We start from the raw sequence: 57,671 nt of genomic DNA, 5'->3' as shown, positions 1-57,671 counted from the left end.
AACGCGTGTGAAAAAGCGTCAAAACCTGTCATTGCCGTCATTCTTGGTGGCAGTGTCAGCATCAACTCAGGATCGATAACTGCTTCTACTGGAAAAAACTCTGGATGGAATAGCGTCAGCTTAGCGTGCTGTTCAACGTTAGTAATAACCGCCGCTTGCGTGACTTGAGAACCCGTACCAGAGGTCGTCGGTACCGCAATCAAAGGCACAACAGGTGCTGGTAGGTTGGCAATATCACCAAACGGCGAATCATAAGTTGCAAACCAGTGCGACCAGTTAAGCTCTTCTGCATTAATCGTTGCGGCAATGATCTTAGCGGTATCAATGGATGAACCACCGCCGACGGCTAACACCACATCACACCCTGCCGCTTGCGCGACTTGGCGACCTAGTTCAACCACTGTTGTTGGTGGGTTAGGTACGACACCGTCAAAGTGAGTAACCGTAATGCCTTCGTTTGCTAGCAAAGCGAAAATGCGGTCATAGGCAGGTTTCACTGCATCAAAAATCGGTTCTGAAACCACCAAACAACGCTTGCCATATTGCGCGACCAATTGACCAATTTTTTGAATTTCACCCGGGCCGAATGTCAGCTTAGTCGGTTGATAATGTTGAAATTGTGTCATGATAAAATCCTTGGTTATGGTGCCAGACCGGAGCATATAGGGGGTTGTCAGCCCAGCACCAAATTCGTTTAACGCTTAATTAAGCCGGTTCTACTTCTGCTTCAGCAGCAACATTTTTCTCAGCTTGGTCAAGCGCAGAGCGGAAGTCGTGAACACCCGCGGTGATGCCTTTTTCGTGACCGAAAATGTTAGTAGACGCAACCATCACATCGATATCTTCTTTCAGTAGCGCTTCTAGGTTGTGGTTACGGATACCGCCATCCACACATAGCTCACAGTTAGGGTTACGTTCGTTGATTAGCTGACGAGCTTCGCGAATCATTTCAATTGCCGACTCACGCCATAGCCACTCATCGTTGTTAACGCCATGGATAACAATGTGTAGACGGTCAAGGTAGTAAATCGCTTCTTTAACGAAAGAAACTGGCGTGAAGCAACCAACAGTTAGACCAAACTTCATGTTGTAGTCACGGCAGTACTTCATCATGTACGCCAGTGGTGCGCCTAAGAAGTTTTCCGCAGGAAGAATCAGCATGTCCGCGCCTGCCGCCGCAATTTTTTCAACGAACAGACGATCACAATCTTTAAAGTAAGCGTGAACTTCGATTGGCTTGTCTGTGTATTGACGAATGCCTTCAACGATTTGGTGGCCGCCCATTAGCTGCATGTTTTTTAGGTCATGCATATCTGCTGCATCACAGTGGATGTAGTCTGCGCCTGCGTCTGAAACTTCTTTTACGATGTCAGCCATGTGGCCGTAATCAACGTGCGCTAAACCTGCAGCAATTTTTACTTTTTTCATGAGATTTCCTTAGTAGCTAAATGAGTGTTGGCATGTGTGCTGACCTTCACGAACGATGAGTCGTAAATATTGGCCAATGCCGCAACCGTTGTTATCTGTGATAATGAGATTGGCTAGCCCACGAAGTGCTGGGCTAGCATTTGCCATCGCGACTGGTTCACCAACGGCTTTAAACAATGAGATGTCGTTGTCGCCGTCACCAAACGCGATGGTGAGATTTGGATTGAGGTTATGCTGAGATAACCAAGTTGCAGCGGATTGGCCTTTATTGACACCAAGACAAGTAATATCGAGCTTGTTTGGCGTAGAGAGATCCGCTTGCAGAATATCGGTTAATGAGTCACGAAGCTGGCACAACGCCTGTTTGTCACTGCTCGATACCAACACCTTATATACGTCTCCGCATACTTGTTGCAGCTCAGCCAGCGATGGCATGATTTCCATATGGCCATCAATACCTAATTGGCTCATCTGACGCTCAAGGCCTGCAAAATGGCTTGAAACCTGTGGCGCGTAAATGCCGTTTTGAGCATAAAGGGTAAAATCAAACTGGCCTAAGCTAAGCGTGTCTAATAACTGTTTCAGTTGTTGAGCATGAAATGCCTGAGCATTGTGGTAATCGTTACTCGCTGCATCGTATTGGTAAGCGCCATTACAGCAAATCAATGGAGCAGTAATACCGAGTTGATTGGCAAAAGGCAGCATCAATTGATGAGGTCGCCCACTTGCCAACGTCACTTGATAACCTTCGTTTAGCGCTTGTTGAATGGCTTCAACATTGTTCACGCTAATCTGGTTGTGATCGTTTAGTAAGGTTCCATCTAAATCGATAATGATTGCTTGATACTTCATCTTGGCCTCCTTTGACTCTTCGTGACGCAAAATGACTATAAACCGTCAAATTCGGTCACGTAAAGTCAAATTTGACTTTTTATGGCGTTTTTATTGGTAAAGATCACAAAATAACGTCAAAATAAGTTCACAAAACGTCACCTGTAAAATTAAATTGCTCAAAACGTCAAATTCGGTCAAAATAATCCAAGAATAAATTCAGGATGCAGTACAAGATGAATGAAGCTCAACGTCACAGACGCTTACTCGACTATTTAGATAGCCATACCTTTATTACTACTAACGACTATGTGTCGATGTTAGATATCTCTTTATCGACCGCTCGTCGAGATATCACCAAGCTTGCCGAAGATGGCAAGTTGAAGAAGATTAGAAATGGCGCCGAAGCATTAAATAGTGAAAGCAATCAGCAGCACCATACGCCATCAAGCTTTATCCCAAGTGAATATGATATTGAGAACCTTGATGCCAAGAAGCGCATTGCCAAAGCGGCGGTTGACCTGTGCGATGAGCATGACAGCGTGATCGTCAGCGGCAGTAATACCACTTTCTTGATGGGGCAATACTTAGCAGGCCGAGATGTCCAAGTAGTGACTAACTTTATGCCGCTCGCGCACAGCTTGATCACTCAGGATCATCAAAGCATCATCATATTAGGTGGTCAGTACTTACCTGAGCGTCAAATCACCATCTCTCCCGATGAAGAAGCAGCCGACGATCATAAAAGCCGCTTTGTCTTCTTTACCGGTACAGGTGTAACGCCAGCAGGTATCCATACCTCTGATTTACTGGTCTACATGGCAGAGAAAAAGCTACTCGAATATGGCGCAAAACTCATTGCATTGGTCGATAGCAGTAAAATTGGTAAGCATGGCGGTAAGCTATTAGCGACAACAACTCAGCTAGATACCTTAATTACCGACGCAGATGCAGATCCTGAGGTGCTTGAAGCGCTGAAAGCTTCTGGGGTGAATGTTGTGGTTGTATAACCGACCGATTTAACTCACGTTCCAATTAGCTAGGTAGAACACCCTGCCTAGCTACCCATAATTAGAACCGCATAACCTTCTTATTTCACCGTTCTTGCACTCTCATTTTCTGATGCCACAATGTAAGGCAGATAAAGGAATGAATGAGAATAATATCAATGAGTTGGTTTAAAGCTTCCACCCTGTCAATAGCGTTAACAAGCGCAATATCCCCCGCAATTTACGCCGATATTGGCAATGCTCCCGTGGTCGGCGGGCTGTTTAATTCCAGTGAAGTACTGAAAAACCAGATCGTCTCATCACTTACCTATTCAACCACCTTCGCGCGCGATGTGACCTTGTTCACTATAGGTGGTATGACGCTTGAGACCTACTTATTGACGCTACCGCTCGACAGTAGCACTAAAGCTCGTGTGATGGGCCAATTGGCGGATCCGAGTTACTCTATTCCTCTCGGTTATTTTCTCTATCAGTTTTACGATCGCTATACTGGCATTGAAAGCGGCGATAAATTTAAAGCTTACTTACAAACTGTCTATGATGACCAAGCACTTAAGGGCTTTGAGCATTCCCTATTCCAGCTAAATGAAAACCACCAGCCAGAAGAAAAACAACACACCAAAGATCAAGCCCACCAAGAAGGGTTGAAGATCGACAATGAGTTTATGGCGGCAATGGTGACCGTTTATGACGCTCTAGTTCAAATTGGTGAGTGGCAAGATATGGCGAATCTTCCTGAGCAATACACTTACCTAACCTCTTCTAAGCAAGACCTGGCGTTAGTGGCAAAGATCCAACCGATTGTCGTCAATATTCTCAGCCAAACGGCTTCAGGAATGGAAGAAGGAGAGATGAAACATGCCCTTCTTGCCATTGTCACCGATGGCGCGCCTGAACTCGCTTCCAAACCAAACAATAAGGCACAAGCACTAACCATAACGCTGATCGACTTTATTCGTTTAAACGTGCTTAAGGCATACCGCCAGTTCGTTTATCAAGATGAAAGACAGCAGCGACTCAATGATTGGTTACAAACCGCTTTTGATAATCAGCCATCACAAGCTATTGAGTTCCTTCAGTCACAGCAAGAACGACGCTTTGCGGTTCAAATTACTGTCGACGGTTTGCAGCAAGGTCTAATTGAAGGCTTGGTTGACCCCGACAAGCCATTTATCTCTCACGCGTATCAACGTCATCAATCGCAGGCAGAGCTTAATTCTCCACTGGCACAATCAAGCCCAGAGCATCAACAGGATGTCCGCTTTATGCAGATCCTATCTGAGCAGCCGTATAAAGACCCTTACTACCTACCGTTTTTTAAACGCTTATACGCCGAGCATAACGACTCGATTGCGCGAACGGGTATCTCATCGACGCCGACCATCAGTGTGCGAAATCTACCAATTATCAAGACTGGGGCGAAGGTCGCCGGAGAAAAAGGCACGGGGATTCCTAATTTCCACTTCGTCGACCGTCATGAAGATCGAGCCTATTATTTCTTCGGTAATGATGCCTTGCAGCTCGATCGTTTGATGCAAAAGAATCAAGTTCAAACCATGTTCGATCGCTTAGTGCACCTAAAAACACTCAACTGTAACGCTCAGTATGACTGGAATGCTCACACCAGCTATGACGGTTTAGTCAATTTAGGCGCTGGCGAAACACTACGAGACTTTGGTGAGAAGCGATGTTTGAAAGAGTTGGATGAGCGAGCCAAAGTGGAAGTCGTGTTGACCAAACAGCGTCAATCCCTTATCGACAACATTCGAGCTTACCAAGCCATTCCTGTGTGGGATTTTTATACCAAGCTGACACGTAAATGGAAGATTGAGCAAAACATAGAGAGCTATAGTGAGCTTGATGGACAAGGAATGCCTGATTACACCTTGGTTTATAACCCTTGGCCTGATCACTTCGCCCACTTTGTCGGACCATTTAGTGATGAAATCATCATGCCGACAGGGGAGCTAAACCGACTTGATTACTGGATCCGTCGTCTTGAGCAAAGCTATAAAGATGCAGGAATTTACGCTCAAACCTTATGGGGCATGGCAGGTGACCACGGTTTAGCGCCAGTCTATTACACATTAAACCCTGAAAAAGCCATTTTTGAACCACTAGAAGAGAAGTTAGGTTATCCGTTGGTGATCAAGAAAATCTCTTCGGATGAGGGAGAAGGACCAAAGATCACCAACGCGCTCAACTACCCTAGCAATCAAGGTATTGATGTCGTTGTTGCCTCCACAGCCGGTGGTAACTTTATGCTCGACTTCTTCAACTCAAAATCAGGTTGGAAGACTCAACCGACCTATAGAGAGCTAGTGAAGTGGCAACCTGTAAACGCATCTAGTGAAGAGAGTGTCGATATTATCGCTGAATCTCTCAACTATTTGGGGGATAGTTTAGATTACATGGTGGTACGCAACGATACCTGTGATGACAATCATTGCCAGACTCGTATCATCGCTAACCGCGAGAACACTAGACACGATGAAATCATCATCAGACAAGACGATCGCTACTACTATGGCAGTTTGGGTAAAGACACTTCCAACGTGACGTTGCTAGAGGCGAAATCGCTCAATCCATATCTACCTAAACCAAACCAGAAAGAGCTAGATAACTTTGCTCATCTGGTTGAGAAATGCATCAATAGAGCAGCCATTAACAATCCAAGCAGTTGGTGTAACGCACAGGACTGGCGCTCACTAACCCGCTTTACGCCACGACCTGACTCCGTAGTCCAACTTGCACAGCTTTATGCTGAGGAACGAGCTGGAACAGTAAACCTATTCCCAAGAGAAGGCATCGGTTACAACACCAAAGTTCCGGGTCGCCATGCAGGGGAAAGTTATTTGGAGAAAGATGCCTTTATCGGTTTCTGGGGAACACCCATTGGTGATAACCCAACACCGCTTACCTCAGAAGCCAATGGATCGCTCGCGCCTACGCTTTATGAGTATTTAACTGGTGACAAAGTTACCGCAGGTGAAAACGGCTGGGGCTACCTATCTTTACTCGATAAGCTTGATATTCAAACCAAGTAGACCGATACAAAAAAAGCGCCATTGCGGCGCTTTTTTTATGTTCGATAACTTAACTTAGCCTAGAGTCATACTCTGCGACGGCTTGCTCTAGCTGATTAAAGTTCGATTGAGACAAGTGCTCTCTCAAAGCATTAAATTTCTTTTCAGGCCAGTCATACACCTTCATCGACAACAACTTTTCTACCTGAGTAACTTCAAAGCGATGCTTGATGAACTTTGCCGGATTTCCACCAACAATCGCATAAGGTTCAACATCTTTCGTAACGACACTATTAGCGGCGACTACCGCACCTTCACCGATAGTCACACCCGGCATGATCATCGCGCGCATCCCAATCCATACGCCATCATGAATAACGGTGTCACCTTTACTTTGATAAGAGCGCTCCACATCATCTAAGAAAGGATATAGACAGAACCAATCCGTTCTATGATTATGATTGCCGCCCATTAAGATAACGGCTTCAGCAGCAATGCAAACGTAATCGCCAATGTATAGCTGATCGATCTCCCAGCGAGGTTCCCAGTGGCGACTGACTTCGTCACCATGCAGGTAGCGCACCACCGACTCTTCAAAGCCATTATCCCAGCAATCACTGTAGTAGCTATGCTGACCTTTAATATGAATGTTTTTATTGCTGACAACTTGATGCAGCAGTTGAAATTTAGACCAATGTTTTTGTGTCATGACAAACTCCGATAATAAATAGTATTGCCACGGAACGATTTCGTGGCGCAGTTTAGACGTTCAAGCTAAACAACGCTCACTGGACTCTTGGTTGCTTTAATAGCGGTATGGTTTTCATTGTAGACTCCTAATGACTAGGCATAGGGTAAGCAGCAGTACATTTTTTGTGTCAGTATTGTGTTAGTCCATTTATAAAAGCAATTCTATAAGGAACATCTATGCCTCTTCGCCTACTGCTTAACATCTTGTTTCTTATCCCTAGCCTGGCATTTGCCTCAGACAATATTCAAATCCGTTACCTCGTACCGAGCGACAAAATCGAAATTCAAGCCCAACAAGCAATTCAACAAAGTGGCGTAAATGAAACCGTAGTGGATTTATCAGACCACCTGTTCCCATTCAATAAAACGTTAACTATTGAATATGGCAGTGAAGATGGACCGCTTTACGACCCTGAGAAACATGTCGTTCAAATGCCTTACTCATTCTATGACGAAGCGCTTAACTACTTCATAAAAAACGAGTATCAGGAAAAGTATGGCAAGCCAGCCCAATCAGGGGCAATTGATACGGTGCTTCACACCCTATTACATGAAGCTGGACATGCTTTTATTGCTGACCAAAACATACCGATATTAGGTAAAGAAGAAGACGCAGTTGATAACTTTGCTGCGGTATTAATGATTGAGTACGTAGAAAACGGTGACGATACAGCGGTTAGCGCGGCCGATATGTTTGCTTTTGAATCTGAAGATAGACCCGATTACTACGATTTTGGTGAGTACATTGATGAACATAGCTTCGACTTACAACGGTACTTCTCTACTCTTTGTTTAGTCTACGGCAGTAACCCAGAGCAACATACAAACTTACTTGATGAAGTGGAAAATGACTACCTTACCGAGCGCAAAGATTTTTGTGTGTTCCAGTATCAACACATATCAGAGAACTGGCACGTTTATTTGAAAACGACAAGTAAGCCAAAAAAGCACAATTGAATCAAGCTAGTACTAATGTCTAATAAGTAAGACTGATAAACCTATCAAGATTCACAGTCCTAACTGAATAATTTGGCTAATCTTATAAAGTAACTTTTTAACTATAAAATCATAATCCGATAACTAGGCTCAGCCCCAAGGCCGAAATTGCTGCTTTTGGTGCTGAAGTCTCAATTACAAAGACAGGATGCTTGTATGAGTCTTACAATTCGCAGTCGCCTTTATATTTTGGCACTGGTTCCGCTGCTAGTCATTGCTCTGGGTATGCTTAGTTTCACCTACATAAAGACAACTGAGCTAAACGAACAGCAAATTAAAATCACCCACACCAACATGATAAACATGAAGAAGGCAGAGCTTAGGAACTACCTTCAAATGGCGAAGTCAGCCATTCAACCTTTCCTTGATAAAGGTGCAACCCTAGAGGAAGCGTACCCAACCCTAAAGACACTGGAATACGGTTCATCGGGCTATGTATTTGGTTATGATTCGAAAGGGGTGCGTCGTGTACAAGGTAAAAGTGAAAAAGGGATTGGGGAAAATTACTGGAACCTGCAAGATAAACATGGCAACTACTTAATTCAGGATTTAATACGTAACGCCAAAACGGGCGAGTTCACGACTTACTACTTCCCAAAACCGGGAGAGACACAAGCGTTGCCGAAACTCAGTTACTCTATTTTTATTCCAGAATGGGACTTGATGCTTGGGACCGGTTTTTATACCGATGATATTGACGCCATTATTAATGAAATGGATGAAGCAACCACAAGCGCTCTACAAACTACCCTTTCAGCGATTATCGTTTTCTGCTTAGTGATCGCCGTCATCGTGGCTATTTTCGCAGTGGCCGTAAATCGCACCATTATGAAACCGATAGAGTTATTTGACGACTCTATTAGTTCATTTGCCAGCGGTGATGCTGACCTAACGGCGAGAATGGAAGATTTTAAAGCACCTGAGTTTTCGAGACTGAGTAAAAACTTCAATGCCTTTGTTGCCAGCTTACAAGACATTATCCGCAGCGTGACTGATGTCGGACAGCAAGTTGTAGATGAAACCAATAACATGTCGTCGCGAGCTGCTAAGGTTGATGAGCTCGCATCCGGTCAACGTGAAGAAACTGAACAAGTCGCTACGGCAATGACAGAAATGACCACCACAGCTGGCGAGATATCCAACAATGCCAGCCAAGCGGCTCACTCGGCAAAAGAAGCGGATGACAACGCGAAAGAAGCGCAAGACATTGTCAATTCTTCAGTTCAGTCCGTCGAAGCACTGGCAGAAGAAGTGTCAAAAGCGAACAGTGTTATCTCTCGCCTTGAAGGTGACGTTCAGAACATCTCTTCTTCTCTTGCCGTGATTCAAGATATTGCAGAGCAAACCAACCTACTGGCACTCAACGCAGCGATTGAAGCAGCCCGTGCAGGTGAACAAGGTCGGGGCTTTGCCGTCGTAGCGGATGAAGTGCGCAAACTTGCAAGTCGTACGCAAGATAGTACTGGCGAAATCCACCAGATGATTGAGCAACTCAAAGCTGCCTCTGACGACGCGGTGAAAGCCATGGATTCCAGTCAAAAACGCGGGGAAAGCACCGTTGAAGAAGCCAAAGCCGCTGCACAAGCACTGGTTCAGATCCAAGACTCGATTGGCACCATCATGGATATGAACTCTCTTATCGCAACTGCCACCGAAGAACAAAGCCTAGTCGGGCAAGAGATCTCGCAACGTATCGTCGTGATTTCAGATCAAAGTTCTCAATCAGCTGAGCTGGCCAACGAAAACCGTACTGGTAGCCAATCACTGAATCATAGAGCAAATGAGTTGTACGACTTAGTTGACCGATTTACGGTTTAAATCGCGTTATCCGCAAAGCCGCCGACTATTGGCGGCTTTTTTATTCCTTCCGCACAAATGTTAACAATGCGTTACTTTTCTTTCTCTCCTTTAATAAATGTGCAATCGCAAAAACCGTCCAACGCTAGCCACATGTATACAAAGTAAAGTATGATTGTTTTATTAGGGAAATAAATGGTTTGAGAGTGAATGCCGCCTATGGCTAATCTAAAAAATTCTGTGGCTAAAAACATAAAGACAAAAGTCGCTGGTCAAACACAAGATGACGTTGTCTATTGCCACATCTTCGATGCAATTCTTGAACAGCGCTTACCACCAGCAACCAAGCTTAATGAAGAAGCCTTAGCCGAAATCTTTAATGTCAGCCGCACGATTATCCGACGTGCCCTGCTACGCCTTTCTATGGAGCAAGTTGTGAGTATTCGCCCTAATCGAGGCGCAATGGTTGCTGCACCGACTAAGGAAGAAGCGAAGCAAATCATTAAAGCGCGTGAAGTGATGGAGTTGGCAATCACTGAGCTCGCTGTTGAGCATGCAACGTCCGCTAAGATTGAAGAGTGCCGCCGTCTGGTAGAAAAAGAAAACCAAGCGTTCGATAACGACGATTATGGGAAAGGACTGCGCTTATCTGGTGAGTTTCATATTAAACTTGCCGAGATGGCAAACAATGCGCCGTTGCTCGCATTCCAGCGTAGCCTTGTTTCTCAAACCTCGCTTTTGATTGCTCAGTACGAAACAGGTAACCACGCCAACTGTTCACTTGACGAGCACTCGAACTTACTTGATGCGATCGAGTCTGGTGATACAACTCGCGCAGTCAATATGATGCAAGAGCACTTAGATCATATCCGCTCTAAGCTCAATCTCGATAGTAACGCGGCATCTAACGACCTACATGTCGTATTTTCAGAGATTCTTAATAATCGATAGCTTTTAGCTATACGCAACATTCTAAGCCCAGCCACTTGCTGGGCTTTTTTCTGTCTCCCACCCAAATTGTACACAAAATAAAGTACAATATTAAAAATCTTTACATAGAGATTTTTAACTCAAAGATTAAACCAAACCGTTAAAATACATACAGTTACGAATACACCTCGATTATATACACCTCTAAACAGACCATTTTCATGTTGCATTTTTGTGAAATTAAAGTTGACCTTCAGGTCAAATTAGCCAATTATTGACCTAAAGGTCAGAAAAATCACATTGGAACATATAGTGTCAACACACAAGGAGGTCTCTTGATTACTTTCCTACTCAATCAAGAACTCAGACAAGAGAGTGAACTGTCACCAAACATGACAGTACTTCAATACCTGAGAACACAAGTACAAAAGACAGGAACAAAAGAAGGCTGCGGCTCAGGTGACTGTGGAGCCTGTACCGTGGTACTTGGTGAAGTGAACGATGGAAAGCTTCAATACCGCTCGGTGAACTCTTGTTTAACGTTCGTCTCTAGCCTTCATGGCAAACAGCTTATTACGGTGGAAGATCTACAAAATAAAGACAAACTGCACCCTACCCAGCAGGCAATGGTCGATTTCCACGGTTCTCAATGTGGCTACTGTACACCAGGTTTCATTATGTCGATGTTCGCCCTAAGCAAGAACAAACCAGCGGCAAACAAGGAAGATGTAATGGAGTCTCTTGCCGGTAACCTATGTCGCTGTACAGGCTATCGCCCGATTGTTGATGCGGCTTTATCCCTGATGTCAAACGAACCTCTTATGGATCAGTTTGTTGAGCTAGAAAAGAAAACAGTTGCAAGACTGCTTACGCTTCAAGAGCAACCTGCAAGCTTAACTCTAGGTAACCTAACAGCATACTTACCGCGTAGTATTGAAGAGCTGGCTGACATCTATAGTGCCAATCCAAACGCAAAACTAGTCGCAGGTGGCACAGATTTAGCGCTGGAAGTCACCCAGTTCCATCGCGAAATCGAAACACTGATCAACGTCACTCAAGTTGAAGACATGAAAGTGTGTGAAGAGAGTGAAGATGCGCTTCATATTGGTGCCAACGTTGCCATTAGTGATGCGTACAAACTTCTGACGAATCACTACGCTGATTTTGGCGAGTTGCTGCATCGCTTTGCTTCACTACAAGTACGTAACCAAGGTACGCTAGGCGGTAATATTGGTAACGCTTCGCCTATCGGTGATGCGCCACCGCTTCTAATTGCACTGAATGCTCAAGTGAAACTACGCCGTGGCAAACAATCACGTGTTATGCCAATCGAAGACTACTTCATCAGCTACAAAGTCACCGCTCAACAAGAGAGCGAGTTTATCGAGCAAGTGATCATCCCGAAACCGAAATCAAGTGAGACCTTCAAAGCTTACAAACTCTCTAAACGCCTAGATGATGATATCTCTGCAGTTTGTGGCGCTTTCAACATCCAAATTGAAGAGAACAAAGTCGTCAGTGCCCGCATTGCCTTTGGTGGTATGGCGGCAACACCAAAACGAGCAACTCGCTGTGAGAATGTCCTCCTTGGCAAAGAGTGGAATCAAGCCAACATCGATGAAGCGATGAAAGAAATCCATAACGACTTCGAGCCACTATCAGATTTTCGCGCTAGCAAAGAGTATCGCTCGATGACAGCTGCCAACATGCTACGTCGCTTCTACATCGAACAGAACCATCAGAATAACCAGATTGAAACAAGGGTAACGTCTTATGTCTAACGCACACCATCAGACCCTATCTCATGATGAGATGGTCGCCATCGTAAAGCAGGATCTTAAAACTGGCGTTGGTAAAAGCGTAAAACACGACAGCGCCCCAAAACAGGTAACTGGTGAAGCAGTCTATATCGATGACCGCTTAGAGTTCCCAAATCAACTCCATGTCTATGCACGCACCAGTACTCATGCCCACGCAAAAATCACTAAGATTGACGTGTCACCATGTTATGAGTTCGAAAGGGTAGCCATTGCGATTACCCATGAAGATGTACCAGGTCAACTCGATATCGGTGCGATCTTACCTGGCGATCCTCTACTCGCCGATGGTTTGGTTCAATACTACGGCCAACCTATCATTGCCGTCGCGGCAGATGATATGGAAACAGCACGCAAAGCGGCGCAAGCTGCCATCATTGAATATGAAGCGCTGCCACCAGTTCTTGATGTTAAAGAAGCACTGAAAAAAGAGCTCTTCGTGACAGAAAGCCACCAGCAAAAACGTGGTGACTCAGCAGCGGCTATTGCTAACGCAAAACACGTGATTGAGGGCGATATTGATATCGGCGGTCAAGAGCACTTCTACCTTGAAACCCAAGTCAGCAGTGTGATGCCAACAGAAGATGGCGGGATGATCGTTTACACCTCAACGCAAAACCCAACCGAAGTGCAAAAACTGGTTGCTGAAGTGCTTGGTGTACCTATGCACAAAGTGGTGATTGATATGCGCCGTATGGGTGGTGGTTTTGGTGGTAAAGAGACCCAAGCCGCTGCGCCAGCGTGTATGGCGGCCGTGATTGCTCATCTCACTAAGCGTCCAACGAAAATGCGCCTACCGCGCGCAGAAGATATGACCATGACGGGCAAACGCCACCCATTCTACAACCAATACAAAATTGGTTTTGATGATGATGGTGTGATTCAAGGCTCTGAGATCATTGTTGCAGGTAACTGTGGTTACTCACCAGATTTATCAAGTTCGATTGTTGACCGTGCGATGTTCCACTCAGACAACGCCTATTACCTAGGTGATGCCACTGTCACTGGCCACCGCTGTAAGACCAACACGGCATCGAATACCGCTTACCGTGGTTTTGGTGGCCCGCAAGGCATGATGACCATTGAACACATCATGGATGAGATTGCGCTCTATCTGGGTAAAGACCCACTCGAAGTACGTAAAGCGAATTACTACGGTGGTGAAGGACGTAATGTCACTCACTACTACCAAACGGTTGAAGATAACTTCTTACCAGAGATTACCGAACAACTTGAGCAAAGCAGTGACTACCACGCTCGTCGTAAAGCCATTGCTGAGTTCAATAAGCAAAGCCCGATCTTGAAAAAAGGTTTAGCGATTACTCCGGTAAAATTTGGTATTTCATTCACGGCGACTTTCCTAAACCAAGCTGGTGCTCTAGTACACATTTACACCGACGGCAGTATTCATTTGAATCACGGTGGTACGGAAATGGGACAAGGCTTGAATATCAAAGTGGCACAAATCGTTGCACAGGAGTTCCAAGTTGATGTTGAACGTATCCAAATCACCGCTACCAATACCGACAAAGTACCGAACACATCGCCAACCGCCGCCTCATCGGGCACCGACCTCAATGGTAAGGCAGCCCAAAACGCCGCACTGACGATTAAGCAGCGTCTGATTGACTTTGGCGCAAGCCACTTCAAGGTCTCGCCTGAAGAGGTGGTGTTCAAAAACGGTATGATAATGATCCGCGATGAGATCATGACCTTTGAGTCATTTGTCCAATTGGCGTACTTCAACCAAGTATCGCTATCAAGCACGGGCTTCTACCGTACGCCAAAGATCTACTACGATCATGAGAAAGCACGCGGTCGTCCGTTTTACTACTACGCCTACGGTGCTTCGTGTTCAGAAGTGATCGTCGATACTTTAACCGGTGAATACAAGATTCTGCGCGCTGATATTTTGCATGATGTTGGCGCCTCACTAAACCCGGCGATAGATATCGGCCAAATTGAAGGCGGCTTTTTACAAGGCGTTGGCTGGCTAACAACTGAAGAGCTGGTATGGAACGAACAAGGACGCTTAATGACCAATGGTCCGGCAAGTTACAAAATTCCGGCCATTGCCGATATGCCGATTGAGTTCCATACCCATCTGCTGGAAAACCGTGCCAACCCAGAAGATACGGTGTTTAACTCCAAGGCCGTCGGTGAGCCACCGTTCATGCTTGGTATGTCAGTGTGGAGCGCGCTAAGAGACGCAATTGCGTCTGTAGCCGCGGATGGTGCCATTCCGAAACTGGATACACCAGCGACGCCAGAGCGTGTTCTGATGGCAATTGCTAAAGTGACTCAGCCGCAGACAACGCCAGAGAAGGCGCAAGAAGCCGAGTAGGTGTCACTCCATAGACTGGCGAAGGAAGGAGTAGGGAATCTCTTAAATTAGTCGCTCGTAATAAGAGATCCCCAACTCTCTCGCTCCTCGCTCTTGAGGGTGACAATGGACACTGAGTCCTCATTCTTGGAATGGCAATGAATAGAAAGTCCTCGTTGTCGAGGATGACGACAGGATAAATAGTTCAAGGAGAGACGTATGTTTAAGGACAATTGGATTCATGAACTGGCACAACTAGAAAAAAACAGCGAACCGTGTGTGATGGTGACGGTATTGGAAGACCGGGGCTCTGTGCCAAGGGATGCTGGAACCAAAATGCTCGTGACCCGTGACCGACTGATTGCCACTATTGGTGGTGGTCATTTAGAGCACGTTGCGACCAAAATGGCACGTGAAATGCTCATTGCGGGTGAACGCTCACTAAAAGTAGAACGCTTTAATCTTGGTGCACGTTTGGGGCAGTGTTGCGGCGGAATGGCAACACTGAGCTTTGAACCGATTGGCACCGCTCAAAAGCATCTGGTTGTGTTCGGTGCAGGTCATGTTGCCAAAGCCCTTTTACATATCGTCTCCACTCTTCCCTTCCGAGTCACATGGATTGATGAACGAGATGACGTTTTCCCTGAAGAGCTGCCACGTAATGTCACCAAGCTAGTGACCGATGACCCGGTAGGTGAAGTTCGAGATCTGCCACCAAACAGTTACTACTTGGTGATGACTCATAACCACCAGCTCGATTTTGACCTAGCAAGAGCCATCATCGACCGCGATGACAGTGTCTACTTTGGCATGATTGGTTCGCTCACTAAGCGCAAGAAGTTTGATATGCGTTTGGCGCAACGTGGCTACACCGATGCACAAATTGACACTATGATTTGCCCGATTGGTGTCAGCATGGTGAATGGAAAACACCCCGCTGAAATCGCGGTGTCGGTTGCAGGTGAACTGATCGCACACTATCAGGGTATTCCCCTTGAACAAAAACGCCCTACGGCACACAGTAAAAGTAATCAACAGAGCGATTCCCAACTGGAAGAAAAAATCGCCTAACCCAAGTAGTGGTTAATTTGGGTTATAAAAGGAAGTAACAATGACAACGCAACGTAACGCTTATCGTGCAGCTATTTTGCACAGCATCGCTGACCCAAAAGACGTCGGACTGGATAACTCTTATCAATTTTTTGATGACGGAGTTATTGTCGTCGAAGATGGCCATATCATTGATATTGGTGAGACAGAAGAGGTGCTAGCCCGCCAACCAAAAGATATCAGCATTACTGAATATGAAGATAAACTGATTACCTCAGGCTTTATCGATACCCATATCCACTATCCTCAGACGGGCATGATTGCTTCTTACGGTGAACAGCTACTCGACTGGCTTGAGAACTACACCTTCCCTGAGGAACGTCGCTTTAAGAACCCAGTTTATGCGCATAAAGTCGCTAAGCTGTTTTTTGATGAACTCGCAAGCAACGGCACCACCACCGCTTTAGTCTTTGGCACCGTACATAAAGAGTCCGTGGACGTGTTCTTTGAAGAGGCTGAAAAACGTAAACTGCGTATGATTGCAGGCAAGGTACTGATGGACCGCAATGCGCCAGACTACCTAACCGATACCCCTGAATCAGGCTATGAAGCGTCAAAAGAGCTGATCGAAAAATGGCATAACAAAGATCGTCTACTTTACGCGGTAACGCCCCGCTTTGCGCCAACCAGTACGCCAGAACAGCTAGCCACGGTCGGAAAACTGCTTGAGGAGTACCCCGATGTTTACATGCACACTCATTTATCTGAAAACAAAAAAGAAATTGAGTGGGTATTGGACTTATTCCCTGAGCGAGACTCTTATCTAGATGTTTACGATCATTATGGTTTGCTGCACAAGCGCTCCGTATTCGCTCACGGTATCCATCTATCAGACTGTGAATGTAAACGCTTAGCCGATACCGAATCTGCTATCGCCTTCTGCCCAACGTCGAACCTATTCTTAGGCTCTGGTCTATTTAAGCTACCGAAACTTGAAGAGCATGGCGTAAGAGTCGGTATGGGTACCGATGTCGGTGCAGGCACCAGCTTCTCGATTCTGCAAACCATGAGTGAAGCGTACAAAATTATGCAGCTCCAACAAGAAAAGCTGCACCCTCTTAAGTCACTGTTCTTAGCAACGCTTGGTGGTGCGCGTTCACTTCACCTTGAAGACAAAATAGGTAACTTAGAAGTGGGCAAAGAAGCGGACTTTGTGGTGCTGGATTTACATGCGACTCAGCTGATGCGCTTTAGAATGCACCAAGCAACAACGCTTGAAGAGAAACTCTTCGTTTTGATGAGCTTAGGCGATGACCGCACCGTATGTGAGACCTTTATTTACGGCGAGAAAGCCTACGATGCACAAGGAAACATCGACGTAAAAAAGTTCGCTAGTTAGGGCAAACCTAACCTAATTTATTCCTTCCTAAGTCAAGCGCTCTTACCCTTCTCGGAGAGCGCTTTTTTCATACGCTACTGATATACACACAACTCAGCCAACAAGAATGAATCACAGTAGAGACAGTCAATCTATCCTATGGCATTCGTGGGAGCTCGATGGGCTGATGGTCGAGGGGGAATAAAAATAGATTGAGTGGTTAATACAGGGTAGAAAATTATTGAATAGAGTACTTCAGAAGGCAAGTGAAGCTTTCAAAGTCCCTTCAAGCGAGCTTTATTTTTTTAATTTTGTAGTCTTTTGGCGACTCTGATGAAACCAGAATCGTTTACGACCAAGTGAACGTGACATAAAAGTCCTTAAATGTTTATTGATATATTTAAATAATATGGATTTACGGGAATTTAATCGGAAAACGCATACATAAGTTATAAGATAACTATGTAGGAAGGCAGCATAATGCGAGATGTGTAGAGGTATTGGGGAAACGTCAGGTATTGTCGCGAAGAGTTGAAGCTAGTATCGGATACATGCAAGTGGCGCTAGACCACTTGCACATACTTTAAATCTTATGCAGGTACAACGTTTGCAGCCTGTAGACCTTTCTGACCTTGCTCTACTTCAAATGAAACCTTTTGGCCTTCATTTAGAGTTTTAAAGCCATCTGAAGCAATCGCACGGAAGTGAACGAATACGTCAGCGCCGCCATTGTCTTGAGTTAGAAAACCGAAACCTTTAGTTTCGTTAAACCATTTTACAGAGCCAGTTACTTTGTTAGACATTTGGTGTCCCTTATTTAATAAATAAATTTTGATTGTTTAAATTACAATGCGCTGGAGGCTTGAATTATTTAATGTATCTATGAAGCTAAGGGAAACGCTGAGGATAACAATGAAGAAATTCTGAGGGCTTTACTTTTACAACTGGATGTTTCATTTAATAACTCTGAACAACAGAGCGCGGCCATTATTGGTTATTTAATGCCTCGATGTAAAGCACTATTTGAATTTATTTTAGACGCCAATTTTTGCCGCCAGCTCCATTCGAGTAAATCTTCTATCCCCTAACTGCTGTCAGACAGCAACACAATTTTAACTAAGCTACCCAGTCTTCCTCGGCTATCGTTCAACGATAAATTGATTTCGTCGACTGTCTAACAATCAATTCAATTGGTGGCAATCGAACATCATGCCTTTCACCACTTAAGAGATTGAGGATCGATTCTGCACATACGACCCCAACTTCTTCGACGGGTTGGCGCATGGTCGTGAGCGCAGGAGTAAAGTAAAACGACGTAGGCAGATCATCAAACCCCACCACAGAGACATCTTCAGGTACGCGATAACCGTGGTCATGCAGAGCTTTAATCGCTCCATAAGCTGTTTGGTCATTGGCAGCAAAGATGGCGCTAAAATGGCTTTTCGACTCAATCAGTTCTTTGGTTAACTCATAGCCACACTCGCTACTAAAATCACCTTGTTTGATCAGTTTAGGTTGCACTTTAATCCCTGCTTCTTGCAGTGCATTTTTATAGCCAACAAAGCGAGCTACCGCATCCGGCTGGTTAAGCAAGCCTTTAATATGGGCGATGTTTAGATGGCCCTGTTGCAGCAAATGCAGCGTTGCCATATAACCGCCGAGCACGTTGTCGATGTTAATGCAGCGGACTCGCTCGCCAATCACGTCATAACCGACCGCTACGACTGGAATGCTCTCTGCATAGTCGAGGATTTGTTGTTCCGTCAGGCTGCCGGTCACAATGATCACGCCATCGACATTGCTCTTAGCGAGATATTCGAGCGCATGGGATTCGAGTTTGTTTTTCCAATGCCCGGTCGCAATCACTAGCGAGTAGCCCTGCGCACTGAACACTTTCTCCATATCATTGAGGATGCGGCTGGTGTGCGGACTTTCTGGGTTTTGCACCAATACGCCAATAGTCATTGAGCGAGTATTGGTGCCTTGATTCATGGTGTAGTTAGGTTTGTAACCGAGCGTTTTTATCGCTTTCTCAATGTTATTGGTTTTTTCATCAGAAACATAAGTAGTGCGATTAAGAAAGCGAGAGACGGTGCTTGGTGAGACACCAGCAAGCTTGGCGACATCATAGATTGAAGGCTTTTTTTTCTTTTTGGTCGTCATAGAAATTGCCAATTGAACAAGCGAAACATCGACTATAAAAACTAGTCTCGAAGAGCTCAACTGACGCGATGAGGAATTGAGAGCTCAAGAGGTAAGCCAGCGCCAAATTGCACTGGCTTACTCTTTGGGGGTGAATGTTATCGATTAAAATGTCGCTAGCGACTTCTCGCTCATGGCGTCAAACAAATGAATCGCATCCAGATCCAAGTAAAGCGTCAGTTCATTCACATCCACTTCTGCGGCTTGCGTTTCCACCATCAAAGATTGCCCTGCAATTTCGGTTTTAAGCAAGATACTTGCACCCAGCAGCTCCTTATCTTTGATTTTGACCGGGAACGGCAGCACTCGCTCATGATCCACTTGCTCAGCACGCAAGTGAATGTCAGTCGGACGAACACCAAAGTGAAGCGCAAGGTTCTTAGACGCATGAGCATGGAAGCGCTCTGGCAGCGGAATGCGAGTTTCACCTAGCTCAACATGCCAATCGCCTTCTTCACCCACCAGCTGAGCATCGAGCATGTTCATTGATGGGTTACCAATGAACTGAGCAACAAACTTGTTCGCTGGTTGTTGGAACACTTCTGTTGGCGTACCCACTTGCGCCACATATCCGTCTTTCAGAATCACAATGCGGTCAGCAAGGGTCATCGCTTCGATTTGATCGTGCGTTACATAAATCGTGGTGGTTTGAAGCTCTCTGTGTAGCTGCTTAATCTCTTCACGCATAGTGCCACGCAGTTTCGCATCAAGGTTCGATAGAGGCTCATCAAACAGGAACACTTTTGGTGTGCGCACCATCGCTCGGCCCATGGCTACACGTTGGCGTTGACCACCCGATAGCTCTTTCGGTTTACGAGCAAGCAGCGGATCGAGCTCTAGCATTTTGGCCGCTTTACGCACCTCGCTATCAATTTGATCTTTCGCCATGCCCTTAAGCTTAAGTGCAAAGGCAATATTCTCATACACCGTCATATGCGGATAGAGAGCATAGCTTTGAAACACCATCGCCAAGTCACGATCTTTAGCATCGATTTTATTCATTAGCTTATCGCCAACGAAAATCTCGCCTGCAGTGATGCTCTCTAAGCCAGCAAGCATACGTAGCGTCGTCGATTTACCGCAACCTGAAGGCCCAAGAAAAACCACGAACTCGCCATCGTTGACCGTAAAATCGAAGTGCTTGACTACTTCCACATCATCATACGATTTCTGGATGTTTTTGAACTCTACTTTAGCCATTCTGATTCTCCTCTCGACGCTCTAGCAGCATGTTGCGGTAAGCGATTGCGCTTTGTTTCAGGGTGCGCTGCTGGGTTTCGTAGTCCACGTGAACAATACCGAAACGCTGTTTGTAACCATACGCCCACTCAAAGTTATCCATTAAACTCCACGCAAAGTAACCTTGTACGTCTACACCTTTATTGATTGCTTTATCTACCGCTTCTAAATGCGTTTGGAAGTAGTTAACACGCTGCGTGTCGTTTACTTCACCATTGATGCAGTCGTCTTCACCTGCTGCGCCATTTTCAGTAATGTACAGCGGCGGTAGGTTGTCATAGCGATCATGTAAGCGTAGTAGCAAATCAGTCAGTGCTTGCGGGTAGATCTCCCAACCAATAAAGGTGTGTTCATTTTCTGGTTGAGGTACGTCTTTGATATCGCCATTTTCATCAAAACGAACCACACAACGGGTGTAGAAATTCACGCCAATAAAGTCTAAGTCGGTGCGAATAATGTCTAAGTCACCCTCTAGGATCATTGGCATATTGTGCGCTTGACGTTCTAGGACCAACTGTGGGTATTCACCTTTCAGTACCGGATCCATAAACCAGTGGAAACCTTCGGCATCGCTATACTCAGCAGCGCCAATATCTGCATCCGTCAGTGGGTAAGCCGGTGTCGCATTAAACACACAACCATGCATCGCATTTGGTGCGTTGTTACGCATGTGTGGAATTGCCAGACCATGAGCAAGCATTAAGTGGTGCGCTGACAAGAAACCTTCACGCTCACCTTTAATACCTGGCGCGTGCATGCCCCAGCGGTAACCAAGGTATGACGAACAGAACGGTTCGTTTAGGGTTGCGTACGAGTCGATCTTATCGCCAAAGTAGCCACTTACAACTTTAGCGTACTCTTCGAACTTGTAAGCGGTTTCACGATTTAACCAGCCACCCTTATCTTCTAGGTATTGCGGCAGATCCCAGTGATAGAGCGTTACGAAAACTTGTAGACCTTGAGCATGGCACTCGTCAATAATTTGCTCGTAGAACTTAAGGCCTTCTTGGTTAACTTCACCATCGCGTGGAATGATGCGAGGCCATGCCAGAGACAGTCGATAAGCATCCACGCCAAGACCTTTGATCATCTCAATATCTTGCTTCCAAAGGTGGAAATGGTCGCAGGCAACGTCACCATTGTCCATGTTATCCACCGCACCAGGCTTGTTACAGAAGGTATCCCAAATCGAAGGGCTACGACCGCCAAGCTGCGCACCACCTTCAATTTGGTAAGAAGAGGTGGCAACACCAAATAAGAATTCTGGGCTACGTAATTTTGAATCTGTAGGAAGTTGGAATTTATTCATTGTTATTAAACCTTTTAGCCTTTTACTGCGCCTGACGTCAGGCCACTAATCATTTGTTTTGAAGCGAATAAGTAAGTAATTACCAGCGGAAGAATCGAGATAGTCGTACCAAGCATTACCGCTCCCCATGGCGTATTTGGAATGCCTTGTACACTTCGTAGCGCCTGCGTAATCACATAATTGTCTGGGGTGGTGAGCACCACTAGCGGCTGCATAAACATATTCCAGAAGAAGACGAATTGAACGATAGCAAGCGTTGCTAAAGCCGGTTTCATCAGCGGAAGCACCACACTCCAATAAGTTCTAAACTCACCTGCACCATCGAGTTTTGCCGCTTCCAGTAGCTCTTTAGGGATCGAAGCCACCACATGCTGACGCATTAAGAAAATACCAAATGGCGTTGTGGTGAACGGTAGCCATACCGCCAGATGGTTATCGAGCAAGCCGAGGAACTTCACGATCATGAAGTAAGGGATCAGGCTCAGCACTGGCGGGATCATCATTGAGCCAACCAGCATGCCGAACAGAAACGTTTTGCCCTTGAACTTGTACACCGCAAACGCATAACCGCCCATGCTACAGAACAGCAGCGAAATGGTTGTACCTAGGAACGCAATGTAGATGGAGTTAAACATCGCCTGCCAAAATGGCATGATTTCGAGCAATTTAGCGTAGTTCACCGCCAAGCTGTCACCGATGGCAAAGCTGATGCCAGTACCAAAGATTTCTGTACGATCTCGCGTAGACAGCAGTGCCGACCAAAGGAACGGAAACACCGTCAGAATGGCTGAAATAATCAGCACTACGGCAAGCAATGCCATCATTAGCTTGGTAAAGAGTTCAATGCTGCGATCACTTGGACGCCAGCGAGGAGACATTACGTGTTGAGTGGTCATCTTATTGCTCCCCCAAACCTTTTTTACCGAAGAAGAAGAATTGCACCGCAGTACAGCCTGCAATCAGCATAAATAGCAGCCAAGAGATAGCCGACGCTGTGCCCATTTCTAACCACTCCCAACCCACTTTGTAGAGATACATTGAAATCGTTAGACCTGATTGACCTGTACCACCGGTGCCACGAGTCAGAACGAACGGTTCTTCAAACAGCTGCAAGTTACCGATGATGGTCATGGTCACAGCAAAGAAGATAAACGGACGAATCATTGGCAGTGAGATGCTCCAAAAGCGGCGCCACGCATTTGCGCCATCCATTCGAGCGGCTTCAAGAATGTCTTTAGGAATAGTCATCAAGCCAGTGGTGTACAATACGATGTTGAAACCGGTGTATTTCCAGAACACCATGATAGCGATAGATGGTTTCACCATAGTCGCGTCATCAAGCCAGCGGATTGGCTGGAAATCATTGACCCAACTGAACGCCCAACCAAATAGAGTGCTATCTGCCAGAGCGATTAAGGTCTGGTTGATGATGCCCGAGTTCGGCGAGTACATGTTGAAGAAGATCAGTGATGCCGCCACCGTTGAGGTGATAAACGGCAGGAAGTACGCCGATGTCAGCCAATGGCGGAAACGGTCACTCATTGACACCAAAATGTAAGCGACAGGCAACGCAACCAAGTGTTGAGCGACGCCCGATGTAATCGCAAGCCATAGGGTGTTTTTCAGTGAACGCCACAGCCACGGGTCAGTCAGTGCAATGTGGTAGTTCTCTAACCCCACATAATCCATCGCACCTAGACCTTCGACTGGGTTCCACTCGTGAAACGACAGAAAGATTGAAAACAGTAACGGGAAAATCCCAAATACAGAAAAAATAATCAGAAACGGAAGTAGGAATCCATACGGTGTAAGCGCTTTCAAACTCAGGCGAGAAAAAAGGCTTTTGCTCTCGGATGTGTCCATAACCTTGCTCGCTGCATGATTCATAGTAACGACCTCTAGTTAGGAAGGCGAAACTCGCCTTCCTCCCTTACCAAATAACAAGCCAATTAAAGATTTCGAGTACGGCGTTTGATCATTCGCTCTGCTTCTTTCAGCGCAGTTTCGATATCTTTGCCTTCATCCAGTACTTCCATTAGCGCATTCTCTAAAATAATAGAACGTGCAACGTGGTCACCTTTCGCTGGTGCTACTGGCTTGATGTTTTTCGCGACGTCAGCAAACAGGAGACGTGCCTTTTGACCACCAAGGAATGCCACTTCTTCTTGGAATAGATCATCGTCATAAGTGGTTGTGTTTGCAGGGAATGCAGCGATAGTTTCAAAGTGTTTAAGCTGAATATCACGCTTGGTTGTCATGTATTCGATCAACTGCCACGCTTCATCTTGGTGTTCAGATTGTGTAGGAATAGATAGGAATGAACCACCCCAGCTGCCGTAGATACCATCAGGTAGGTGAGACACACCCCAGTTACCCGCTGTCTCTGGTGCAATCCAGTTATTTAGGTGGCCTAGTAGCCATGCGCCAGATAGCTGAGTCGCAAACGTGCCGTTACGGAAACCTTCGTACCATTCGTTTGACCACGCTAAGATACGCGCGTCTAAACCTTTATCACGAATCTCTTTAGCTACTTCAAATGCGTGGACAAAACGCTCTGAAGTGACCACTGGGTTACCGTCTTTATCGAAGTACAGACCTTCACCTTCAGGTACTGTAGTGAAGATAATCGCTTGCGCTACATCCGCTGCCGAAGCAATCAGGTAGACATCTTTTTTCTTTAACTCTTCACCCGCTTTGATGTACGAATCCCAATCCTTGATTGCTTCACTTAGATCGATACCCGCTTTTTCAAACACGTCTGTGCGGTAGTACATTACACCTGGGCCTAGGTCGACAGGCATGCCGTAGACATCACCATCAGCGCCTTTACCTTGAGCCCATGCATAAGGTGCAAAGCTTTCTGCGTATTTGTCTGCACCGTAGTTTTCAGACAGATTCACCAAACCGCCAGATGCGACAAACGGACCAATTTTCTCTACATCGACAACAATGACATCACCTGCGCCTGAACCTGTGGCTAAGTTGGTGGTCAGCTTCGTATGGTGGTCTCCGTGATTGTTCATCAAGTAATCAACCTTAATGCCTGTCTCTTTTTCAAAGTCAGGAAGCAGCACTTTCAAACTGCTGTCGAAATCAGGAAAACCATCAAAGCGAATCTCAGAATTAGCAGCGCTGACTGTTGATGCGACTCCAAGCGCAGTCACAGTAGCAAGCGTCAATGTTTTTAGTTTCATCTTATTGTCCTTAAATGATTTGTAGGATTTAGAGTTGTTTCACAGAGCTTCGAGGCACCAAAGTCGGTGACAGTTTAAAGCTCACGTCTCGCTTGTTTTTGTTGAGTATTTGAATGACCAGTTGAACGGCTTCAGCACTCATTTGTTCAATGGGAAAATTCACCGTGCTTAAAGGGGGCGAGATGTAGCGAGCGAATAAGATGTCATCGAACCCCATCAATGAAACTTGTTCCGGTACGCTAATACCCTCTTGTTTCAGCACTTCAAACGCTCCGAATGCCATGTGATCGTTACAGGCAAACACAGCGGTAAATGAACAATCGCGCTTTAGCAATTTACGCATCGCGCTCACACCCGATTCCTCGGTAAAACCGGCCTCTGAAACCAATGCTTCGTCGAACAAGATATCGGCCGCTTCTAACGCTTTTCGATAACCTTGCAGACGCCCCCGTGCATCAGATTTATCCAGAGGACCGGTGATACATGCGATGTTACGATGCCCCATTCGCAACAAGTGTTCAGTCGCTAACTGACCACCAAACTCGTTGTCTATTTCAATGCAGTTCTGCGCAAGTTCTGGTACGAATCGATTGACCAAAACTAACGCCACGCCTTTTGCTTCAAGGTCGGTTAAGTAATCATCGGTTAGGTGTTGAGTATGCAAAATCATTGCATCCACGCGACGACCGAGAAGAAACTCAACCGACTCTCGTTGTCCTTGCTCAGTGTTAGAACCAGCCGTTACCACTACGTGATAGCCTAATCGGCGTAGCCTGTTCTCTATGCTGTGTAGAATCCCTGAATAAAAAGGACCACCCAGTTCTGGAACGATAATGCCAATACTTCCGGTACGACTCGAAGCCAGCGCTTGTGCAATTGCATTTGGACGATAGCCGAGAACTTGTATCGCTTTTTCCACTTTGAGCTTCTTATCATGGCTGACTCGGCTGGTACCGTTGATCACTCGTGATACGGTCGCTTGAGAGACACCTGCATACTCAGAAACATCTTTAATTGTGGCCACTTATACACCTCGACTACTGCCTATATCCAAAACCGCTTTCTTAATTAGAAACCGCTTTCATGACGCTAGTATTGATGATTTGCTTACCTAGTTGCGTGAGAGCAGTCACACTCAATAGGGCCTTACCTGGCCTGATTTACCAAACAATGAAGCAGGGGGCAGTTTCCATTCGTGCCATGAAACTGTTTCATGAAATGGTCAAAGCCTAGCCACAAAGAGATATTTTTCGAATCGATGAAATGGAGGTATTGATTGGTTTCAGAAACAAAAAAGAGCCGCGAAATCGCGGCTCAAATGATTGGAGTTAATCATAATCTGACTAGCGGATATCTCTGCCTTCCCGCTAACAGAAAAGTGGACAGTTAATTATTACAGGCGCTTACCACCAAGCTTCAAACATTGCACCCACAGCTACCGTATCGGCGGTTACACTTGTTGTGCTTAGTCCTTTGGTCTCAACATCACCCACTGTGGTGTAGAAACGTAGCATTGGGCGACTCCAAGGCAGGCCACCTAGAGAAACGTTTTGTGATAGCGTCACTTTCCAACCGCTCTTCTCGCTGCCGTCGTCAAAGTCTTCCATCGCGTAACCCGCTTCTAACCACGTCGAGTGAACGTCATCCCATTGGTATTGTGGACGAACGATACCCGCGTACTCGTTCTTCTCATCCGTATCAGTACCTGAGAAGTTTTTGTAAGAAACCAAGTAATCAATGATGAATTGCTCTGACGCTGTGTAGCCACCCTCTAAGCTGACGTAAGTAACTTTGTAATCATCCCCTTTCAGCTCAAACACCGAGTTATCCGCACCGTCAGCGTATTTCATTACCAATTTGTTTGAAGCGCCTAGCCCCATCACTGCACCCACTTGCCATGCAGTTTCATCGCTGACGTTTGGATCGGTGCCCGTGTTCGCTTCATCGGAAGCAAAACCGTAGTTAGCGTATAGGTCAAGATTACCAATCCCAAGATCAATGCTGTGCAACTTAGAGGTAATCGCGTAACGGCCAGAGTCGTTACCTAATGCGCCATCGCTACTATCAACGGCGCCCACAAAGCCCATATCCAGCTTAGCACCGCCTAAGTTTAGGTTATTGAAGCCTGCACCTTGACCATCATGAGACATCCAGAAGTAATCGTTCAAACCTTGTTGCGGACGTTGATGGAAGTCGCGGCCAGCCCACATGTAGAGTTCAGGTTGGCTTTCAAAAATATTGGTCACACCAGCGTACATTTTCTTTAAATTTACGCCACCAGAAGATCCCCACTGATCGTTGTTCCAATCATCAACCATGAAGACCAAATCCCATTTAGCGCCATTATCTGCTTGGAAGATCTTGGCTAATTGGACTTCACCACCATTGGCTTCGTTACCTAAACGGCCCAATGAGCGACCTGAGCTGCCTACCTCTACGTAGCGATTATCGCCAGAAGAGTAATGCGCGCCATAACGAGCGTAGCCCGAGAAGATAATCCCGGATGGCACTTCTGTTTCTGGGGTTAGCACTGCAGGTTGCTGATCATCGGTGTAATCGAGCTCCACAAGCTTAGACTCAAGCTCTTGGATACGCTGCTCAAGGTCAGAAATATCCGTGGTGTCGGCAAGGACAGAAGCGGCTGCAAGCGAAGAGGCCACTGCTAGGGTGATTGGTAAAACTTTAAAGCTTTTCATGTTATATCCCTATTTTTTATTGGGTTTGCTATCTTTCGGCAAAAATAATAAGCAATGAAAAGCTTGAAAATATCGGACTAGTTCACAACCGCTGTTCGTCTGAACAGCCATGAAACTGAACAAAAATTAACCAGCAAATAAATGTGCTTTTAATCAGTAAATTAGAAATAATTTCTGTTAACCATCAGGTTTGAAATCGGTTTCATTTCATGGAAATCAGCGAAATTTGTCACGAAAATCTATTCGAGATTACGCATGATATTCTCGTCAAAAATGAAATATTTCATCATCATGAAAAGTTTCATTCACGTTGAGAAGCTTTTGGGGGAAATAAACGAAGAGGTTTCTGTAAGATGCGCGGAAAAGTTTATTAAGAGGGTAACTTCACACTGTGCTTTTCTAACATGTTTTTCATCCATTCGAGTTGGAAAGGCTTAGGTATTACATCATCGAACCCTTGTTCTAGGTAGTAACTCACATCGCTTTCAAAGGTGTTTGCTGTCAATGCGATAATGGCAGTATTGGGGGCTAAATGTTGCTGTTTAATCTGCTTCAACGCTTCTATGCCATCCATTATCGGCATCTGAATATCCATCAGAATAATATCGAAATGTTGAGACTGAAGCGCATCCAAGCACTCTTGGCCGTTATAAGCTAAAGTCGTACTCACATTCAACACTGACAACATTTTTTCGGCGACGATTTGATTCACTTTCATGTCTTCGACGATAAGAACTGATAGGCCCTGCAAATCCGAGTTATCCCTCGCCAATACCGGTTCACAGTAGTCGTTGCTCAACATATCCATAGTTCGAAGCAGAGAGAAAGTGTCATAAGGTTTATTCAACTTGATGTAATCGCTTACCTCAGGTTGTTCACCATGTACATCGCCAATATAGATAATAGATTGACCTTCAGCTTGATTGATTAGAGGCGTAGCTAACTCATCAGTTCGACTTTGATAATATACCGTGACCGCTGCGGGCTCATCCTGCGTGTTCAAACATTTGAGATCGGAAGTGATAAGCTGCTTCGCATAAGGATTTAAGGTAACAACCCGTACTTTTTGCTGCCTTGTCCGATCTGAAACAAGTTCGACCTTTTCCACAACATCGACAGGCATGCTAACGGTGAAACAAGTACCTTTTTCAAGTTCGCTTTCTACGCTGATCGTCCCGTTCATTAGATCAACCAAGGACTGACAGATAGAGAGGCCTAAACCCGTGCCCCCATATTGACGGGTAATGGATTCATCTGCTTGAGTAAACTCATTAAATACTTTCACAATTTGTTCTTGGTTCATTCCAATGCCGGTGTCTGTTATCGTCATGACTAAATAGCATTGATCACCAACATGAGTCACATCACTGCAAATATCCACATGCCCGTGACTGGTAAACTTCACCGCGTTGTAACTCAAGTTATTGACCACTTGCAGTAATTTGGTTCGATCGGCAAACAGTTTGAAGTCTTTTTCGAGATCGGAGCGGAAAAAAACGTCCACTTCAGGCTTGCTCATCTCAACAAAAATATTCTTACATGAATTAATCAGATCGCTTAAGTAAAACTGCTCTTTTTCAAGCACCACTTTGCCTTGTTCAATTTTACTCAGGTCTAACACACTGTTGATCAATTTCAATAGGTGCTGACCAGAGCTATTAATCATTGAGATAAAGTCTTTGGTCTGTTTATCAGAGGCTTGATAATACTCTTTTTGACTCAGGCCTATCACTGCATTGAGGGGCGTCCTCATCTCATGTGACATATTGGCAAGGAAGCGCGCTTTCGCCCTAGCGCTTTCTTCAGCCTGTTGTTTAGCTTCTTCTAATCGGATGGAACGCTCTTTGAGATCGCGACTCAGTTTACTCTGATTGAGATACATCCATGAGATCACCCCTATCATCAAAAGGGAGCAGACAAGGATAATCACCAGATTGACATACTGCTTGTCGTATAACCTTTCCTTATGCCGATTAAACTCCATTTGGTGTTTTTGAACTTCAGCAATAAAGCCAGCTAGATACTCATTTAATTGATCGTATACAACACTTAGCTCTTGAGTCGCAGATTGTAGAATACGCTTGTCATTCAACGTTACCAATAGCAACTGAGTAGCACTCCTTTCAACCCCTGCCGTCACTTTAAGCAGCGTATTAATATCTCCATATTGCTTATGAATTTTATGCGTCTCTTTAGAGCGAAGATCTTGTAGAATACTCGACCTAAATACTCTCGCCTTAACTTTCAAACGGATCAATGACTGAGCGCTCGGACTGAGTGCAAATTGGTTAGCCTCCGACTTCAATAGCAATAATTTGTTTTTTGCCGCCAAATTATTATTTACGATCGTGACATACGGTTGAGACGGTATATTGCGAATCTCGGCAAGCGAATAGAAAAAATAAATAATCATTGCCATCAACACTAAGCAAAGTGCTGAAATGACACCGATGAAAAAACGTCCCGCGACTCCGTCGGTATTGTCAGTCGGCCTATTCAATGACTATTTCCTTTACTTGCCAGATAGATAAGCTGTAGTAGTAATCATTTCTCAGTTCAGGATAATCACTAAATGGAAAGACGATAAAAAAAGGCCCTTTATCATCAATCGTCATTCTCTTCCCTGCTTCGTGAGTGGCCAGTAAAACCTGATAAGTTTTGATATCAGCAATTGGAATGGTGACCACATATTCATCCCACGCTGTCACTTTAATCTGAGTTCCAGTGGCCCCAACATAGTCAAGCAAGCTTGTTAACGTCGGCCCTGAATACTCAGTCACCTGCTCTATTACATGGTTATTGGTGTGAATAGTGCCTGTATTTAACACCTGCAACATCGCCTCATCCATCTCGATGCCAGACGTCGAATTAGATTGAGAAATTTTTCCTGAAATCCATAAGATGGGCTCACCTTGAGGGGAAGGGATCGCGTGCGCCGTGCTGACTAACAAAACAGCGCAACTCATAAGAAAAGCACGTAAGAAACTAGTCATAAAGTATCCAGTTTTCGTCAAAGTTGACTATGTGGTTGTAGCCAAGATGAGTACAACCACCCTTTTCCACAGTATAGACGACGATTTGTTACTGAATATTCTTATGCTTTCTGGTAGTTCATAACAAGAACGACTCAAGATGAAGATCACAACGTACTTTGTGAAGGCTATGAGGTGTTCTTTCCCCGCGCATTGCAACACTTACTACAAATGTTCGACGCAATGCTGCGGGGCTACTCATTGGCTCAAAAGATCGCCTTCTTTCGGTCCTTGATATAGAAGAACACACTAATTGAGATAAACAGGAATGAAAAATAGTAGAAGAACGAAGAAAGTGATGCGATAAAGTCAATGTGCTCTTCTATTTGTTGATCGGTGTATCCCTGAGACAGCAATTTATAGTAGTAAGCGTACAACCCCCCTATCAGACCGTAACCTAAGTTAAACATCAAACCCTTAAAGCTGAGTACCGTCGCTCTATTGTGTGATTCGGTCTTTTTATTTAGGTGGTAACTGATGAATATATTCATCGTCATAATGATGAAAATTAATACGAGCGCGGGTATTACCCCGTAAATTGACCACCCTAGACTAATCCAATAGTAGGTCGCCATCGTCGCTAACCCCATGATCAAAATAAAATTTTTGGGCGCGATGCTTTCCGCTAGCCTACGGCTTTGTCCCGCAAGTAAGATTTTCAACACGCTGATACCTGCACCAATAAAGCCAAAGTAAAGAATCGGAATATCAATAGCACGATAATATTGACTGTTCATGGTTAAGAACATACGTGATGTGTGCTCGAATAAACTGTAATAAAGTAAAATGAACAGCACATAAGGTGTCGAAAGTACCCATTTTCCTGTGCTCAACGTCAGTTTTAAACTCTCCATCGTGGTTGCCAGTTTACTGCCATCGCTGGGTAAGTTTTTTTTCTCTTCTTGCATCTTCAATGCTGCATAAATGGCAAGCACCGCAACAAACAAAGTGGCATAGACGGGAATACGCATAATATCTTGCGTGCTTTCTGGCGCAACGAAACCTAGAACAGAATAGATGCTCGCCATTACGTTCACATCGTACATAGCAGCACCGATTAGAGTGACAAAGATACCTACACCGGACGAGATACGAAGTTGGATCTGCAAAACTCGTGGCCACAGCTCTTCTTTGCCTTGTTCCTTTAGCGTGTCGTAAGCCAAAGCTTCATCCGCGCCACTGGCCAAAGCCATTGCCAAACCACTTAATATTCGGTTAATCAGAAATACAATGAAGACCAAATCTGGGTTGCCCGTTGGTACAAAGGCAATCATTGCGATTTCAACAAGCATCACTAATGAAGATAGAACGACCAGTTTTTTACGACCTAACGTGTCCGCAAAAGCGCCAGATGGCACTTCTGCGAGAACAATAGTCGCTGCCCAGACGACATTAAGCATCGCGAATTGAGAAAGAGTTAAGCCGTAATCTAAATAAAGTAAGGTAAATACTGGGTAATAAAAGCGTGCAAAGTAGCTGCTCCGAAACATTAGGAAGTAACGGACATTGCGAATGTTAAGGATCTCTTTGGACGTCATGTAATGTTCTGCACTTTTAGTAGCATAAGGTTTTTAATCGCCTTTTGGGGAGTGATGAATAAATTCAGTGTTTAAAATCATACAATTATAACAAACATCCAATCACTTCAGATTGGGAAAGTTTCTCAAAGTGGTACGTCTAGAATCTCCCGTTCATTAAGCGTGACTAAACAATAACCATAAACATAAAAGAGGACGAGATTTTTACTCGTCCTCTTTTATGTTTATCGCATTGGCTTTATCGATTATTTTATTCTAGAACTTAAACTTCGCCACCAGTTGGCTAAGTGAATCTGCATTTTCTTTTAGGCTGATACAGCGCTGAGAAGTTTGCGTCACCATATCGGTATTACTTCTGGCTACATCAGCAATACTTTCAACGTGCGGCGCAATCTCATTAATCACCTGAGATTGCTCTCCTGTTGCGGTGGCCGTTTGGGCGCTAAGCTGATGAATCTCTTCCACGATACGACTAATTGAAGCTAAATGGTGCTCTGAAGATCGGGCAGCAGTGAGACAGTCTTGACCAATTTTATGGCTTTGGCTGACTTCATCGACCACGGTATTGCTCAAGCTTTGCAAGTTTTCGATGATGGTACGAATTTCACTGGCTGAATCATGGGTGCGAGAGGCTAAGGTTCGAACCTCATCCGCCACTACAGCAAAACTTCTACCCTGTTCGCCTGCTCTGGCTGCTTCAATCGCCGCATTAAGGGCAAGAAGGTTGGTTTGCTCCGAAACACCACTGATAACATCGAGCACCGTATCAATCGCCTTGATGTCATTAGACAGCTTCTCAATGCTCTGGTTACTTTGGTCAAGCTGCTGACTCATTGCTTCGGTATGGCTGAAGGTGTCACTGACCGACTCAAGCCCTTTCTTCACTTCTAGCGTAGTTTGTTGAACGTTATCTGAAGTATGGTTGGCATTGTTGGCGATCTCTTCCGAGCTAGCGCTCATCTCATGAATCGCAGTCGCCACTTGATGAATGTTTTGCTCTTGACCGTGGATTTGTTGCTTCATTTCTGACGCTTGCAGGTCAATGTACTCAATGCTGCTCACCAGCGCTTGGCGTGAGCTTTCGATCTCTTGCAAGACACTACCCATGTAAGCAACAAATTGGTTGTAGCCTTTGGCAATATTGCCCACTTCATCACTGCGACTCTCATCGAGTCTTTGGGTAAGATCGCCACCACCACTGCCAATCTCCAGCAACAGATCCGCCGTGGTTGATAAAGGCGTCAAGAGGATGTGGGTCATATAGGCGCTGACCGCGACAAACAGCAAAGCAATCGACACACCTATCCAAGTCATGGTTTCGATAAAGTGATTAATCTCTGCAAGTACTTCGCTCGTCGGTTGTACCGAAACCAATACCCAACCAAGTTGAGGCAAACTCATCAAGCCGACTAACATCGCTTGCTGGTCAATGTCGACTTCGTTGATTTCTAACCCACTGTTATTCAGGTTAGTGACATTCTCGCTCACGCTGGCCATTCCAATGACTGATAATGATTTACCCACCATTGAGGTATCCGGATGGACTTTGACCACGCCTTGGTTATCCACCAGCATTAAGCGCCCTGATTCCCCCAACGAGAAATTCGCCACGGTTTGGCCTAAGCTTTCTAGCGACAAACCGATCCCTGTAACACCAATTCTCTGACCATTTTTCATCACGACTTGATTGACAAATACGGTGGCAATCCCGGTTGATTCATCAACATCAATTGAAAGCTCAACCGATTTATTACCGCCAAGAAAACCATAGAACCAGGCGTCATCTACTGAGCTTTGCGACATGGTTTTTAACACTCCGTTGGGCACATAGTAGGTATCGTTTACTGTCGTCACGTAAAAGGCGGTAAGGGCATTAAATTGTTGCTTGATGCTTTGTAGCTGAGCGACAACCTCGTCACTCTCTTGCCCGTTGAAGTTTTTCAGTAATGCTAGCTGTGACATAACTTCAGCTACCACCAATGGTTTTTCCAGCTCCAGTTTTATCTGGTTACTCACCTCGCCTAGCGCTGCAGGCATTTGCTGAGAGTAGGTTTTATCTAAGATGATTTTTTGCCCTTGGCTGACCGTAATACTAATCAATACTGCAATGACTAATATCACTGCACCAACGGTCGCCAACATCGTTTTATGTCGAATACTTAGCGCACTTCGCATAGCTTCAAACTCCTTTTTGAGGCATAAAAAACCCCGGAACAGGGCCGGGGGATCTCACATGAGATAAATAGCGGGAAATACCACGTTTGCATGAATCACGCTTACCGAGTTTGCAGTTCGATAAGCGAGATTTGGTTGTTAGCGATTAGTTAATCGCCGCCCCTTGTTGAACCCAATTGCCGATAAGCGCACGCTCGTCATCAGTCATTTGAGTCATATTGCCAAGCGGCATATATTTCGTTGTTACAGTCTGCGCAATGCGTGGACTGTTCGCTTGAATCTCCTGAGGTGTATCTAAAATCACACCTGCAGGCGCCGCAGCAAAGGCAGCATGTGTCGGGGTTGCTGAATGACACACTGAGCAGCGCTCTTGAATCACCTGATTGATAATTGCAAAGTTCACACCGCTCTCTGCTGGCTGCTCGGAGGCACTAGCGGCTTGAGCGTTATCCGTAGATGCAGCTTCTGTCGCTGTTTCTGCAGGCGTTGCAACCGCGACTGGCGCTTTCGCTACTGGAGCAGCTGGTCTGTTAGCATACGGCGAAGTCACAAATGCGAGTGTGATCATACCAAGCGCGGCTACAGGCACAGTCCAAGCAAACTTCTGGCTACCATGACGCGTATTAAAGTAATGGCGAACCAAGATACTAAAGATCGCAAGGCCAGCAAGAATTGCCCAGTTATATTCAGAGCCATAGGTGCTTGGGAAATGGTTACTGATCATAATGAACAGCACGGGTAGCGTCAGATAGTTGTTGTGACGAGAACGCAGCAAACCTTTCGCCGGGAGGGCGGGATCAGGTTCACGACCTTCTTCAATTGCACTGACCAAGTTACGTTGTGCAGGCATGATGACGCGGAATACGTTACCCACCATGATAGTACCAATAATTGCACCGACATGAATGTAAGCACCGCGGCCACTAAACACTTGAGATAGGCCATACGTTGCACCAACCAAGAGCACGAATAACACCGCCCCCAACAGCATTGGCGTTTTACCTAATGGCGATTCACACAGTAGATCGTAGATAAACCAGCCAGCAACCAAGGCACCAATACCTATCGCAATCGCCGTGCTCGGCTCCATGCCTGAGCCAGGAGCAATCAAGTAGATCTCGGCGTTAAGATAGTAAACAACACCCAGTAGTAGTACACCCGTGATCCAAGTGAAATACGCTTCCCACTTAAACCAATGTAGGTGTTCTGGCATTTCTGGAGGCGCAAGTTTGTACTTCTCTAGGTGATAAATACCACCGCCGTGAATCGCCCAAAGATCGCCCGATAGACCCGTTTTTGGATTGACGCGGTTCAAGTTATTTTCTAACCAAACAAAGTAAAACGAAGCACCAATCCATGCGATGCCAACTATCATGTGAGCCCAGCGAATCGCTAAGTTCAACCACTCCGTGATATGTGGATCCATAATAAATTCCTTCTTACAGCACTCTACTCAGAGAGCATTACTTCCTGTCTGTTACTCGCCGGAATATCTTCTAAGTGTAGCGACACCAAATCGGCTTCAAAGAAGACTTCATCACAGTTATGCCCCTCACCACCTCGGTCAACGATCAAGAACTGGTCTTGATCGGTCAACGCAAGTACTGGGTGGTGCCAAACGCCTTTGTGGTAATTAACACCTTGGCGGCCATTACTATAAAACGCGCGGCAGTTTTGCAGTGATGGGTTGTCTCCTTTGGGAGCAACAACAATGAGATACGGTTGACCAAGCAATGGAACAAATGCCTGTGACCCTAGTGGATGACGCTCTAGCATTGAAATCGTTAACGGGTAGCTAAGCGGCGTTGCTTGAAAGATACTGATGATGGCTTCACCACCTTGATCTTGCACATCCGTCTTTGCTAGCTTGTGATAACGACGAGTCGAGCCATTGTTGATCATGAAGTAGTCACTGTTATCTACTTCGATCACATCACCAAACTGCGCAAAAGCTTGTTTAGTTAACGGTTCTATTGCTAAACGGCGAATTCCATTGCTCATAATCGTCCCCTCGCTTATTTCGCTTTTGTGCCAAACAAACGCAGACGGCTAATACCACCATCAGGGAAAATATTCAGACGAACGTGCGTGATTGCACCTAGGTCATTCACCTCTGAGGTAAACTCGTGAATATCGTGAGCCTTGAGTTTTTGTGCTGGTAGCAGTTCGCGCCAGAACAAACTTTGCGTTGCGACTTGATCGTCTGTGCCACCTTTGACATATGCTGCCTGAATTGAACAGCTGTCTGGGAAGTTACCTTTAAAGTGCGCCGTATCAACGACTACGCGATCAACATTACCTGCGTTACCAAGAGCTACAATCACCCAGTCATTACCTGGAGTACGACGACGTGCGGTCTCCCAACCATCACCCATATTCTCACCACGACCCGGGCCGAGGATGTTTGATTTGTTGCCGTAGTGCTCATCGCTACATGCTAGTGCACGACCGCCATTTTCAACAGCGGCAAGGTCAACTTGTTGCTGCGGGTCAATGCGATCCCAATCCACACTCGGGCGGCCATAAACACGTAGACGTGCCACACCACCATCTGGGTAGATATTTAGACGTAAGTGAGTGAACACGTCTTCGCTAGCAATTTCTTCTAGATGATGATGATCACCTTGAAGGCTCATTGATGGCAGGATCTCTTGCCACTCTGTCGCATCCGTTGGGTCACCGTCTGGTGAATAACATGCATCAATGGACGCTGATGGTGGGAAGTTACCCGTAAAGAAAGAGGTATCGATATCTACACCAGCAATCGTGCCAGCTAAGCCAAGGCGAATAACACAGTAATCGTAACCTTCTCCACGTTTACGACGGCTTTCCCAGCCATCCATCCATTTACCGTTATCATCATATACGTCATCTTTCCACTCTGGCGCTTCACGGCGCAGTAGGCGGCTTTTATCAGCAAAGAAATCGTCAGTAGCAAAGATCGCTTCTGCGCCAAGTTTATCGTCAGCAAGGTTAATGTATTGTTCAAAGTCGAAAGACATTTCCTTTATCCTTCCAATTATTCAAAAATAGGTTTATGAGTAAGCTCAATTCGAGCGCTATGCCCTTTTATTGGGCTGATATCCATTGATATCGAAACGAGGTAGTCGCCATCTCCGTGACTTACATATCTCGTAAGCGAAACAGTGCAATCTTATTGATTTCCTGGATCGCAGTAGCAAACTCAGTGTCACTATCATTGCCTAATCGCTTCTCGAACGATTCAAGAATTTGGTAACGATTGGCCCCTTTCACTGCCATGATGAAGGGAAAGTTGAAGCGTTGTTTGTAACTGTCGTTGTACGTAGTGAATTTTTCGAACTCTTCAGCGCTACACTGATCAATACCAGCGCCAGCTTGTTCAGCAGTCGATGCTTGTGTGAGTTCACCGTTGATTGCTGCTCGCCCTGCTAAGTCAGGGTGAGCATTAATAAGTGCAAGTTGCTTCGCCTTTTCCGCATCCAGAAGCGTTTCCGCCATTCTCAAATGCAGGTTGGCAACAAAATTATCTTGGTCACTAAGCCCTTGATCATAGACAGACTCTGCTACCCATGGGCTATGTTCATACACATCACCAAAGTGAGAGACAAATTCCGAACGTGCCATCTGAGATGGTGTGCAAAAACGAAATTCAGTCATATTATTTCTCCTCTTGTGGTGTGTATGGGTGATTCTCGTGCCAGTGACGAGCGATATCAACACGACGACATAGCCAAACGTCATCGTGCTGCTTTACATAATCTAAAAAGCGTTTCAGTGAGGCGATACGCCCCGGGCGACCAATCAGGCGACAGTGCAAACCCACTGACATCATTTTTGGCGCTGTTTCACCTTCGACATAAAGCGTATCAAAGGTATCTTTAAGGTATTGATAGAACTGCTCACCGGAGTTGAAGCCCTGCACTGTTGCAAAACGCATGTCATTGACATCCAAGGTGTAAGGGATCACCAACTGAGGTTGCCCGCCTACCGTGTGCCAGTAAGGCAAGTCATCATCGTAGGCATCCGAATCGTATAGAAAGCCACCTTCTTCCGCGACAATGCGACGAGTATTCGGGCCTGTACGACCTGTGTACCAACCTAGCGGTCGTTCGCCGGTGATCTCTTTGATGATATCAATCGCTTTCATCATATGGTCACGCTCTTGTGACTCATCCATATATTGGTAATCGATCCAGCGATAACCGTGGCTGCAGATCTCATGACCAGCTTGTACCATCGCTTGCGCAACATCTGGGTGACGCTCAATTGCCATCGCTACAGCAAAAACAGTGAGAGGAATTTCGTACTCATCAAACAGTTTTAAAACTCGCCACACACCTGCGCGGCTACCGTATTCATAGATAGATTCCATGCTGATGTGACGTTCACCTTTAATCGGCTGTGCGGCTGGAATCTCAGATAGAAAGGCTTCAGACTCTTCATCCCCATGTAGAAGACAACGTTCTCCGCCCTCTTCATAATTCAATACAAACGACACGGCGATACGAGCTCCACCAGGCCATTTAGGGTGAGGAGGATTCGCCCCATAGCCAATTAGATCTCGTGAATAATCCTTATCCATTCAGGCTCTCCTTAAACCAAGACAATTCGTAGTTGTCTTTTTAATTTCATACATTCATTGTATACAATAAATTATCTTAATGTAAAGATTTTGTTGTTAAAGTTACTTTATCGACACACGGCCTTATATTTCATGTACTTAACCAATAAGCCTCAATATTTCCCTATTCGCTTGATGTCACACATTTCACTTTTTGCTACTTTTAATAATAACATTTTTATAACAACGCGCTTTACTATATGGATATTTTGTGTACATATATAGGTATCAAAAGCAAAGTCAGAACAACTTTGTATACAATAAAAACCTCAAAATTAAGGAGAGCGCTCAGCGCTATTAATGATTATGGGTAAATTGACAACACACGTATTGGATACAATGCATGGCGTTCCCGGAGCAGACATCCTAGTTGAGCTGTTTCGCATCGAAGGTGATAGCGTGACAAAAGTCAAAACGGTCACCACCAACTTCGACGGACGTACAGACGAGCCAGTGCTTGAAGGTGAGGCATTCACAACGGGCAAATACCAATTGGTTTTCCATGTTGCAGACTATTACCGCAAGAGAGATATCGACCTTGGTGAAGTGCCATTCCTAGATGATGTGGTCATCCGCTTTGGTCTTGGTGAAGAAGGCGCGCATTATCATGTTCCGCTGCTTGTTTCTCCATACAGTTTCTCAACATACCGCGGCAGCTAAAAAGAATTTCTAACAACGTCAAACTTAACATTCATCAGGAAAATTGGAGTCTAGGTCGCGAGCCAAAAGAGCCGGCAGCACACTAGAGCGTGGTATTCAATTGAAGAAACACCCAAACAAAAGGACTTGCTGACATGAACGAAAGCAAAGCTGAAGTGCTTAATAACGAAGGTCAATCTGGTGGCCTTTTAGAGCGCTTTTTCAAACTGAAAGCACATGGAACCAGCGTAAAGAATGAAATGATCGGGGGGATCACCACATTCGCTACAATGGCCTACATCATTTTCGTTAACCCTCAAATCATGGCTGCATCAGGGATGGACTCAGGGGCGGTATTCGTCGCGACCTGTATTGGTGCCGCTATCGGTTGTTTACTCATGGGCCTCTTTGCTAACTGGCCGGTCGGTTTAGCACCAGGTATGGGCCTCAACGCTTTCTTCTCATTTACCGTAGTGAGCGAAATGGGTTACAGCTGGGAAGTGGCGTTAGGCGCAGTATTCCTATCGGGTATCCTCTTCGTCGGGATGAGCTTCTATAAAGTTCGTCAGTGGATTATTGAAAGTATCCCAGTCAGCTTACGCTACTCTATGACTGCAGGTGTAGGTCTATTCCTTGGTCTTATCGGCCTTAAAACAGCTGGTATCGTCGTTGAAAACCCAGCAACATTAGTCTCATTGGGTGACTTCACCAAGCCTGACGCTATGCTAGCCGCAATCGCATTCTTGATCATTGCGGTACTGAGCGAGCGTAAAGTGTTTGGCGCTGTACTTATCGGTATTTTAAGTGTCACAGTGGTAGGCATGATGCTAGGTCTGGTTCAATACAATGGCTTCTTTGCTGCGCCACCAAGCATTGCCCCAACCTTTATGGCAATGGACATTGCTGGAGCCTTCAACATTTCAATGGTCAGTGTGATCCTAGCATTCCTATTCGTTAACATGTTTGATACGGCAGGTACGCTAATGGGTGTTGCAGAACGCGCGCACCTAATGAACAAAGAAACCGGTAAAATTGAAGGGCTTAGCAGGGCGTTAAAAGCAGACTCAATTTCGAGTGTGGCCGGTGCTTGTGTCGGCTGCCCACCAGTAACCAGTTACGTAGAAAGTGCGGCAGGTGTTGCTGCGGGTGCTCGAACTGGTTTATCTGCCATTGTTGTGGCCGTGCTATTCTTAGCCGCGATTTTCTTATCACCACTAGCAGGCATGATCCCTGCTTATGCGACAGCGGGTGCACTGATTTACGTTGCTTTCGTTATGATGAGCAGTATGCAGCATGTCGATTGGAAAGACTTCACTAACGGCGCGCCTGCAGCAATCACTGCACTGATGATGCCTTTAACCTTCTCAATCGCGAATGGTATTGCACTCGGCTTTATTACTTACACAGTACTTAAAGTCGCAACCGGCAAGACAAAAGATGTATCAGTTTCAATGTACATTCTAACGGTTATCTTCGTCGCTAAGCTTATCTACATCTAATCGCTCCAACTTGAACGAATCTAGCCTAAACGCTTGTTTAGGCTAGATTCCTACACCCAAAATTCGAGACCCTACGTAGTTTGTAGAAGTCAATTGTCCAGTCAACGAGAGATAAAACCACTCAAATCTCTCCGAGGTATAACCAATGAAACTTCTGTATACACTCAATCAAAGACCGCCTCACGGCATCACTTTTCTACTTGCATTACAACACATGCTCGCCTCAATTGGCGGTATTGTCGCAGTACCGCTTATCGTTGGCGCTTCAATCGGATTGCCTAACCAAGAAATCGTCTCTCTGATCAATGCAGCGCTGCTTGCCTCAGGTATTGTCACCATGGCGCAATGTATTGGCCTGGGTCCAATTGGTATTCGCTTACCTGTTGTGATGGGCTCTAGCTTTGCCTTTTTAGGTGTCGCGATTGCCATCGGCCGAGAAGGCGGTGTCGCCAGTATTATGGGCTCTGCGCTGGTAGGCTCATTTGTCGTGATCCTTGCTAGCTTCTACATGGATAAGGTGAAAAAGCTCTTTCCAACCGTAGTCAGCGGTGTGGTCGTCACCTTAATAGGTTTAACCATATTACCTGTCGCCATGAACTGGGTCGGTGACGCCCCAGCATCGAGCGAAAACTTTGCCACTTTACCAAAACTGTTCTTAGCGATTGTGTCGCTAGGTATCGTGGTCGCAGTATCGGTTTACTGTAAAGGCGCAGTGGCAGCTTCTGCGATTGTCATTGGTCTTGCCGGTGGCTACATCGTCGCGCTGTCACTGGGCATGGTTAACCTGGATGACATTTCCTCAGCAGCATGGGTTGGCGGCCCAGAACCACTCAAATACGGCCTAAGCTTTGAAGCAAGCGCGATTGTCAGCATGAGCTTGGTGTACATCGTAGTGATCGCAGAGGCAACCGGTGACTTTATGGCTCTAGCCAATAACTGTGATAAGAAAATCTCAGGTAAAGATCTGCAACGCGGTCTACTGGGTGATGGTCTAGGCAGCACCTTGTCATCGATTCTTACCGCAATGCCATTGGCCTCCTTTAGCCAAAACGTGGGCATTGTTGGTATCACTGGCGTTGCAAGCCGTTACGTGGTTGCCGCGACAGGTGGTCTACTTATCTTAGGTGGCCTATTCCCGAAATTGGCCGCGATTGCGGTAACCATTCCAAAGCCAGTACTTGGCGGTGTGGGTTTCGTCATGTTCGGCATGATTGCTTACGCCGGTATTCGTATGTTGATCATGGCTGCTGATACCAAACGCAATGCCTTGGTTATCTGTGTTGGTTTAGCATCAGGTCTGGCAGTAACATTCGAGCCTCGTCTATTGCAACACTTACCTCATGACATCGCTAACTTCCTCCACTCAGGTATTACCACAGGTACGATCGTGACAGTGATTCTCAACCAACTGTTGCCTAAGTCGAGCAACCAAGAAGTGCGCGAAGCCCTGAGCGAAAGCAAAGATCAGTTTGAAGAAAAAATCATCCGTAAGTCAGATAACGAAGAGCAAGCGCAAGCAGTTCAAAGCAAACTCGAAGCGAAAACCAGCGATTAATCAAAACGCAAAAGGAGACATAAGCTCTGTTATCCAATGCAGAGCTTTGACACAATAACCTCGCTAGCGATGACTAGCCTTACTTTCAACTAAAACGTTTAAGACCCTCTCCCCTGAAATGGCTGAGATGGCTAAGGACTATTATGAATGGAAACCATCTGGATTAAGAATCCACTGGCAATTTACACTGGAAACCAGCAAGACGCCCAAGGCGGTGTCGTGGTGAAAGGCAATCAAATTGTCGAACTCATTCCAAAGCATGGGACACCCTCCCATCACATCGATTACGTGGTTGATGCATCACGCCATGTCGTGACACCGGGTTTGATTAACGCCCACCACCACTTTTATCAAACCTTAACCCGCGCCTACCCTGACGCGTTAAATAAAGAACTTTTCCACTGGCTTAAGAGCCTTTACCCCGTTTGGGCCAATCTCGATGAAGAGATGATGAGCGTGGCGACCGAGCTTGCCTTGGTTGAGTTGATGCTTTCTGGCTGTACCACCGCCTCTGACCATCACTACCTACTCCCCAACGGACTCGAGCATGCGATTGATCTTCAAGTTGAAGCGGCGCAAAAGCTTGGAGTTCGCGCGATTTTCACTCGCGGTTCAATGAGTCTAGGTGAAGATGATGGCGGCCTACCGCCAAGACACACTATCCAAACTGAACAGGCCATTGTCGATGATAGCTACAGGCTGATTCGCCAATACCACCAGCACCATGATGGCGCGATGACTCAGATTGCCCTCGCACCATGCTCTCCTTTCTCTGTCACTACTGACTTAATGAAAGAGACAGCAATTATCGCCAAGCAAGAAAACGTTATGATGCACACGCATTTGTGTGAAACTCTGGATGAAGAAGATTTCTGCGTCGAGAAGTTTGGCTTACGCCCAGTGGACTACCTTGAAGATGTCGGCTGGCTCAATGAGCGAACATGGCTGGCACACGGCATTCATTTCAACACTGAAGAGATCCGTCGCTTAGGCCAAGCCGGAGTGGGGATTAGCCACTGCCCAACCTCAAACATGATGCTCGCCTCTGGCATTTGTAAGAACAATGACCTTGAAGCCGCGGGCGTTAAAGTAGGTTTAGGTGTTGATGGTAGTGCATCAAACGATGGCTCGAACATGATTGCCGAAGTGCGCATGGCAATGTACTTACAACGTCTGCAATACGGCTCTGCCAACGTGACTCATTTTGACGCTCTGCGCTGGGCAACCAAAGGCTCCGCACAAGCGATGGGACGTAACGACATCGGTGAACTCACCGCAGGTAAACAAGCCGATATCGCAATGTTTAAGCTCGATGACATTCGCTTCTCGGGCAGTCACGACCCACTCGCAGCACTGCTGTTATGTGGGGCTCAACAAGCAGACCGCGTAATGGTCGCCGGGCATTGGCGAGTCATAAATGGCGAAGTGATCGGCGTCGATATTCACCAGTTAATGGAACGGCACAAACATGCTGCAAAACGCTTAGCCAAAAAAGCATTGGGCGAATAATCATGAAAATGCCTCAGACACTCTGAGGCATTTTTCTATCACTCTATTTGATAAACTTTCATCGGTTATAAATCACTGGCGTCTTGCCTTTCCACTCTTGCCATAGGTCATCTTCTACAACCAATCGACATAGAGCATTAGCAACATTGATTCGGCTGGTTTCCCCCGCATCAAACAAAGCGCTACGTATTGGGCTTGGGTGCCAGTGGTAATCACTCGTTTCTAATTGATCAATTAAAGTATCAGGTCGAATCATGGTCCACTCCAAATGCTTACGCTTCAAACCAATCCGGCTTAAAAGCTTGGCTGCTCGCTCATTGTCACGCTGTGGTGGCAGTAACCAACGCAACAGCATAACAACCGACTTTTCTTTTGTTGTCAGTGGCTCATCCACTGCAGAATTACGCACACCTGTTGAGCTCATTAGCGCCAGCTTAAATGGCCTTGCTCTCTGTTTTGAAAGTGAAGAAATTACTCGTTCAAGGCTATCTCCAACCAACATTCTTGGCGCGCCATAAACCCCTTTTAGCGTTAAGTTATGACCTAGACAGCAAATCGCGGCGTCACACTCTTCTAGTCGTTGCTTTAACTCCAAGCTATCGATCGACAAAGCTGTGCTGGTTATCTGGCTCAAGCGTGGGTGTTCAGCCAATACGTCTGTTCTTCTCACCAATGCAATAACCTCGCACTCAGCTGCCAACAATTGAGTCACAACCAAACGGCCAGTTGCCCCTGTCGCTCCAAGAACCATCACCTTCATCGTCACTTCCTCCCTGATTAGTTCAATGAGTGTACCAATTTGGAATCATTTAGATCTCTAACTATTTTGTATATCTAGCCGGGTATTTAGTTCATTTTCGTATTATGAGTGACGCTGCATAACTCGTCATGTATATTGACCACTTCTCAAATAAGGAAGATGTGAACTGTTGTGCTGACTAATGGATTAGAGAAATGGCTTGGGGTGAACCGTACTCAAGAAGAGTTCAGGGAAAGCGTATTTGTCTTTGCCTCTTTGACGGTGTTGTCTTCCGTACTAAGCCTGTTTATTTGTTACAACACTCTATTCATTCCTAACCTTTTTCTCGCATCAATCGAAGCTATAGGGCTAGCCTTATGCTCACTGGCCTATTTTTGGTTGTGGCAAAGCCGCAATGTCAAAATCGCGGCAACCATTATGGTTTCAGTAATGACTTCGGTCAGCTTGCTGTTTATCGTTGGCTCCGGTCACAGTGAGTTTGCATTGGCATTCTCATTTTTAACGCCTGTGGTTGCAATATTCGTTCTAGGCTACAAGGTAGGCGCCGTTTTTAGCTTGGTCAACTTTGCGATTATTGCCTATATCTGCCTGATTGATATGCATAACTGGCCACCTATCCCCTTTGACAATATCAGCTTCATTCACCTTTCTATCGTCTACCTATTTTTGTTTTCGATCGCTTATTTCTATGACTCTGGACGCCGTAAAACATTGGCGTTATTGAAAGAATCCAATCGACAACTGCAAGCTCTGTCCCATACAGATATGTTGACTCAACTTTTTAACCGACGTCATATGGAAGCTTTGCTCCAAGAACCGCATAAGGTGCAATGGCTGGCAATTGTGGATATTGACGACTTCAAAAAAATCAACGACGACTACGGCCATGATGTCGGTGACCAAGTCTTGATCCAGACTGCGCGTACGTTAGAAAGAGAAACCAAGAGTGTCGGCCAAGTCGGTCGGTGGGGCGGTGAAGAATTTCTGATCGCGTTTGAAACCGCAGATTATTCAATCATTGAAGAGCGGGTTAGAGCGATTCAAACCATCATCGCAAGTCAAGATTTCGGGATTGAGCGACCAGTTACCGTAAGTAGCGGGGTTGCTTATCACCAAGACACCGGGAAATCCGATGCATTTCGTCGTGCAGACGAAGCACTTTATCAAGCCAAGAATTCAGGTAAAAACTGCTTCTATGTTGCGGTTGAAGCGAGTTGAGATGACCATTTTCACCAGGGTTGTGTTTCAAAAAACTTCTTGTTAGATTGAAGCAATGAAACATATAGCACAACCTACATCATTCTTCTTCTGGTGGCGCTCTAACTAGAGCGGCGCGGAATTCTTACATTCTTATGCTGCTGGAAGGTAGCTAAGATTGTCATCTCTTTTGTATCTCCAGTAGCGATCTATTTATCTCGGAGATACACATATGAAAACTCAACAACACACTGAACCAAAAGAAATTATCCTCACTGGCGATCGTGCAACTGGCCCTTTGCATCTCGGCCATTACGTTGGATCTTTAAAACAGCGAGTCGCATTACAATCCATTTGTGAGCAAAACATTCTGGTTGCAGACATGCAAGGCCTGACCGACAACGCCCACAATCCAAACAAGGTCTCATCCAACATTCTCAATGTGGTCGCAGATTATCTCGCTGTCGGTATAGACCCTTCACAAACGACCATCTGCCTGCAATCACAGTTACCTGCATTGGCTGAACTGACCATGTTCTACAGTAACTTAGTCACCATCGCTAGGCTGGAAAGAAACCCAACCGTAAAAAGTGAAATCCAAAGCAAAGGTATTGAGCGCTCACTACCGGCAGGGTTTCTCACCTACCCTATATCTCAAGCCGCCGATATCACCGCATTTAACGCCACTTTGGTTCCTGTCGGTGATGACCAATTACCAATGCTAGAACAAACCAATGAAATCGTCAGAAAGCTCAATTCTCTAGCCGGCAAAACAGTACTCAAAGAGTGTAAGCCGCTGCTAAGTAATGCCTCAAGATTGCCAAGCACTGACGGCAAAAATAAGATGTCGAAAACCATGGGCAATGCCATCAACCTTGGCGCTAGCGAAAAAGAGATAAGTGCAGCAGTGAAATCCATGTATACCGATCCAAACCATCTACGAGTTGAAGACCCAGGCCGTGTTGAGGGCAATGTTGTGTTCACCTACCTTGATGCTTTTCACCCAGACTCAAGCTATGTCGCGGAACTCAAAGAACAGTATCAACGAGGCGGATTAGGAGACGGCACCACGAAAAAGATCCTCGAAGAATGCTTACAAGATATGCTGCGTCCAATTAGAGAAAAGCGTGCCATGTATTTAGATGATAAGGCTCAGCTGATTGACATACTGGCGGCAGGCAGCCACGTTTCACGCGCGAAAACTGCTCAAGTACTATTTGATGTAAAAGGCGTGTTCGGTCTAAACATTCTTTGAAATAAAACTTTTCTATTGTGAGCTTCGGGCTATACAGCAACTGTTAGAACCGAAGCTTTTTTACTAGTTTATCTCTAACAGTTCTCATCCATAACACTTATCTTTTTCTCCATTTCTAATTCGTTTTAATTAATAAAAATAATCTCCATATTATATGAAGGAAATTTCCTCCATTAAGATCACAGATTTTCTTCATTTTTGTTGAAGGGAATTTTTATTCTATTGATAATTGGCTCGACAACGAGGGACTGCTGAGCAGTTTTGATTACGGTATGAATTAATCACAAGGTTTGGTGGAAACATGAACGGTATCTTTTCTGTACTACAAAAAATCGGTCGGGCATTTATGTTGCCTATCGCCGTACTACCCATGGCAGGTATCTTACTCGGGGTTGGAGGAGCGTTTACCAGCGGGCCTCTGATTGAAACTTATAATCTCACTTTCCTTGCTCCGGGCACCTTAGCCAATCAGTTTTTAGTGTTGTGTTTCCAAGCTGGTCTGTTCGTCTTTGTAAACTTACCATTGCTGTTCGCAGTCGGTGTCGCTATTGGCATGGCGAACAACAATAAAGAAACCGCTGCACTTTCCGCAGTACTGGGCTTTCTGCTGTTCCATACGGTGATTGGCACAGTTCTTGGCTTCCAAGGTTTATCGCCAGAAACCACCAGTGTTGATGGGTTAATTGCTGCAGGTGCCAACCCTGATGAGGCGGTCGGTTTAGCGTCTCTTTACACGAAAGAACTGGGGATCTTTACCCTTCAAACAGGTGTATTTGGCGGTATTACCTGTGGCCTACTCGCAGCATTTATCACCAACCGTTTCTCTAATGTGACCCTGCCTGATTACTTGGCTTTCTTTAGCGGAAACCGTCTAGTACCCGTGATGACAATGCTGTTCTTCATTCCACTAGCCTTTTTATTCCCATTCATCTGGCCGCCGATTTTTAAATCAATCGTTTTCGCTGGCGAAGCCTTCTCTGCGATGGGTTACATCGGCACCTTCTTCTATGGCTCATTGATGCGCTTGCTCAACGTGTTCGGTCTGCATCACGCCATTTACCCACTATTCTGGTACACAGAGCTAGGTGGCGTGCAAGAAGTGGCGGGAGAGATGGTCGCTGGTGGTCAAAAGATTTTCTTCGCTCAACTGGCTGATCCTGCAACCGTACACTTTAGCTCAGAAGCAACAAGAACCATGACTGGCGGCTTCCTACCAATGATGTTTGGTCTACCCGCTGCCGCTTTAGCGATGTACCGCTGCGCAGACGATAAAAACAAAGCCAAAGTAAAAGGTATTTTATTCTCAGCAGCGTTAACATCGTTCTTAACTGGTATCACTGAGCCACTAGAATTTACCTTCCTGTTCGTTGCACCTGTCTTGTACGCCGTGCACGCAGTACTTGAAGGGATTGCTTACATGCTCATGCATATGCTGGATGTCGCGGTCGGTATTACCTTCTCAAGAGGCATTATTGACTTCACTTTCTTCGGCTTACTGCAAGGCACCGCTAAGACATCATATCAATGGATTCTGATCCTTGGTCCTATTTACTCACTGATTTACTACTTCGTGTTCAGCTTTATGATTCGCAAGTTTAACTACTCGACCCCAGGCCGTAACGATGCTGAAAGTAAGCTCTACACACGTAAAGATTACAACGGAAAAGAAGGTTCACTGATTGATGAAATCGTGACTAACTTGGGTGGCAAAGAGAACATTGCCTCAATCGATGCCTGTATCACGCGCCTACGTATCACAGTGAAAGACAGTGAGTTACCAGCCAGTGACGAGGTTTGGAAATCACTGGACGCCAAAGGAGTGATTCGCTCCGGCAACGGAATTCAGTTGATATATGGCACGCAAGCTGAAACCTATAAAAACCAGATCATCGAAAAGTATCAGCTATAACCTCTCCAATCATAGAGCCCTGTTCACGCGGGGCTCTAGCTTTATATCAACCAAACCATTCATTCGGTACTTTTACTGCCACCACTTCAGCTTTACAGCAAATCTCACCCTGCGAGTGCAGCTCACACTCAACAACAATCTTCTTCGCTGATGCTTCAACGATGTTGGCAGTTAAATGTACGCTTTGTGTTAACCAAACCGGTTTTAAGAATGAAACATTCAGGCTTCCTGTAGCAAACCATACTGGCTCACCGACACCTACCTCTTGCCCTTGCATCTGATAACCTTTAGCAATCGCCATACACACACAATGACAATCAATAATGGTTGAGATGATGCCGCCATTAAGAAAGTGGGTTGGGCCTGCGCAGTGATAATGGGAAGGCGTAAACATGCAGCTCGCCTGTGATTCTGATTGCCAATAGCTTTTGATTTGTAAGCCCAGTTCATTTTCAGTTCCACACCCGTAGCAGTGGTTGTTTGGGATCTGATCTTGAATCGCTCTCTGTTGCTGCATAACGCCACCTATAGTCAGAGTTCTCTACTGACTATAGTCTGCAAATGCGGTTATGTTATTGCTTTGGAATACAATTTTTCATTTGTTCAGCAAGCCATTCAATAAAGTTAGACTCCAAACTGCTTACACTGCTTGGCTCTGTGAGCACCATGTATCGGTGGCCGGACTGAACAAACCCAAATGGGGCAATCAAATTACCTCGCTCTAAATCATCAACGACCAGTGGGTAAGAGCCAATCGTTGCGCCTAAGCCATCAACAGAGGCTTGCAAAGCAAAATAGAAATGAGCAAAAGATTGTTGTTCATGACTACGTAAGTTGCCAAGGCCGCTGGCTTTTCCCCATAACGACCACGCTTTTGACCGAGTTTGACTGTGAAGTAATTTAACCGCATTAAAGTCTTGTTTAATCTGTTGCCAATATTCAGGGGACATTACAGGCCCAACCCACTCTTCCACCAATGGCGTTTGCAGGTAGTTATGCTCAACCTCAAAATCATCGCGTCGGATCGCCATCGATAGACCAGAGCTACCGAGTGTCACCGAACCACCCGCCGTCGATAATCGCACATCGGCAGAAAATGCATCGTTAAAAGTCGCCAATCTCGGCATTAACCAACGCATGGTTAATGTCGGCTCACAAGACACCTCTAGACAGTTCTGCTTTTGCTGCGCCAGCTTTGCTACGCCAGTTTCCAAAGTGTGGAAAGCTTGCTCTGTGTAGGCTTTTAATAGCTCACCTTCTTTAGTCAAACAGACATTCCGACCATGCTTCACAAACAAAGTTCGATTGAGATAAGCCTCTAACACTTTGATCTGCTTGCTCACCGCTCCATGAGTGATATTGAGCTGGCGCGCCGCCTCGCTATAACTCGACGATTGCGCAGCGACATGAAAAACATGAAAGGATTTAAGATGCCTCATTTGTGATTTTTTCTCACATATAAACGGAATTCATTTCGATTATAGGCAAGCCAAATCAACCCTACAATATCAGCACATACAATAACTAGATTGGGAAATAAGATGGAGCTACTTAGCCTAGCAATTCTTGGAGTGTTAATCGTTATCAGCCCAGGCGCTGATTTTGTATTGGTTTTAAAAAACAGCTTAAATAGCGGCAGAAAAGCGGGCATCGCGACAGCCATCGGGATTAGCCTCGCAATCTGTGTCCACATTGCGTACTCCCTGCTTGGTATCAGTTACCTAATCTCACAAAACCAATGGTTGTTTAACCTAGTGCGCTATGTAGGTGCAGCCTACTTAATCTACCTAGGCCTCAAGGGCATTTTTGCTAAGCGCGACACTCAAGAGATCCTCGTATCACACAAGCAGCACAGCCCTAGTTGGCGCTACTTCTTGCAAGGCTTTCTATGTAATGCTCTCAATCCAAAAACCATGTTGTTTTTCTTAAGTATTTTTAGCCAAGTTATGTCACCGGATGCCGATAATAACTGGCCTGCGATTTTCTATGGCGGGTATATGATTGTGCTGCATGGCGTTTGGTTTTCATTAGTCGCAATATTGTTTACTTCACCGAAACTGCAAGCATATCTGCAACGAGCCAAACATCGAATAAATCAAGTGTGCGGCGCAGGGCTGCTGCTGTTTGGAGCCATGTTGGGTTTAAAAAGCTAGCCATAAAAAAGAGGCTGCTCTTGGCAGCCTCTTCTTCAGTCATTGAATGGTGAACTATACCAACTCACCTGCTCCTTGAATTGAACGAGCGCTATTTTCAACTAAGAACACAGTCGCGGTCTGCTTAAGCATATCCCACTCACTGTCCTCAACAAAAATGCCCTCTTCCCAAGAACTCTTCTGTGCGCGGCTTAGCTCTGCACTATCAAGGTGAATCGCATAGCCTTCCGAGCTTTGGGCAACATCAAAGTCTTGTGTCGCAAGTTCGATAGTCATTGAATGAAAATCACTATGGTCACTCGCCAATTTATCAGAGAAGAAAACCTCTGGTGCTACACAACCACGGTTTAGTACGTACAAGGCGCGCTTCGGACTTGTTCCATTCACCCACTGCGCTCGGCAAGCAATACCTTTCGCGGCCAATCGCACCAGTTCACTGTATGCTAGCCAGCGATTATGGCACTGCTTAAGCGTAATCATAATGGATTTAGATTCGACCATTTGTTCTAAAGCAAAGTCTAGGACCGCCGGAAGATGGCACGCTACGCTACCGCCATGAAAATCCACATCAAAACGACCTTGGCGTTGATTTTGAATAGAGACGGCACAGTCTGAATCGAGGCTGAGAAACTGGCTGGCATTGTTAAAATGCCTAACGCCATTGAGCCCAACCATCTGAAGGTCAGCCACCATATTGGCAATCACGTCTGCTTCACCGCAGTGGCGACGCATACCCAAAAAGGCTTTGTTGACCGCTGCAACCAGTTCGTTGTGAGACACGATCATGATGCAATCCCTCCATTGATTGTCTGATTATCACTTTGAGCCACTTCTTGTGCACTCGGCATTGTTGGGAAAATCCACGTATCGCAATAGTTAGGATCGTTAATTTCTTCAAGCAATGGAGCGCCTTGGAAGAAGGTCACCCGTACCCAGCGATCAGAGCGAGGATCAAACTTAGTCGCGCCAAATACCGCCAACTTACAACGTAGTAAGTGCATAGGCAGTGCATCTTCGCGCAAGACGTTCATTTGGATATCACCCATTTCTCTGCTGCCGAGCGTCCAAACACGACGGGTAATCGCACGATACTGTGGATGTTGGAGTAAGAATTCTGCCACACTCATCTCTTGAGGACATTGAGACAGAGCTAGATAAAGACGATTTGCTTGTCTGCCAATATCTAGGGGCAACTCTCGCTCTTCACCGATTTCTTCACCACGAACACCAAGTCTCGGCTCTTCTTTATCTTGCGAGCGATACCAGAACCAGTAGCTGTTCTCAGCCAGTGAATAGTCAGCCTCTACTGCCCACTGGTATTTAGCCTTTAACAGGGTCAGCAACTCTTCCACACTCTTACGACTTGGGATGGCAAGCGTTTCACTGGTATTCATTTGATTTTCGTACTTATCCACCAGCGTCGGATAAAGTTCAAGCAAGCAGGAAGTTAGGATTTCTTGGGCTTCCAAACTCATGGTTTCTGCTTGCTTAAGAACTGCGCTCCAGTTTGGCTGACAAGTCATAACTCGCGGCAAACGCTCAAGCAATTGCTCAATATCGACAATCGCCTGGTGATTCAAATGATCTTGATGCTCATTGATAGTAATAACCTGCTCTAAGTGGTGCTTGGCCTTAGCCAACAACGCACTCAGAGGCTGCTCAAACTGACTGTCACATGGCATCACTAACACATCTGCCACCGCGCGCTCCCTTGAGGTCATCCACTGATCGACGATGCATGGGTGGTTGATAAGATAAGGCGCCATACCTAAACCTGTGGCATTGCCTACACCAAGATAACGCTGCAAGCCTTTGTGCAAAACAATCGCCTTGTCGCCGCCTTGTTGCTCAGCTAGGTAGTGCACCCAATCTAAGCTAAACTCACGCAGTATATATACCGCACACATTTGAGCGCTAAATGACTGATTAAAATCAGGGTTCTCTTCCAGTAGCTTGAAATCGGCAATGCCAAACTTACCGTTTCCGTAGACGGCCGTCGTTCGAAGAATATAGCCAACCTCTGCCAACTCTTGCGGCTGAGGTTGCTCACCTTTCGCTAAAGCTCTAACAATATGCTCAAACACTCGAACGCTTTTATTCGCACGAGCCAGCACCAACACATTATTTGGATTTCGCCCCGCTTCCTGTAATGGTACGTTCGCTCTTAACTGTTCGAGTAGCGTCACATCCACATCACCCTGAACGAGAGCGAATGTGACATCCCATTTCTCGGCAATAACACGATCATTGCGCTCTTCGTCGGCGATCTCATCGCAAAATACTACTAAATGATAGACATGACTTGGTGTCGCCAGTTTGTAGATAACATGGCCAAAACCACGTGGGCATAGTTGCCATTCATGCTTAGTGACTTGCCACTGTTGCTTAGCCATTTTACGAATCAAGCTACGCACAAAGCTGATTCGGTTTTGGTGCATAGCACCTAGCCTATCTGGTGCCATGACGAGGGCGGCATTGCGCAGTTGGGTTTCAGTGTAATTAGAACGATGTGCATCCATTTTGCTCACCACCTATTTTTTATAGTAAGAATAATTGGAGCTTGTGTAGGTGTAGGGGAATATCCTACACAAGCTCATCGTTATTGGATTCGTGTTATAGACCTTGCTCTTTAGCCATCTTGATTGCGATTTGTGGTGCATTCCAAAGCGATGGCAGCAAAATCAATGACACCGGAACGGCTGTGATGACAATGAAAGATTGCAACGCTGAGATTCCACCTGAACCTAATGAAATAAGGATTAACGCTGTGATACCCATTGCCACACCCCAGAAGGTACGAACAATCGCATTCGGCTCGGTTTCACCACTGATCACCACACTAATGGTGTAGGTCATTGAGTCACCTGTTGTCACAATGAAAATCGTGGTTAACACTAGGAACAAGATTGAAACCAGCATCGGCATTGGCAATTGCTGCGTCACCGCCAGTAGGGCACCTGGTAGGTTGAAGCCTTCAAATGCTTTGCTGACACTGCCCGGTTCAGCAATTTCAAATGCTAAGCCAGAACCACCGACAATGGTGAACCAGAAGCAAGTGGTGAGCGGTGCGACAATACTGATGGTCGAGATAATTTGACGAATGCTACGACCACGGGAGATACGCGCAATAAAGATAGCCATCATTGGCCCGTAACCTAAGAACCAGCCCCAGAAGAATACTGTCCACCAGCTCAACCAACCTTCATCACCTCGATAGGTCGCCATTGGGATGAAGTTATCTAACATGCTGCCTACACCTTGAATGTAGCCATTGAAGATAAAGTCCGTTGGACCAAATAGCAGGATGTAGATCATCAGAGCAACTGCTAGGATCACGTTGTAGCGACTTAGCATCTGCATGCCGCGGTTTAAACCACTCAGTGCAGACAGTGTGTAGAGAGCAATCGCAAACAAAATAATAATCAGCTGAGTAGTAAAGCCATCAGGAATATCAAATAAAGCGTTTAACGCGTAGCTAACCTGCAAGCCTAGAAAGCCAATCGGACCAATGGTGCCTGCCGCAACCGCGACGATACAACACGCATCAATCAGTGCACCGACGTGTCCTTTCAGAGCACGCTCACCCAATACTGGATAAAGGAGAATTCGCGGCTTTAGTGGTAACCCTTTGTCATAGTGAAGGTGCATCACCACAATCGACGTTAGGCTACCAACAATCGCCCACGCCAAGAAACCCCAGTGCATAAACGACTGTGATAAGGCATTGACTGCACCTTGTTGTGGATTGTCTTGCGCGCCGTATAAAGGCGGAGGACTAACATAGTGAGCTATAGGCTCAGCCGCAGCCCAAAATACGCCGCCACCCGCAAGTAGCGTACAGAAGATAATCGCCATCCAACGGAAACCGTCCATTTCAGGCTTGGTTGTGCCACCTAAAATCACTTTGCCTGTTCGCCCTGCCGCTAAACCAAGACCAATAAGAAAAGTGAGAAGAAGTAGGATTTGCCAGTACGGCCCAAAGACCTCAACAGACCAACCGAAACCGGCATTCACGATAGAAGAAAGTAACTCGCCATCGTACAGTGCTAAGGCGACAAATAGCGCGATAAATCCGCCGCTATACCAAAATGCTGGGTTACTTAAACCCAACTTGTCCGGTGAATTTTCGTTACTCGTGTGGGTCGATTGTTGTGTTGCTTTTGCTTGACCCGATGAGACATCCATCGTGGTCGCTTTCATGCTATTGGTTACATCAGACATACTCTGACTCCAGAACTGTTTTGCAGCAGCCGACAACTCGCAGCAAAGTTGAATTAACACCTACTTTGTAGTTTTTTTATGAGTAGGCTTTTCCATGTTTAGGGCGTTACGTAATGCATTGTTATGACTCAATGCACTGCTATGAAATAGGCTCAAGACCTTCTTTTAGGAAGTTAAACCAATTTCCACCCAGTATTTGTCCCGCCTCAGATTCACTGAACCCATGACGAATTAATCCGTTGTAGATATTTTCCATCCCCTGACTGCCACTAAACCATGGCAACGCATCAGGCCAGCCAGAATTGTTTGCAGAGCCTTCGCCGTAATCCATCGCTTTCGACCAACGGCCATTGCGCATCCATTCCAGCACTTGCTGTGGTTGGTTTAGGCACAGATCACTACCAATGCCCAGATGTTCAACCCCAAATAGGTCTGCGGTTTTCGCCACCATTTGACAAAAATCATCAAGGCTACATTGACTGCCATTTGGCAGGTGGAATGGGTACAAACTGAAGCCAATCAAACCGCCACGCTGGGTTAGCGCCTGAATGACCGTATTGGATTTATTACGCAGAGCATCATGAGCAAACGTTGGGTTGGCATGACTGATACAGATAGGACGAGAAGAGAGATCAATCGCTTCAAGTGTTGAGCGCTCCGCACTGTGCGACATATCAATGATCATACCGACTCGGTTCATTTCTTCGATCGCTTGTTTACCAAATCGCGTCACACCCGAATCATTTTGCTCGTAACAGCCCGTCGCAAGTAAGCTCTGGTTGTTGTAAGTCAGCTGCATGATCAGAAGACCTTGACGGCGCATCACTTCGATAAGACCAATTTCATCATCAATCGGAGAGCAGTTTTGCGCGCCAAAGAAGACACCGACTTTACCTTGTGCTTTCGCCACCTCGACATCAGCCATTGAATAGATAGGCATAATAAGATCAGCATTTTGCTCAAAACGTAAGTTCCATTCAGCAAATCGAGTCAGTGTTTCACGCGCATTTTCGTGATAAACAATCGTTGCATGAACTGCAGTGATCCCGCTCGCCTTCAGTGTTTGGAAGTACTCTCGATCCCAATTGCAGTACTGTAGACCATCGATGACAATTCGTTCTTGGTACATAACCACTCCTTAATCTTTCCCTGTCCCTTTAATTACTTCTTATCGAGTCGGGAGCAGAACGGCTCTGCTCCCTCATCCTGTTAGTAAGGACGTTGGTAAGCAGTTTTCACCACGGTATAGAACTCTTTCGCGTATTGGCCTTGCTCACGTGGACCAAAGCTAGATTCTTTACGCCCACCAAATGGAACGTGGTAATCAGTCCCTGCGGTTGGTAGGTTGACCATCACACAGCCTGTCTGAGCTTGCTGCTTGAAGATGGCGCTGTTACGCAGGCTTTGGGTGATGATCCCGCCCGTTAGACCAAAGCGAGTATCATTAACCACGCTAATCGCTTCATCGAGATCAGAGACTCGAATCACGCTCGCCATTGGCGCAAACACTTCTTCTTGGTTCACTTCCCAACTATTTTGCGTATTCAGGAACAGTGTTGGCGACATGTAGTAACCTTCGTGTTCAAGATTCAAACGCTCACCACCAAACGTCAGTTCAGCGCCGCTTTGGCGAGCTTTCTCAATCCATTC

47 protein-coding genes (1 of these 47 running past the window's edge) are annotated in these 57,671 nt (G+C 45.8%); 17 read left to right on the top strand and 30 right to left on the bottom strand.

What is annotated here, in order from left to right; genetic code table 11:
* The 3 genes from VIA_RS03845 to VIA_RS03835 form a co-directional block, all read right to left on the bottom strand.
* A protein-coding gene (locus VIA_RS03845; protein ID WP_004411219.1) for an iron-containing alcohol dehydrogenase crosses the window boundary here: on the bottom strand, nucleotides 1–626 show its 5' portion. It extends 532 nt beyond the left edge of the window; only the first 626 of its 1,158 coding nucleotides appear in the window; its start codon is at nucleotides 624–626; its stop codon lies beyond the left edge, outside the window.
* 79 nt (nucleotides 627–705) lie between these two features.
* Entirely contained in the window at nucleotides 706–1,428 is a 723-nt protein-coding gene (locus VIA_RS03840) for a ribulose-phosphate 3-epimerase (protein ID WP_004411217.1), read from the bottom strand.
* Nucleotides 1,429–1,437: 9 nt separating this feature from the next.
* Nucleotides 1,438–2,280 carry a Cof-type HAD-IIB family hydrolase gene (locus tag VIA_RS03835; RefSeq protein ID WP_004411215.1) on the bottom strand — a complete coding sequence of 281 codons (843 nt, stop codon included), beginning with the start codon at nucleotides 2,278–2,280 and terminating at the stop codon, nucleotides 1,438–1,440.
* Nucleotides 2,281–2,495: 215 nt separating this feature from the next.
* Here VIA_RS03835 and ulaR point away from each other — a divergent pair, with 215 nt between their 5' ends.
* The gene (ulaR, locus tag VIA_RS03830) at nucleotides 2,496–3,269 is read left to right on the top strand and encodes an HTH-type transcriptional regulator UlaR (RefSeq protein ID WP_004411214.1); all 774 of its coding nucleotides are present in this window, start codon (nucleotides 2,496–2,498) and stop codon (nucleotides 3,267–3,269) included.
* Nucleotides 3,270–3,427: 158 nt separating this feature from the next.
* The gene (locus tag VIA_RS03825; protein WP_004418498.1) at nucleotides 3,428–6,316 is read left to right on the top strand and encodes an alkaline phosphatase family protein; all 2,889 of its coding nucleotides are present in this window, start codon (nucleotides 3,428–3,430) and stop codon (nucleotides 6,314–6,316) included.
* A 49-nt stretch (nucleotides 6,317–6,365) separates the two neighbouring features.
* On the opposite strand, the gene VIA_RS03820 is transcribed toward VIA_RS03825, so the two are convergent.
* Entirely contained in the window at nucleotides 6,366–7,004 is a 639-nt protein-coding gene (locus VIA_RS03820; RefSeq protein WP_004411212.1) for a CatB-related O-acetyltransferase, read from the bottom strand.
* A gap of 218 nt (nucleotides 7,005–7,222) precedes the next feature.
* Here VIA_RS03820 and VIA_RS03815 point away from each other — a divergent pair, with 218 nt between their 5' ends.
* From VIA_RS03815 to guaD, 7 genes are all read left to right on the top strand, one after another.
* Nucleotides 7,223–8,002, top strand: coding sequence for a DUF4344 domain-containing metallopeptidase (locus tag VIA_RS03815; RefSeq protein WP_004411211.1), 780 nt, complete (start codon nucleotides 7,223–7,225; stop codon nucleotides 8,000–8,002).
* 195 nt (nucleotides 8,003–8,197) lie between these two features.
* On the top strand, nucleotides 8,198–9,859 hold the full coding sequence (locus VIA_RS03810) for a methyl-accepting chemotaxis protein (RefSeq protein WP_004411210.1): 1,662 nt from the start codon (nucleotides 8,198–8,200) through the stop codon (nucleotides 9,857–9,859).
* A 198-nt stretch (nucleotides 9,860–10,057) separates the two neighbouring features.
* The gene (locus VIA_RS03805; protein ID WP_038211544.1) at nucleotides 10,058–10,789 is read left to right on the top strand and encodes a GntR family transcriptional regulator; all 732 of its coding nucleotides are present in this window, start codon (nucleotides 10,058–10,060) and stop codon (nucleotides 10,787–10,789) included.
* Between the two features lie 314 nt (nucleotides 10,790–11,103).
* On the top strand, nucleotides 11,104–12,549 hold the full coding sequence (gene xdhA, locus VIA_RS03800; protein WP_004411207.1) for a xanthine dehydrogenase small subunit: 1,446 nt from the start codon (nucleotides 11,104–11,106) through the stop codon (nucleotides 12,547–12,549).
* Nucleotides 12,542–14,929 (top strand): xanthine dehydrogenase molybdopterin binding subunit, encoded by a 2,388-nt coding sequence (gene xdhB, locus VIA_RS03795; RefSeq protein ID WP_004411206.1) that lies wholly within the window; start codon nucleotides 12,542–12,544, stop codon nucleotides 14,927–14,929. The genes xdhA and xdhB overlap by 8 nt, the downstream gene beginning before the upstream one ends.
* Nucleotides 14,930–15,127: 198 nt before the next feature.
* Nucleotides 15,128–15,979 carry a xanthine dehydrogenase accessory protein XdhC gene (gene xdhC / locus VIA_RS03790; RefSeq protein WP_004411205.1) on the top strand — a complete coding sequence of 284 codons (852 nt, stop codon included), beginning with the start codon at nucleotides 15,128–15,130 and terminating at the stop codon, nucleotides 15,977–15,979.
* A gap of 40 nt (nucleotides 15,980–16,019) precedes the next feature.
* Nucleotides 16,020–17,357: a guanine deaminase gene (guaD, locus tag VIA_RS03785; RefSeq protein ID WP_004411204.1), complete on the top strand. Its 1,338-nt coding sequence runs from the start codon at nucleotides 16,020–16,022 to the stop codon at nucleotides 17,355–17,357.
* Between the two features lie 569 nt (nucleotides 17,358–17,926).
* Here the strand turns inward: guaD and cspE are convergent.
* The 18 genes from cspE to puuE form a co-directional block, all read right to left on the bottom strand.
* Nucleotides 17,927–18,139, bottom strand: coding sequence for a transcription antiterminator/RNA stability regulator CspE (gene cspE / locus VIA_RS03780; protein WP_004411203.1), 213 nt, complete (start codon nucleotides 18,137–18,139; stop codon nucleotides 17,927–17,929).
* Between the two features lie 343 nt (nucleotides 18,140–18,482).
* Nucleotides 18,483–19,499 carry a LacI family DNA-binding transcriptional regulator gene (locus VIA_RS03775; protein WP_004411202.1) on the bottom strand — a complete coding sequence of 339 codons (1,017 nt, stop codon included), beginning with the start codon at nucleotides 19,497–19,499 and terminating at the stop codon, nucleotides 18,483–18,485.
* A 144-nt stretch (nucleotides 19,500–19,643) separates the two neighbouring features.
* Complete coding sequence (locus VIA_RS03770; RefSeq protein ID WP_004411201.1) at nucleotides 19,644–20,738, bottom strand: ABC transporter ATP-binding protein; 1,095 nt, start codon at nucleotides 20,736–20,738, stop codon at nucleotides 19,644–19,646.
* Entirely contained in the window at nucleotides 20,731–22,086 is a 1,356-nt protein-coding gene (locus VIA_RS03765) for a GH1 family beta-glucosidase (RefSeq protein ID WP_004411200.1), read from the bottom strand. The genes VIA_RS03770 and VIA_RS03765 overlap by 8 nt, the downstream gene beginning before the upstream one ends.
* A 14-nt stretch (nucleotides 22,087–22,100) precedes the next feature.
* On the bottom strand, nucleotides 22,101–22,964 hold the full coding sequence (locus VIA_RS03760; RefSeq protein WP_412774860.1) for a carbohydrate ABC transporter permease: 864 nt from the start codon (nucleotides 22,962–22,964) through the stop codon (nucleotides 22,101–22,103).
* Between the two features lie 19 nt (nucleotides 22,965–22,983).
* Nucleotides 22,984–23,973, bottom strand: coding sequence for a carbohydrate ABC transporter permease (locus VIA_RS03755; RefSeq protein WP_004418502.1), 990 nt, complete (start codon nucleotides 23,971–23,973; stop codon nucleotides 22,984–22,986).
* Nucleotides 23,974–24,035: 62 nt separating this feature from the next.
* Complete coding sequence (locus VIA_RS03750; RefSeq protein ID WP_004411195.1) at nucleotides 24,036–25,280, bottom strand: extracellular solute-binding protein; 1,245 nt, start codon at nucleotides 25,278–25,280, stop codon at nucleotides 24,036–24,038.
* Between the two features lie 28 nt (nucleotides 25,281–25,308).
* A complete protein-coding gene (locus VIA_RS03745; protein WP_004411193.1) occupies nucleotides 25,309–26,304 on the bottom strand; it encodes a LacI family DNA-binding transcriptional regulator in 996 nt (331 codons plus the stop codon).
* Nucleotides 26,305–26,683: 379 nt separating this feature from the next.
* Nucleotides 26,684–27,976 (bottom strand): carbohydrate porin, encoded by a 1,293-nt coding sequence (locus VIA_RS03740; protein ID WP_004411192.1) that lies wholly within the window; start codon nucleotides 27,974–27,976, stop codon nucleotides 26,684–26,686.
* 370 nt (nucleotides 27,977–28,346) lie between these two features.
* Nucleotides 28,347–30,476, bottom strand: coding sequence for an ATP-binding protein (locus VIA_RS03735; RefSeq protein WP_004411190.1), 2,130 nt, complete (start codon nucleotides 30,474–30,476; stop codon nucleotides 28,347–28,349).
* Entirely contained in the window at nucleotides 30,469–30,969 is a 501-nt protein-coding gene (locus VIA_RS03730; protein WP_004418505.1) for a putative pterin-binding protein, read from the bottom strand. The genes VIA_RS03735 and VIA_RS03730 overlap by 8 nt, the downstream gene beginning before the upstream one ends.
* 245 nt (nucleotides 30,970–31,214) lie before the next feature.
* Nucleotides 31,215–32,546, bottom strand: coding sequence for an MFS transporter (locus VIA_RS03725; RefSeq protein ID WP_004411186.1), 1,332 nt, complete (start codon nucleotides 32,544–32,546; stop codon nucleotides 31,215–31,217).
* A 255-nt stretch (nucleotides 32,547–32,801) separates the two neighbouring features.
* On the bottom strand, nucleotides 32,802–34,721 hold the full coding sequence (locus VIA_RS03720) for a methyl-accepting chemotaxis protein (protein WP_004411184.1): 1,920 nt from the start codon (nucleotides 34,719–34,721) through the stop codon (nucleotides 32,802–32,804).
* 145 nt (nucleotides 34,722–34,866) lie between these two features.
* A complete protein-coding gene (locus VIA_RS03715; RefSeq protein ID WP_004411182.1) occupies nucleotides 34,867–36,147 on the bottom strand; it encodes a urate hydroxylase PuuD in 1,281 nt (426 codons plus the stop codon).
* A gap of 23 nt (nucleotides 36,148–36,170) precedes the next feature.
* Nucleotides 36,171–36,722 carry an ureidoglycolate lyase gene (locus VIA_RS03710; RefSeq protein WP_004411180.1) on the bottom strand — a complete coding sequence of 184 codons (552 nt, stop codon included), beginning with the start codon at nucleotides 36,720–36,722 and terminating at the stop codon, nucleotides 36,171–36,173.
* Between the two features lie 14 nt (nucleotides 36,723–36,736).
* Nucleotides 36,737–37,723, bottom strand: coding sequence for an allantoicase (gene alc, locus VIA_RS03705; RefSeq protein ID WP_004411178.1), 987 nt, complete (start codon nucleotides 37,721–37,723; stop codon nucleotides 36,737–36,739).
* 121 nt (nucleotides 37,724–37,844) lie between these two features.
* Nucleotides 37,845–38,360, bottom strand: coding sequence for a 2-oxo-4-hydroxy-4-carboxy-5-ureidoimidazoline decarboxylase (gene uraD / locus VIA_RS03700; RefSeq protein ID WP_004411177.1), 516 nt, complete (start codon nucleotides 38,358–38,360; stop codon nucleotides 37,845–37,847).
* Nucleotide 38,361: 1 nt separating this feature from the next.
* The gene (puuE, locus tag VIA_RS03695) at nucleotides 38,362–39,285 is read right to left on the bottom strand and encodes an allantoinase PuuE (protein ID WP_004411176.1); all 924 of its coding nucleotides are present in this window, start codon (nucleotides 39,283–39,285) and stop codon (nucleotides 38,362–38,364) included.
* Nucleotides 39,286–39,630: 345 nt separating this feature from the next.
* Between puuE and uraH the strand changes: the two genes are divergently transcribed.
* The 4 genes from uraH (at nucleotide 39,631) to VIA_RS03675 (ending at nucleotide 44,526) form a co-directional block, all read left to right on the top strand.
* A complete protein-coding gene (gene uraH, locus VIA_RS03690) occupies nucleotides 39,631–39,984 on the top strand; it encodes a hydroxyisourate hydrolase (protein WP_004418507.1) in 354 nt (117 codons plus the stop codon).
* Nucleotides 39,985–40,118: 134 nt separating this feature from the next.
* On the top strand, nucleotides 40,119–41,462 hold the full coding sequence (locus tag VIA_RS03685) for an NCS2 family permease (RefSeq protein ID WP_004411174.1): 1,344 nt from the start codon (nucleotides 40,119–40,121) through the stop codon (nucleotides 41,460–41,462).
* A 145-nt stretch (nucleotides 41,463–41,607) separates the two neighbouring features.
* Nucleotides 41,608–43,017 carry a nucleobase:cation symporter-2 family protein gene (locus VIA_RS03680; RefSeq protein WP_004411173.1) on the top strand — a complete coding sequence of 470 codons (1,410 nt, stop codon included), beginning with the start codon at nucleotides 41,608–41,610 and terminating at the stop codon, nucleotides 43,015–43,017.
* A 147-nt stretch (nucleotides 43,018–43,164) separates the two neighbouring features.
* Nucleotides 43,165–44,526 (top strand): 8-oxoguanine deaminase, encoded by a 1,362-nt coding sequence (locus VIA_RS03675; protein WP_004411171.1) that lies wholly within the window; start codon nucleotides 43,165–43,167, stop codon nucleotides 44,524–44,526.
* Between the two features lie 58 nt (nucleotides 44,527–44,584).
* On the opposite strand, the gene VIA_RS03670 is transcribed toward VIA_RS03675, so the two are convergent.
* Nucleotides 44,585–45,286 carry an NAD(P)-dependent oxidoreductase gene (locus tag VIA_RS03670; RefSeq protein ID WP_004411170.1) on the bottom strand — a complete coding sequence of 234 codons (702 nt, stop codon included), beginning with the start codon at nucleotides 45,284–45,286 and terminating at the stop codon, nucleotides 44,585–44,587.
* Between the two features lie 171 nt (nucleotides 45,287–45,457).
* Between VIA_RS03670 and VIA_RS03665 the strand changes: the two genes are divergently transcribed.
* The 3 genes from VIA_RS03665 to VIA_RS03655 all read left to right on the top strand — a co-directional run bounded on the left by VIA_RS03665 (nucleotide 45,458) and on the right by VIA_RS03655 (nucleotide 49,647).
* Complete coding sequence (locus tag VIA_RS03665; RefSeq protein ID WP_004411169.1) at nucleotides 45,458–46,504, top strand: GGDEF domain-containing protein; 1,047 nt, start codon at nucleotides 45,458–45,460, stop codon at nucleotides 46,502–46,504.
* Nucleotides 46,505–46,715: 211 nt separating this feature from the next.
* A complete protein-coding gene (gene trpS / locus VIA_RS03660) occupies nucleotides 46,716–47,738 on the top strand; it encodes a tryptophan--tRNA ligase (protein ID WP_004411168.1) in 1,023 nt (340 codons plus the stop codon).
* Nucleotides 47,739–48,039: 301 nt separating this feature from the next.
* Nucleotides 48,040–49,647 carry a PTS transporter subunit EIIC gene (locus VIA_RS03655; RefSeq protein ID WP_004411167.1) on the top strand — a complete coding sequence of 536 codons (1,608 nt, stop codon included), beginning with the start codon at nucleotides 48,040–48,042 and terminating at the stop codon, nucleotides 49,645–49,647.
* Nucleotides 49,648–49,693: 46 nt separating this feature from the next.
* On the opposite strand, the gene VIA_RS03650 is transcribed toward VIA_RS03655, so the two are convergent.
* Entirely contained in the window at nucleotides 49,694–50,164 is a 471-nt protein-coding gene (locus VIA_RS03650) for a PaaI family thioesterase (RefSeq protein ID WP_004411166.1), read from the bottom strand.
* 55 nt (nucleotides 50,165–50,219) lie between these two features.
* Complete coding sequence (locus tag VIA_RS03645; RefSeq protein ID WP_038211540.1) at nucleotides 50,220–51,086, bottom strand: LysR family transcriptional regulator; 867 nt, start codon at nucleotides 51,084–51,086, stop codon at nucleotides 50,220–50,222.
* A 102-nt stretch (nucleotides 51,087–51,188) separates the two neighbouring features.
* On the opposite strand from VIA_RS03645, the gene VIA_RS03640 reads away from it, so the two are divergent.
* A complete protein-coding gene (locus tag VIA_RS03640) occupies nucleotides 51,189–51,800 on the top strand; it encodes a LysE family translocator (RefSeq protein ID WP_004411163.1) in 612 nt (203 codons plus the stop codon).
* Between the two features lie 54 nt (nucleotides 51,801–51,854).
* Here the strand turns inward: VIA_RS03640 and VIA_RS03635 are convergent, their stop codons facing one another.
* From VIA_RS03635 to VIA_RS03615, 5 genes are all read right to left on the bottom strand, one after another.
* On the bottom strand, nucleotides 51,855–52,586 hold the full coding sequence (locus VIA_RS03635; protein WP_004411162.1) for a DUF3726 domain-containing protein: 732 nt from the start codon (nucleotides 52,584–52,586) through the stop codon (nucleotides 51,855–51,857).
* Entirely contained in the window at nucleotides 52,583–54,319 is a 1,737-nt protein-coding gene (locus tag VIA_RS03630; RefSeq protein WP_004411159.1) for a hypothetical protein, read from the bottom strand. Before VIA_RS03630 ends, VIA_RS03635 begins: the two co-directional genes overlap by 4 nt.
* 94 nt (nucleotides 54,320–54,413) lie before the next feature.
* On the bottom strand, nucleotides 54,414–56,021 hold the full coding sequence (locus VIA_RS03625; protein WP_004411158.1) for a BCCT family transporter: 1,608 nt from the start codon (nucleotides 56,019–56,021) through the stop codon (nucleotides 54,414–54,416).
* Nucleotides 56,022–56,160: 139 nt separating this feature from the next.
* Nucleotides 56,161–57,150, bottom strand: coding sequence for a membrane dipeptidase (locus VIA_RS03620; protein ID WP_004411156.1), 990 nt, complete (start codon nucleotides 57,148–57,150; stop codon nucleotides 56,161–56,163).
* 80 nt (nucleotides 57,151–57,230) lie between these two features.
* Nucleotides 57,231–57,671, bottom strand: a 441-nt coding sequence (locus VIA_RS03615) for an aldehyde dehydrogenase family protein (RefSeq protein WP_040896686.1), incomplete at its 5' end; no start/stop codon positions are given.

Source organism: Vibrio orientalis CIP 102891 = ATCC 33934, from assembly GCF_000176235.1.
Taxonomy (GTDB): Bacteria; Pseudomonadota; Gammaproteobacteria; order Enterobacterales; family Vibrionaceae; genus Vibrio; species Vibrio orientalis.
This window is presented reverse-complemented; position numbering and strand designations above follow the sequence as displayed.

Coding starts and splice junctions, on each gene's coding strand:
- VIA_RS03680 (WP_004411173.1), top strand. CDS start 41,608: ATGAAACTTCTGTATACACTCAATCAAAGACCGCCTCACGGCATCACT.
- VIA_RS03810 (WP_004411210.1), top strand. CDS start 8,198: ATGAGTCTTACAATTCGCAGTCGCCTTTATATTTTGGCACTGGTTCCG.
- VIA_RS03635 (WP_004411162.1), bottom strand. CDS start 52,586: ATGATCGTGTCTCACAACGAACTGGTTGCAGCGGTCAACAAAGCCTTT.
- VIA_RS03820 (WP_004411212.1), bottom strand. CDS start 7,004: ATGACACAAAAACATTGGTCTAAATTTCAACTGCTGCATCAAGTTGTC.
- guaD (WP_004411204.1), top strand. CDS start 16,020: ATGACAACGCAACGTAACGCTTATCGTGCAGCTATTTTGCACAGCATC.
- VIA_RS03730 (WP_004418505.1), bottom strand. CDS start 30,969: ATGACTAGTTTCTTACGTGCTTTTCTTATGAGTTGCGCTGTTTTGTTA.
- VIA_RS03775 (WP_004411202.1), bottom strand. CDS start 19,499: ATGACGACCAAAAAGAAAAAAAAGCCTTCAATCTATGATGTCGCCAAG.
- uraH (WP_004418507.1), top strand. CDS start 39,631: ATGGGTAAATTGACAACACACGTATTGGATACAATGCATGGCGTTCCC.
- VIA_RS03655 (WP_004411167.1), top strand. CDS start 48,040: ATGAACGGTATCTTTTCTGTACTACAAAAAATCGGTCGGGCATTTATG.
- VIA_RS03640 (WP_004411163.1), top strand. CDS start 51,189: ATGGAGCTACTTAGCCTAGCAATTCTTGGAGTGTTAATCGTTATCAGC.
- puuE (WP_004411176.1), bottom strand. CDS start 39,285: ATGGATAAGGATTATTCACGAGATCTAATTGGCTATGGGGCGAATCCT.
- VIA_RS03740 (WP_004411192.1), bottom strand. CDS start 27,976: ATGAAAAGCTTTAAAGTTTTACCAATCACCCTAGCAGTGGCCTCTTCG.
- VIA_RS03630 (WP_004411159.1), bottom strand. CDS start 54,319: ATGGATGCACATCGTTCTAATTACACTGAAACCCAACTGCGCAATGCC.
- VIA_RS03835 (WP_004411215.1), bottom strand. CDS start 2,280: ATGAAGTATCAAGCAATCATTATCGATTTAGATGGAACCTTACTAAAC.
- cspE (WP_004411203.1), bottom strand. CDS start 18,139: ATGTCTAACAAAGTAACTGGCTCTGTAAAATGGTTTAACGAAACTAAA.
- VIA_RS03645 (WP_038211540.1), bottom strand. CDS start 51,086: ATGAGGCATCTTAAATCCTTTCATGTTTTTCATGTCGCTGCGCAATCG.
- VIA_RS03720 (WP_004411184.1), bottom strand. CDS start 34,721: ATGCGAAGTGCGCTAAGTATTCGACATAAAACGATGTTGGCGACCGTT.
- VIA_RS03675 (WP_004411171.1), top strand. CDS start 43,165: ATGGAAACCATCTGGATTAAGAATCCACTGGCAATTTACACTGGAAAC.
- VIA_RS03770 (WP_004411201.1), bottom strand. CDS start 20,738: ATGGCTAAAGTAGAGTTCAAAAACATCCAGAAATCGTATGATGATGTG.
- VIA_RS03805 (WP_038211544.1), top strand. CDS start 10,058: ATGGCTAATCTAAAAAATTCTGTGGCTAAAAACATAAAGACAAAAGTC.
- VIA_RS03815 (WP_004411211.1), top strand. CDS start 7,223: ATGCCTCTTCGCCTACTGCTTAACATCTTGTTTCTTATCCCTAGCCTG.
- ulaR (WP_004411214.1), top strand. CDS start 2,496: ATGAATGAAGCTCAACGTCACAGACGCTTACTCGACTATTTAGATAGC.
- VIA_RS03685 (WP_004411174.1), top strand. CDS start 40,119: ATGAACGAAAGCAAAGCTGAAGTGCTTAATAACGAAGGTCAATCTGGT.
- trpS (WP_004411168.1), top strand. CDS start 46,716: ATGAAAACTCAACAACACACTGAACCAAAAGAAATTATCCTCACTGGC.
- VIA_RS03760 (WP_412774860.1), bottom strand. CDS start 22,964: ATGTCTCCTCGCTGGCGTCCAAGTGATCGCAGCATTGAACTCTTTACC.
- VIA_RS03755 (WP_004418502.1), bottom strand. CDS start 23,973: ATGAATCATGCAGCGAGCAAGGTTATGGACACATCCGAGAGCAAAAGC.
- VIA_RS03765 (WP_004411200.1), bottom strand. CDS start 22,086: ATGAATAAATTCCAACTTCCTACAGATTCAAAATTACGTAGCCCAGAA.
- VIA_RS03715 (WP_004411182.1), bottom strand. CDS start 36,147: ATGGATCCACATATCACGGAGTGGTTGAACTTAGCGATTCGCTGGGCT.
- VIA_RS03840 (WP_004411217.1), bottom strand. CDS start 1,428: ATGAAAAAAGTAAAAATTGCTGCAGGTTTAGCGCACGTTGATTACGGC.
- VIA_RS03825 (WP_004418498.1), top strand. CDS start 3,428: ATGAGTTGGTTTAAAGCTTCCACCCTGTCAATAGCGTTAACAAGCGCA.
- uraD (WP_004411177.1), bottom strand. CDS start 38,360: ATGACTGAATTTCGTTTTTGCACACCATCTCAGATGGCACGTTCGGAA.
- VIA_RS03710 (WP_004411180.1), bottom strand. CDS start 36,722: ATGAGCAATGGAATTCGCCGTTTAGCAATAGAACCGTTAACTAAACAA.
- VIA_RS03725 (WP_004411186.1), bottom strand. CDS start 32,546: ATGACGTCCAAAGAGATCCTTAACATTCGCAATGTCCGTTACTTCCTA.
- xdhB (WP_004411206.1), top strand. CDS start 12,542: ATGTCTAACGCACACCATCAGACCCTATCTCATGATGAGATGGTCGCC.
- xdhC (WP_004411205.1), top strand. CDS start 15,128: ATGTTTAAGGACAATTGGATTCATGAACTGGCACAACTAGAAAAAAAC.
- VIA_RS03670 (WP_004411170.1), bottom strand. CDS start 45,286: ATGAAGGTGATGGTTCTTGGAGCGACAGGGGCAACTGGCCGTTTGGTT.
- VIA_RS03650 (WP_004411166.1), bottom strand. CDS start 50,164: ATGCAGCAACAGAGAGCGATTCAAGATCAGATCCCAAACAACCACTGC.
- VIA_RS03620 (WP_004411156.1), bottom strand. CDS start 57,150: ATGTACCAAGAACGAATTGTCATCGATGGTCTACAGTACTGCAATTGG.
- VIA_RS03625 (WP_004411158.1), bottom strand. CDS start 56,021: ATGTCTGATGTAACCAATAGCATGAAAGCGACCACGATGGATGTCTCA.
- alc (WP_004411178.1), bottom strand. CDS start 37,723: ATGTCTTTCGACTTTGAACAATACATTAACCTTGCTGACGATAAACTT.
- VIA_RS03750 (WP_004411195.1), bottom strand. CDS start 25,280: ATGAAACTAAAAACATTGACGCTTGCTACTGTGACTGCGCTTGGAGTC.